The sequence below is a fragment of the Xanthomonas sp. BRIP62409 genome, from assembly GCF_003992965.1.
Classification (GTDB): domain Bacteria; phylum Pseudomonadota; class Gammaproteobacteria; order Xanthomonadales; family Xanthomonadaceae; genus Xanthomonas; species Xanthomonas euroxanthea.
This window is the reverse complement of record NZ_QEZJ01000016.1, coordinates 1-57,671: the sequence shown is the minus strand read 5'-3', so window position 1 is coordinate 57,671 and position 57,671 is coordinate 1. Positions and strand designations below refer to the sequence as shown.

42 protein-coding genes (1 of these 42 running past the window's edge) are annotated in these 57,671 nt (G+C 66.5%); 22 read left to right on the top strand and 20 right to left on the bottom strand.

The window, feature by feature from the left end:
* The 3 genes from galB to EO170_RS06065 form a co-directional block, all read left to right on the top strand.
* A protein-coding gene (gene galB / locus EO170_RS06075; RefSeq protein ID WP_126943384.1) for a beta-galactosidase GalB crosses the window boundary here: on the top strand, positions 1-1,331 show its final stretch. The gene continues 1,348 nt to the left of window position 1, outside the view; 1,331 of the gene's 2,679 nt are visible here — the last part of the coding sequence; its start codon lies off the left edge, out of view; its stop codon occupies positions 1,329-1,331.
* 239 nt (positions 1,332-1,570) lie between these two features.
* Positions 1,571-2,755, top strand: a complete 1,185-nt coding sequence (locus EO170_RS06070) for an endo-1,4-beta-xylanase (protein WP_164740927.1) — start codon at positions 1,571-1,573, stop codon at positions 2,753-2,755.
* A gap of 76 nt (positions 2,756-2,831) precedes the next feature.
* Positions 2,832-3,869 carry an SMP-30/gluconolactonase/LRE family protein gene (locus EO170_RS06065; protein ID WP_126943310.1) on the top strand — a complete coding sequence of 346 codons (1,038 nt, stop codon included), beginning with the start codon at positions 2,832-2,834 and terminating at the stop codon, positions 3,867-3,869.
* Positions 3,870-4,021: 152 nt separating this feature from the next.
* Here EO170_RS06065 and EO170_RS06060 read toward each other — a convergent pair whose 3' ends face one another.
* Positions 4,022-5,068, bottom strand: coding sequence for a kelch repeat-containing protein (locus tag EO170_RS06060; RefSeq protein ID WP_126943307.1), 1,047 nt, complete (start codon positions 5,066-5,068; stop codon positions 4,022-4,024).
* Positions 5,069-5,364: 296 nt separating this feature from the next.
* Between EO170_RS06060 and EO170_RS21580 the strand changes: the two genes are divergently transcribed.
* Together EO170_RS21580 and EO170_RS06050 are read left to right on the top strand one after the other, a co-directional pair.
* A complete protein-coding gene (locus EO170_RS21580; RefSeq protein ID WP_206513982.1) occupies positions 5,365-6,360 on the top strand; it encodes a DNA-binding protein in 996 nt (331 codons plus the stop codon).
* 158 nt (positions 6,361-6,518) lie between these two features.
* Positions 6,519-6,941, top strand: coding sequence for a hypothetical protein (locus tag EO170_RS06050; RefSeq protein WP_104584323.1), 423 nt, complete (start codon positions 6,519-6,521; stop codon positions 6,939-6,941).
* 67 nt (positions 6,942-7,008) lie between these two features.
* On the opposite strand, the gene EO170_RS06045 is transcribed toward EO170_RS06050, so the two are convergent.
* The 4 genes from EO170_RS06045 to EO170_RS06030 form a co-directional block, all read right to left on the bottom strand.
* Positions 7,009-8,631, bottom strand: coding sequence for a lactate permease LctP family transporter (locus EO170_RS06045; protein WP_126943305.1), 1,623 nt, complete (start codon positions 8,629-8,631; stop codon positions 7,009-7,011).
* Between the two features lie 39 nt (positions 8,632-8,670).
* Positions 8,671-9,675, bottom strand: a complete 1,005-nt coding sequence (locus EO170_RS06040) for a 2-hydroxyacid dehydrogenase (protein ID WP_115678140.1) — start codon at positions 9,673-9,675, stop codon at positions 8,671-8,673.
* 235 nt (positions 9,676-9,910) lie between these two features.
* The gene (locus EO170_RS06035; protein ID WP_104584391.1) at positions 9,911-10,069 is read right to left on the bottom strand and encodes a DUF2256 domain-containing protein; all 159 of its coding nucleotides are present in this window, start codon (positions 10,067-10,069) and stop codon (positions 9,911-9,913) included.
* Positions 10,070-10,395: 326 nt separating this feature from the next.
* Positions 10,396-10,686, bottom strand: a complete 291-nt coding sequence (locus EO170_RS06030) for a SymE family type I addiction module toxin (RefSeq protein ID WP_241239391.1) — start codon at positions 10,684-10,686, stop codon at positions 10,396-10,398.
* A 472-nt stretch (positions 10,687-11,158) separates the two neighbouring features.
* Between EO170_RS06030 and EO170_RS06025 the strand changes: the two genes are divergently transcribed.
* Positions 11,159-11,545: a VOC family protein gene (locus EO170_RS06025; protein ID WP_126943375.1), complete on the top strand. Its 387-nt coding sequence runs from the start codon at positions 11,159-11,161 to the stop codon at positions 11,543-11,545.
* A 92-nt stretch (positions 11,546-11,637) separates the two neighbouring features.
* On the opposite strand, the gene EO170_RS06020 is transcribed toward EO170_RS06025, so the two are convergent.
* The 7 genes from EO170_RS06020 to EO170_RS05990 form a co-directional block, all read right to left on the bottom strand.
* Positions 11,638-12,741, bottom strand: a complete 1,104-nt coding sequence (locus EO170_RS06020; protein ID WP_104649851.1) for a type I restriction endonuclease — start codon at positions 12,739-12,741, stop codon at positions 11,638-11,640.
* 202 nt (positions 12,742-12,943) lie between these two features.
* On the bottom strand, positions 12,944-14,404 hold the full coding sequence (locus tag EO170_RS06015; RefSeq protein WP_126943302.1) for a mannitol dehydrogenase family protein: 1,461 nt from the start codon (positions 14,402-14,404) through the stop codon (positions 12,944-12,946).
* A gap of 149 nt (positions 14,405-14,553) precedes the next feature.
* Positions 14,554-17,172: a glycoside hydrolase family 3 protein gene (locus EO170_RS06010; protein WP_206513984.1), complete on the bottom strand. Its 2,619-nt coding sequence runs from the start codon at positions 17,170-17,172 to the stop codon at positions 14,554-14,556.
* Between the two features lie 71 nt (positions 17,173-17,243).
* Positions 17,244-18,914: a glycoside hydrolase family 43 protein gene (locus EO170_RS06005; RefSeq protein ID WP_126943372.1), complete on the bottom strand. Its 1,671-nt coding sequence runs from the start codon at positions 18,912-18,914 to the stop codon at positions 17,244-17,246.
* Positions 18,915-19,060: 146 nt separating this feature from the next.
* Positions 19,061-20,320, bottom strand: coding sequence for a D-mannonate dehydratase ManD (gene manD, locus EO170_RS06000; RefSeq protein WP_126943296.1), 1,260 nt, complete (start codon positions 20,318-20,320; stop codon positions 19,061-19,063).
* A gap of 11 nt (positions 20,321-20,331) precedes the next feature.
* Entirely contained in the window at positions 20,332-22,284 is a 1,953-nt protein-coding gene (locus tag EO170_RS05995) for a sialate O-acetylesterase (RefSeq protein WP_126943293.1), read from the bottom strand.
* Positions 22,281-24,491, bottom strand: a complete 2,211-nt coding sequence (locus EO170_RS05990) for an alpha-glucuronidase family glycosyl hydrolase (protein WP_126943290.1) — start codon at positions 24,489-24,491, stop codon at positions 22,281-22,283. Before EO170_RS05990 ends, EO170_RS05995 begins: the two co-directional genes overlap by 4 nt.
* Before the next feature lie 161 nt (positions 24,492-24,652).
* Between EO170_RS05990 and EO170_RS05985 the strand changes: the two genes are divergently transcribed.
* The gene (locus EO170_RS05985; RefSeq protein WP_161960193.1) at positions 24,653-25,726 is read left to right on the top strand and encodes a LacI family DNA-binding transcriptional regulator; all 1,074 of its coding nucleotides are present in this window, start codon (positions 24,653-24,655) and stop codon (positions 25,724-25,726) included.
* Between the two features lie 69 nt (positions 25,727-25,795).
* On the opposite strand, the gene xylA is transcribed toward EO170_RS05985, so the two are convergent.
* Positions 25,796-27,133 (bottom strand): xylose isomerase, encoded by a 1,338-nt coding sequence (xylA, locus tag EO170_RS05980; RefSeq protein ID WP_126943287.1) that lies wholly within the window; start codon positions 27,131-27,133, stop codon positions 25,796-25,798.
* Between the two features lie 477 nt (positions 27,134-27,610).
* Between xylA and ttcA the strand changes: the two genes are divergently transcribed.
* The 3 genes from ttcA (at position 27,611) to EO170_RS05955 (ending at position 31,278) form a co-directional block, all read left to right on the top strand.
* On the top strand, positions 27,611-28,531 hold the full coding sequence (gene ttcA / locus EO170_RS05975) for a tRNA 2-thiocytidine(32) synthetase TtcA (protein ID WP_126943284.1): 921 nt from the start codon (positions 27,611-27,613) through the stop codon (positions 28,529-28,531).
* Positions 28,532-28,595: 64 nt separating this feature from the next.
* Positions 28,596-29,501 (top strand): recombination-associated protein RdgC, encoded by a 906-nt coding sequence (locus tag EO170_RS05970; RefSeq protein WP_007974628.1) that lies wholly within the window; start codon positions 28,596-28,598, stop codon positions 29,499-29,501.
* 991 nt (positions 29,502-30,492) lie between these two features.
* A complete protein-coding gene (locus EO170_RS05955) occupies positions 30,493-31,278 on the top strand; it encodes a SprT family zinc-dependent metalloprotease (RefSeq protein ID WP_164740926.1) in 786 nt (261 codons plus the stop codon).
* Between the two features lie 78 nt (positions 31,279-31,356).
* Here EO170_RS05955 and EO170_RS05950 read toward each other — a convergent pair whose 3' ends face one another.
* Positions 31,357-32,223, bottom strand: a complete 867-nt coding sequence (locus EO170_RS05950; protein ID WP_104649861.1) for an alpha/beta hydrolase — start codon at positions 32,221-32,223, stop codon at positions 31,357-31,359.
* A gap of 2 nt (positions 32,224-32,225) precedes the next feature.
* Positions 32,226-33,191, bottom strand: a complete 966-nt coding sequence (hemH, locus tag EO170_RS05945) for a ferrochelatase (protein ID WP_104649908.1) — start codon at positions 33,189-33,191, stop codon at positions 32,226-32,228.
* A gap of 152 nt (positions 33,192-33,343) precedes the next feature.
* On the opposite strand from hemH, the gene EO170_RS05940 reads away from it, so the two are divergent.
* The 4 genes from EO170_RS05940 (at position 33,344) to tatC (ending at position 35,881) form a co-directional block, all read left to right on the top strand.
* Positions 33,344-34,246 carry a YSC84-related protein gene (locus tag EO170_RS05940; protein ID WP_164740925.1) on the top strand — a complete coding sequence of 301 codons (903 nt, stop codon included), beginning with the start codon at positions 33,344-33,346 and terminating at the stop codon, positions 34,244-34,246.
* Positions 34,247-34,319: 73 nt separating this feature from the next.
* Complete coding sequence (tatA, locus tag EO170_RS05935) at positions 34,320-34,547, top strand: Sec-independent protein translocase subunit TatA (protein ID WP_104584354.1); 228 nt, start codon at positions 34,320-34,322, stop codon at positions 34,545-34,547.
* A gap of 15 nt (positions 34,548-34,562) precedes the next feature.
* On the top strand, positions 34,563-35,147 hold the full coding sequence (gene tatB, locus EO170_RS05930) for a Sec-independent protein translocase protein TatB (protein ID WP_126943272.1): 585 nt from the start codon (positions 34,563-34,565) through the stop codon (positions 35,145-35,147).
* The gene (tatC, locus tag EO170_RS05925; RefSeq protein ID WP_104584358.1) at positions 35,144-35,881 is read left to right on the top strand and encodes a twin-arginine translocase subunit TatC; all 738 of its coding nucleotides are present in this window, start codon (positions 35,144-35,146) and stop codon (positions 35,879-35,881) included. The genes tatB and tatC overlap by 4 nt, the downstream gene beginning before the upstream one ends.
* A gap of 242 nt (positions 35,882-36,123) precedes the next feature.
* Here tatC and EO170_RS05920 read toward each other — a convergent pair whose 3' ends face one another.
* The 3 genes from EO170_RS05920 to EO170_RS05910 all read right to left on the bottom strand — a co-directional run bounded on the left by EO170_RS05920 (position 36,124) and on the right by EO170_RS05910 (position 40,185).
* Positions 36,124-37,023 (bottom strand): BPSS1780 family membrane protein, encoded by a 900-nt coding sequence (locus tag EO170_RS05920; protein ID WP_104584360.1) that lies wholly within the window; start codon positions 37,021-37,023, stop codon positions 36,124-36,126.
* Between the two features lie 45 nt (positions 37,024-37,068).
* A complete protein-coding gene (locus tag EO170_RS05915) occupies positions 37,069-37,833 on the bottom strand; it encodes a glutamine amidotransferase (RefSeq protein ID WP_126943269.1) in 765 nt (254 codons plus the stop codon).
* 537 nt (positions 37,834-38,370) lie between these two features.
* Positions 38,371-40,185, bottom strand: a complete 1,815-nt coding sequence (locus EO170_RS05910) for a GspE/PulE family protein (RefSeq protein WP_104584362.1) — start codon at positions 40,183-40,185, stop codon at positions 38,371-38,373.
* Positions 40,186-40,275: 90 nt separating this feature from the next.
* Between EO170_RS05910 and glyQ the strand changes: the two genes are divergently transcribed.
* The 3 genes from glyQ (at position 40,276) to EO170_RS05895 (ending at position 45,221) form a co-directional block, all read left to right on the top strand.
* Positions 40,276-41,184 carry a glycine--tRNA ligase subunit alpha gene (glyQ, locus tag EO170_RS05905; protein ID WP_104584364.1) on the top strand — a complete coding sequence of 303 codons (909 nt, stop codon included), beginning with the start codon at positions 40,276-40,278 and terminating at the stop codon, positions 41,182-41,184.
* Positions 41,185-41,373: 189 nt separating this feature from the next.
* Positions 41,374-43,632, top strand: a complete 2,259-nt coding sequence (gene glyS, locus EO170_RS05900; protein WP_126943267.1) for a glycine--tRNA ligase subunit beta — start codon at positions 41,374-41,376, stop codon at positions 43,630-43,632.
* Positions 43,632-45,221: a sulfotransferase gene (locus EO170_RS05895; RefSeq protein ID WP_126943265.1), complete on the top strand. Its 1,590-nt coding sequence runs from the start codon at positions 43,632-43,634 to the stop codon at positions 45,219-45,221. Before glyS ends, EO170_RS05895 begins: the two co-directional genes overlap by 1 nt.
* 234 nt (positions 45,222-45,455) lie before the next feature.
* Here EO170_RS05895 and EO170_RS05890 read toward each other — a convergent pair whose 3' ends face one another.
* On the bottom strand, positions 45,456-48,146 hold the full coding sequence (locus EO170_RS05890) for a TonB-dependent receptor (RefSeq protein WP_206513983.1): 2,691 nt from the start codon (positions 48,144-48,146) through the stop codon (positions 45,456-45,458).
* Positions 48,147-48,382: 236 nt separating this feature from the next.
* Here EO170_RS05890 and EO170_RS05885 point away from each other — a divergent pair, with 236 nt between their 5' ends.
* The 5 genes from EO170_RS05885 (at position 48,383) to EO170_RS05865 (ending at position 55,406) form a co-directional block, all read left to right on the top strand.
* Positions 48,383-50,164 (top strand): autotransporter assembly complex family protein, encoded by a 1,782-nt coding sequence (locus tag EO170_RS05885; RefSeq protein ID WP_104584372.1) that lies wholly within the window; start codon positions 48,383-48,385, stop codon positions 50,162-50,164.
* A complete protein-coding gene (locus EO170_RS05880) occupies positions 50,161-54,015 on the top strand; it encodes a translocation/assembly module TamB domain-containing protein (RefSeq protein WP_126943259.1) in 3,855 nt (1,284 codons plus the stop codon). The genes EO170_RS05885 and EO170_RS05880 overlap by 4 nt, the downstream gene beginning before the upstream one ends.
* Before the next feature lie 288 nt (positions 54,016-54,303).
* The gene (locus EO170_RS05875) at positions 54,304-54,738 is read left to right on the top strand and encodes a hypothetical protein (RefSeq protein WP_126943256.1); all 435 of its coding nucleotides are present in this window, start codon (positions 54,304-54,306) and stop codon (positions 54,736-54,738) included.
* Between the two features lie 10 nt (positions 54,739-54,748).
* On the top strand, positions 54,749-55,198 hold the full coding sequence (locus tag EO170_RS05870) for a 3-dehydroquinate dehydratase (RefSeq protein ID WP_161960178.1): 450 nt from the start codon (positions 54,749-54,751) through the stop codon (positions 55,196-55,198).
* Positions 55,179-55,406, top strand: coding sequence for a hypothetical protein (locus EO170_RS05865; protein WP_164739708.1), 228 nt, complete (start codon positions 55,179-55,181; stop codon positions 55,404-55,406). The genes EO170_RS05870 and EO170_RS05865 overlap by 20 nt, the downstream gene beginning before the upstream one ends.
* A gap of 90 nt (positions 55,407-55,496) precedes the next feature.
* Here EO170_RS05865 and EO170_RS05860 read toward each other — a convergent pair whose 3' ends face one another.
* Positions 55,497-57,227, bottom strand: coding sequence for a PQQ-binding-like beta-propeller repeat protein (locus EO170_RS05860; RefSeq protein ID WP_164740924.1), 1,731 nt, complete (start codon positions 57,225-57,227; stop codon positions 55,497-55,499).
* Between the last annotated feature and the right edge of the window lie 444 nt (positions 57,228-57,671).

The following is a 57,671-nucleotide window of genomic DNA, read 5'->3' as shown; positions in this document are numbered from 1 at the left end:
AGATGAAGAAGACCCCGCTGGATTTCCACCTGGTGTTCCCGCAGTGGCACGAGCCGGACCTGCGCGCGATGCTGCGGCGCGACCGCAATCATCCCTCGGTGGTGCTGTGGAGCGTTGGCAACGAGGTCGGCGAGCAATACACCGGCGAGCAGGGCGCGGCGATCGCACGCACACTGCACGCCATCGTGCATGAGGAAGACCCCTCGCGCCCGGCCACGGTGGCGATGAACTACGCCTCGCCGGACATGCCGCTACCGGCTGCGCTGGATGTCATCAGCCTCAACTACCAGGGCGAGGGCATCCGCGACACACCGGAGTTCGCCGGCACCGAGCGTATTCGCAAGCAACCGCAATACCCGGCGTTCCATGCGACGTTTCCGCACAAGGCCATCCTCAGCAGCGAGACCGCCTCGGCCTTGAGCAGCCGCGGCGTGTATCTGTTTCCGGTGACGCCGGACACCAGCGCGCCGGTGCGCGATGGGCGCGGCGGCGATTCGGTCGCGCACCAGGTCAGCGCCTACGAACTGCATGCGGTGGACTTCGGCTCCAGCGCCGACAAGGTGTTCGCGGCCCAGGACCAGCATCGGTATGTTGCCGGCGAATTCGTCTGGACCGGTTTCGATTATCTGGGCGAGCCCACGCCGTACTACAGCTCGCGCAGTTCCTACTCCGGCATCTTCGATCTGGCCGGTTTTCCCAAGGACCGCTACTGGCTGTATCAGTCACGCTGGCGCCCCGACCTGCCGATGGCGCACCTGCTGCCGCACTGGACCTGGCCCGGCCGCGAGGGCCAGGTCACGCCGGTGCATGTGTTCACCTCCGGCGACGAGGCCGAGCTGTTCGTCAATGGCGTCTCGCAGGGGCGCAAGCGCAAGGGCCCGCTGCAGTACCGGCTGCGCTGGGACGATGTGGTCTACCAGCCCGGCGAGCTGCGCGTGCAGGCGTACAGGCAGGGCAAGCCTTGGGCCAGCGACCGCGTGCAGACCGCCGGCAGCGCCGCGCGCATGCAGGTGATGCCCGACCGCAGCCGCATCCGTGGCGACGGGCAGGATCTGAGCTTTGTCACCGTGCGCCTGTTCGATCGCGCCGGACGTCCTGCGCCGACCGCTGGCGACCGCCTGCGTTTCCGCATCGAGGGCCCGGGCGAACTCGTCGCTACCGACAATGGCGACCCCACCAACCTGGAGTCGTTCGCCGCGCCGCAGCGCAACGCCTTCAACGGCCTGTGTCTGGCGATCGTGCGCGGCAAGGCCGGCGTGCGGGGCACGATCACCGTCCATGTCGAGTCCGACAGCTTGCAGGCGGCCAGTGCGCAGGTGGTGGTGGAGTGATGGGGCTGCTGCTCGGCAATTGTGTGGCACGTGCAGGTGAGCTGTCGCGTGCGGATGGCGATGCGGTGCCTGCACGCAACAGATGCGATGGACGCAAACGTGCTCCCGCGTTCGCTAGCGTGGTTGCCGGATTCACACGCACCTGGCAACGCATAAGCTGCGATCCCGCATTGGCGCGCATTGCCAGTCACGGTCAGCCGCGAAGAGAACAGAAAACGCATCCGATCAGGACGCCTGTCATGCAAGAAAACAGTACGCGCGCATCAACCTGCCTGAGCATTGCGTTCGCCGTCATCAGCGCCGTCACTGCACTGCCAGCCTCCGCTGCCTGCGACACCCGCAGCACGTCGCTCCGGCGCGCCTACGCCGACGGCTTCCTGATCGGCACCGCCGTCAATGCCGACATCGTCTCCGGCAAGGATGCCGCTTCTGCGGCGCTGGTCGCCTGCCACTTCAATGCCGTCACCGCCGAAAACGTGATGAAGGCCGAGGTGGTTGCGCCACGTCCGGGCGTGTTCGACTTCAGCGCTGCCGATGCCTTCGTCGCCTACGGCCGCAGCCGCGACCTGTTCGTGATCGGCCATACGCTGGTCTGGCACAACCAGACGCCGGACTGGTTCTTCGTCGATGCACAGGGCAAGCCCAACACCGCCGATGCGCAGCTGGAGCGCATGCGCGCGCACATCGAGCGCGTGGCAGGGCGCTATGCCGGCAAGGTGCAGGCCTGGGACGTGGTCAACGAGATCATCGACGAAGACGGCAGTTACCGCGATACCAACTGGGTGCAGCGGGTCGGCGACGGTGACACCGTGGTGCGTAACGCCTTCGCCTTTGCCCAGCGGTATGCACCGGATGCGCAGCTCTACTACAACGATTTCAACGCCTGGCGGCCCAGCAAGCGCGACGGGATCGTGCGCATGGTCAGGATGCTGCAGCAGGCCGGCATCCGTATCGACGGCGTCGGCATGCAGGGACACTGGGGGCTCAACTACCCCAGCCTGCGCGACATCGAAGACGCCATCGATGCCTACGCCGCGCTCGGCATCAAGGTCATGATCACCGAGCTGGATATCGACGTGTTGCCGCTCACCAGGGAAGGCCAGGTCATCGGCACCGGCCTTGCACACCCGCAGTTCCAGCTGCCGGAATTCAAGCGCTTTCTCGACCCGTATCGCGATGGCCTGCCAGCGCAGGTGCAGGCGCAACTGCGTGATCGCTATGCCGAATTGTTCGCGCTGTTCTGGCGCAAGCGCGACAAGCTCGCCCGCGTCAGTGTCTGGGGCGTCACCGACGGCATGTCATGGAAGAACGACTACCCCGTGCCGGGGCGTACCAATTATCCGCTGCTGTTCGATCGCAATTACCAGCCCAAGCCGGCAGTGGATGCGATATTGGCGGTGCCGGCGCACGCTGGCGAGCGCTAGCATGGTCGCCGGCGTGCGCAGCAGACCTGCACACGCATGGTGGCATCATGGCCCGACTTCGTTACTGGACTGACCGATGCGCTTACCGCCCTATCTGCTGTTGGCCGTTCCGCTGCTGGCCATTGTCGCTGCCTGCACGAAAAAGGAAGCTCCGCCGCCGCGCTTCACGGCGATCGGGCACCTGGAAACCTTCGACCAGCGCTTCGGTAAGGTGGTTGCGGCCGACGCGCGCATCGAGAAGCTCACCGAAGGCTTCACCTGGTCCGAGGGCCCGGCCTGGGTGCGCAATGGCGGCTATCTGTTGTTCACCGATGTGCCGGAAAATAAGCTTTATCGTTGGTCCGAAGACGGAGGCTTGTCGGTGTTTCTGTCGCCCTCCGGCTATAGCGGCCCGGAGCAGGCGACCTTACGCGAGGCCGGCGCCAACGGTCTGTATGCCGAACCTGGCGGCACCGTGCTGCTGGCCGATTCCGGCACGCGCATCGTCGCCAGGCTCGACCCGGTCACGCGCAAGAAGACACCGCTGGCAACGCAGTTCGAAGGCCACCGCTTCAACAGCCCCAACGATCTGGTCCGCCGCAGCGATGGCGTGGTGTTCTTCACCGATCCGCCGTATGGCCTGAAGGGCATGAACGACTCGCCGGTCAAGGAACTGCGCTTCAACGGCATCTACCGCCTGGACACCGACGGCAGCGTGCACCTGCTGGACGACAGCCTCAGCCTTCCCAACGGCATCGCCCTGTCGCCCGACGAGCGCACCTTGTATGTGGCCAACTCCGATCCGCAGCGCCCGATCTGGATGGCCTACACGCTCGATGACAACGGTGCGGTGACCGGCAAGCGCGTGTTCGCCGACGCCTCCGATCTGGTGGCCAAGGACGCGCCCGGCCTGCCCGACGGCATGGCGGTCTCCGCCGACGGCCACCTGTTCGCCACCGGCCCCGGCGGCGTCATCGTGTTCGCCCCCGACGGCCGCAGGCTGGGCCGCATCGGAACCGGCGAGGCCATCTCCAATTGCGCCTTCGGCGACGACGGCCACACCCTCTACATGACCTCGCACGCGATGCTGACGCGAGTGCGCGTCAAGGCGCGGGGCCTGGAGTTTGCAAGGTAGCATCCAGTAGCCCGCCACACCGCACCACACCCAGTCGCCGCTCTTGTAGGAGCGGCCCTGGCCGCGATGGAGCGTGACCGATCGCCCAGTACGACAAGCCGCTTTCCCTTCGAGCCAAGACTGCGATCCGGCTCGGATGCAGCCCACCTCGCTTAGCGTGTGGCTTCCGCCCCGCCCAACACCAACACATCATCCAGCTCCGGCCCGCCGCCACGGTTGCCGCTGCCCGCAACGATGTACAGATCGTCACCGACGGCGGCGACCTGGGTGCCATGCCGCCCTTGCGGCAATGCTGCCAGCGTCGTCCAGGTGGACGCGGCTGGGTCGTAGGCTTCCACCTCGTCGTGCGCCTTGACCTGCCGCATGCTCTCGCCACCGATGACCAGCAGGCGGCCATTGCGTGCGATGGCCGCAGTGCCTGCGCGCTGCGTCGGCAGCGCAGCCGGTGCTACCGACCAGGTGCCGCGCTGGATGTCATACACATCGACGTCGGGGATCGTTTGCGCCAGGGTATTACCGCTTTCGTGCGCCGACCTGCGGCCACCGGCGGCATACAGTTTTCCGTCGAGCACCACTGCATGGAAATGATCGCGGGCACGCGGTGCGTCGGCCAACTGCGTCCATTGCTGCGTTCTGGTGTCGAACGCATCCAGCCATGGCACATAGCCGCTCATATGGCCGCGCGTGTTGCCGCCGACCAGGTACAACACGCCGTCGTGCTCCACCGCGCCTGCCGCGCCGCGGCGGCGATGCTTGGGAATCTCCGGCCCCACCTGCCAGTGGTCGGTGCGGGGATCGTAGGTCAGCAGATTGCTCAGCGACGCTTCCTCGGGATAGTCGCCGGTGAACCCGCCCACGACGTACAGCTTGCCCGACGACACCACCGCCTGCGCGTGGCTCACCATCAGCGGCGGCGCACTGCCCTGCGACCAGCGGCGCGTGCGGGTGTCGAAGATCTCCAGCGGGCGCTGATCGCGTCCGCCGACCAGATACAGGCGATCACCGATGGCCACCATGCTGTTCTCATGGCGCGCATGCGGTTGATTGCGTGTGCTCAGCACCTGCCACTGGGGCGACTGTGTCGATTGCGCCGATGTGGTTGCCGGCGCCGCTGCGTCGGCAGCCTGCGCAAGCACGGGGAGCATGCCGATTGCGGCAGCGAGCAGGCCCGCGTGGAACGAGGTCTTCAACAGGCGCATGCAGCACTCTTGCGATAGCCGTGGCAGGCCAGTGTAGCGACACATGCACGGCGATCCAGCTTCCCAAGCAGGCTGATCTGCGGCTGCGCCTGGCGCGGCGGATGTCGCTTGCCGGTGCGTGCTGAGCGAGAGCTCGCCTTGGCGACCGCGCAAGCGCGCGCCGCGTGGCGTGCCTGCGTATCGCCGAGTCACGTCCATCGGCGTGTGGCGTGCGCAGGCACGGCTGCCAGCCTCTTCACATGCAGCAGCACGGCGCATGCGAACACTACGGTAACTCGATGCGACAGGAGCAACCCGTGGCACGCACACCAGCAAAGCAGGCGATTTCCACACTGCCACCCAGGAACGTTGCCAACGCAGCGGCACGCGGACTGCGCTTGCGCGAGCAGCACGGGCGTGGCGGCACCGCGATCGGCGTTGCGCGTGCACGCGACCTGTCGGCACAGACGTCGCTGTCCACGCAGACCATCCGGCGCATGCATGCGTACTTCGCGCGCCACAGCGTGGACAAGAACGCCAAGGGCTGGGCCGATCGCAGTGCACCATCTGCAGGCTACATCGCCTGGCTGCTCTGGGGCGGCGATGCCGGCCAGCGCTGGGCGGCGCGGCTGTACCAGCGTCTGCAGGATGCAGCCAGCGCGAAGACCAAAGCAGGAAAGGGCACAAGCACCAGCAACACGGCCGCCGCCGGAGCCAGTGGTACGAAGACACGCACCGCCGGGAAGACCGCAGCCAAACGCACCGCAAGGAAGACCGCCGCAAAGAAGGCCGCAAGGAACACAACCGGAACGGCCTCCGCGAAGAAACCTTCGGCGAGACAAGGCGCAGCCGGCAAAGCAATGGCCGGTGGCGCGGCGACATCAACGTCCAGGTCGTCGACCGGTGCCCGCAAGGCCACCGGCACGACGGCAGCCAAGAAGGCGGCTGTAAAGAAGACCGCAGCAAGGAAGACCACAGTCAAGAAAGCGACGGCGAAGAAAAGACCTGCAAAGAAGACTGCGAGAAAAAAGACCGCCGCTCGCCGACCTGCGGCCAGCAAGAGCGCCTCCACGCGCAGCACTGCAAAGAAAGGCGAGGGCAAGGCTTCAGCGCCATGGAACAAGCCGGATCCGAAGCGTGCTTCGCGCTCAGGTTCGCTTTCTCCAGCGCAGAAGACGCAAGCCAGACAGCGCGCCAAGGCAGCGGGCCGGCCCTATCCCAACCTGGTCGACAACATGGCCGTGGCACGTAAGGGCAGCGCTGCCAAGCGGGCAGGCGGAGCGGGCGCTGCGAAGAGAACCGGCACGCATTAGCCGCAACCGGGTGTGGGGTTGGCCGCCCCTGGCTGGCCCGGGGCGCCGGTGAAAGCTGCGCGCGCAGTGTCTATAGTGGACAAGCTCGCCCGTGCAGATGCGATCCGGAGCTCCGGAAGAGCACACGCACACTCGCCTCATCCTGGACAAGGACGCTCGTGAAGATTTTTCTACCCGTGTTATCGGCCCTGCTGTACGGCGTTGCGCTATGCCTGCCCGCATTGCATGGCGGCAATGATCACCTGGGTGGCTTCGTCATCCTGCTGCTTGGCTGGATGCAGGTGGTCGATGGCCAATGCGTGGCCTGGATGAGCAATCCGTTGTTCTTCCTGGCGTGGCTGTGTTACCTCTTCAAGGTGGACAAGGTGGCGGCGGCGCTGTTGGTAGCGGCGTGCCTGATCGGGCTGGATACCTTTCGCGCAACCCGGTTCGACAAGAACGAGGCCGGCCACCAGGTCATGATCGACCACGTGGGTATCGCGTTCTATGTGTGGGAGTTGAGCTTTGTTGCGCTGCTCGTCGTGGTGCTGATGCGCCTGTTCGGCACCGCTGGTGCCGTGCAGGGGCGGCAGGCGAAGTGATCCGCAAGCAGGCTGAAGACGCCTGGGCAATGCGGATATTCGTCCGGCCGGCACGCCGCCACCGGCATCAGTGCAGCAGCATCGACAACAGCCACGTGCAAAGACAGACATACGCCAGCAATCCCAGGCTGGCGGCCAGGGTGGTCCGCATGATTGCCGACTCCTGACCCACCAGTTTGACCGCAGCGGCGGCAATGGCGATCGATTGCGGCGAGACCAGCTTGGCCATCACGCCGCCGGCGGTATTGGCCGCCACCAGCAATGCGGCCGGCACGCCGATCTGTGCCGCCGTCACCGCCTGCAGATGCGCAAACAACGTATTGCTGTTGACCACCGAGCCGGTGATGAACACCCCCATCCAGCCGATGACCGGCGACAGCAGCGGAAACACGCCACCGGCCTGCGCCAGTGCCAGACCAATGCTCGACGATGCGCCGGAATAGTTGGTGACATAGGCCACCGCCATCACCAGCGACACGGTGGCCAGCGGTCTCCACATCTCCCTCGCCGATTGGGCCAATTCGCCGGTCGCCGAGCGCAGGGTCAGGCGCGGCGACAGCAGCACCGTCAGCACCGCGGCGATCAGGATCGCCGTGCCGGAAGCGTTGAGCCAACCGACATTCCACACCGCAGGCAGCGTGCGCACGCTGGCCACCAGTGGCGGCACTTCCTGCACGCGCTGATCGAGCAGGCCGATGGGCAGATGCAATACCGTGGCGGCAAGCGCGCCGTCCGCGGCAAACAGTGCCTTGAACGCAGGCAGGCTCCATACCAGGATCGCGCCGGTCAGGATGTAGAACGGCGACCACGCACGCAGCACCTGGGCAAGCGTCCAGCGCTGGGTGGAGCACGGCGGCGCCTGTGCTTCGCGGTAGATGCGCTTGGGCCGCCAGAACCGCATGAACAGGGCCAGCCCGCCCATGCCGGCCAGCGGGCCGACAATGTCCACCAGTTCCGGACCCAGCAGGGACAAGGTCACCGTCTGCACGCCGCTGAACACCACGCCGACAAACAGCAGCACCGGCCAGGTCTCGCGCACGCCACGCCAGCCATCGAGCATCGCCACTAGCCCCGCCGGCACCAGCAGTGCGCAGACCTGCACCAGCGCGATCAGCATCAGCGACATCTCGTCCAGGCGCACGCCGCCCTGCTGCGCGCCCACCAGCACCGGGATGCCGATCGCCCCGTAGGCACCCGCCGCGCCATTGGCCAGCAGGCACAGCATTGCCGCCTTGAGCGGACGGAAGCCCAGCTCCACCAGCAACGCCGCGCAGATGGCGATCGGCACGCCAAACCCGGCCGCACCTTCCAGAAATCCGCCAAAGCAGAACGCGATCAGCAACACCTGGATGCGCTGGTCTTCGGACACCGTGGCAATGCTGCCGCGGATCACCTCGAACTTGCCGCTGCGGATCGCCAGCTTGTACAGCCACACCGCCATCAGCACGATAAAGCCGATCGGGAAGATGCCGTTGGCAATGCCCAACAGCGCGGCGCCCACGATGCTGGCCATCGGCATGCCGAACACCAGCGACGACACCGCCACCGAGACCAGCACCGCCAGCGACGCGGCGGTCAGCCCCTTGAGCCGCAGCAGCGTCAGCGCCAGCAAAAAGAACAGCACCGGTAAGGCCGCCAGCAAGGCCGAGAGGTTGGCGTTACCGAGCGGGTCGTAGAGTTGTTGCCACATGGTTGGACCTGCGCGGGTGGTGAACGGGAAAGGTGACGCTTACGGTGTCGGAACAAGATTGGCGCACGGGGAGCCCGCAGCGAAATCAGCGAGGTTGCGCAGGGTGATTTCGGAGATCTCCTGCAGCGCCTCGGCGGTGAAGAATCCCTGGTGCCCGGTGACCAAGACATTGGGGAAGGTCATCAGGCGCTGGAACGCCTCGTCGTCGATGATCTCGCCCGAGCGGTCCTGAAAGAACAAGGCGCTTTCCTGCTCGTAGACATCGATGGCCAGATGGCCGAGCTGGCGGGACTTGAGCGCGCGGATCACCGCATCGGTATCCACCAATCCACCGCGCGAGGTGTTGACCAGCATCGCCCCCGGCTTCATCGACGCCAGCGCCGCATCGTCGATCAGGTGCTGCGTGGCCGGTGTCAGCGGGCAGTGCAGCGAGACGATGTCTGCACGTGCAAGCAGCGTCTCCAGTTCCACCCGCTGCCCGATCGCAGCGAAGCCGGGTGTGGGATAGGGGTCAAAGCCCAGCACCTCGCAGCCCATCCCGTTGAAAATACGTGCAGTCGCCAGCCCGATCTTGCCCAGCCCGACCAGGCCCACCGTCTTGCCATGCAAGGTGCGGCCGAGCAGGCCGTTGAGCATGAAGTTGCCCTCGCGCACGCGGTTGTAGGCGCGGTGCGTCTGCCGGTTGAGCGTCATGACCAGCGCCAGCGTGTGCTCGGCCACCGCTTCGGGCGAGTAGGCCGGCACGCGTGCCACGAACAGGCCAAGTGCGGTGGCCGCGGCAAGGTCCACATTGTTGAAACCTGCGCAGCGCAGCAGCACCGCGCGCACACCGCTGGCGTGTAGCGCCTGCAGCACGGCCGCATCGAGCTGGTCGTTGACGAACACGCACACCACCTGGCACCCCTGCGCCAGTGCGGCCGTCTGCAGATCCAGCGTTGCCTCGAAGTAAACGAACTCGGCTGCACATTCCACGCCCAGGCGCAGTTTTGCTTCGTCGAGAAAGCGCTTGTCGTAAGGGCGCGTGCTGAAGACAGCCATTTTCATGCGGGAAACTCCATAGGTGCGGGAATACGGTAGCCCACCCAACCGGGCCTTTTCCACCGCGTTTTTGCCAATCGCCGCGACCACGACCAGCGCCAGTGGCGATGCGGACATCGAACCGGTGCCGAGGTTCGTTACTGCACAGCGCGCACCCACACTACGCGAGTGCGCCCGTGGGCGACGGTCTGGCGCTGGTGCGCGCGCGTGGTGGTGACCGGTAATGCGCACATCGTGCAGGTCACGGAGGCGGACGCGTCCGCTTGCTTTCGCCACGGCAGCGGTCGGAGCAGTACTTCACCTGGTCCCACACACGCTCCCACTTCTTGCGCCAACGAAACGGCCGCCCGCAGTGCATGCAGGGTTTCTCAGGCAACTCGTGTTTCTTGCGCATGGCCATGCGGCGCGTGAGCCCAAATGGAGGTGGGTGTGGGCGTGGATGAGGCCAAGCATGTCATGTCGCGCGGTGCCCTGCAGATGCCGGTGCAGGCAACAAGCCCTGTGCCGCTGGCGACCCACGCGCAACGCGGCCTTGCTTCGCTGCCCCGTATCGGAACAGACACGTTGCTTTCGCGTGCAGACGGCACAGGCAGCCTTCTGTCTCCAACGCAAGCAGGATCGGCCAGGCTTCCTGCTCCAATCCGGACCAGGGCAACAAGCGCACCTGCTCCCGTGCAGGGGAGCAGGTGCCGCAAGCGCCACACCAGGGCGCTTGGCCCATACGGGTCACCTTCGGCGTGGTTTCACCGCAGCCAGCGCAGGTGCCACGCGGCTGATCAACAGCACGCCGCGTCCCACCGTGACCTGCAGCGCATCGCCAACCGCGAAACCGCAGTGTTCCAGCCAACGTCCGGACAGCCGCAGCTTGGGCACCGCGCAGCCGACGACATCCTCGGCCCGCCGCACATCGTAGTGCTGGCAGCTCATGGTGACCCGCTCGGGAATACGGAAGCCGGGCTTGCGCAACGGTGGGGTGGGCGCTGGCGATGGATCTGCCGCCGACTCTTTATCGGTCACGGTGGAGACCGAACTCTTCTTTGGTCTGGTACGTGCGACAACAGATCGCTTTGAAGGCGATGCAGAGCGTGCACGTGCGGTTACGTCGGGAGGGGTCATATCGAACTCCTTGTGCGCGATAGAGAGGCCCGCCGCATCGCTGTCAATCGAGGTGGCGGACGGTGTGCGGTTGACAGACCGGCCACAAGGTACCGGCAGACCTTTCGGTCTCCGCACACCGCCCGCCATAGAGCGAGCACGCCCCACACATGACATCGGGCAAAGAAAAAGCGCCGACATCGTGCAATGGGCGCTGGTGCGCCTTGTGGTTTCGGACTGTCAAATCCGGCTGCGGAATATGCCGCAGCAAGGAGATCTTGCGACTCGCCATTGGAGCGAGTCAAGACAGGACGGCGCAGCGCTCAACCGATCTGTCGGATATGGCGTATCGTTGCGTCCAACGGCGACTTCGTTCTCCCACTACGAGAAAGCGATGACTTCCAGTGCCCAGGTGCCAGACCGTACGATTCCGCTGCTACCGGCTCGCTCCATCGAGCGCACGGTTGCCTTCTACCGGCGGCTGGGCTTTGTCGGCGATGCGCATCCGCACGATGCGGGTTACGCGATCCTGACGCGTGGCGAGGTGGAGCTGCATTTCTTCGCGCATCCGAACCTGGATCCTGCTGCCTGCTATGCGGGGTGCTACATCCGGGTTGGCGATGTCGATGCGGTCTACGCCGCCATGCATGCGGCGGAGCTTCCGCTGCACGGCATCCCCCGGCTCGATCCTGTCGGCGACAAGCCCTGGGGAATGCGGGAATTTGCGCTTGTCGACGAGAATGGCAACCTGCTCAGGATTGGGCAGGTGATCGGAGGCTGAACCTTCCGTCCACCGGTCAGCCTGATTAACTCGGGTAAGGAGGAGTGAAGCTGGTTGATTGGCTGCATCAACCAGCCTCCACGAACCCCTGATCAAGCTTCCTGAGGCAGGTAGGATGCGACAGTGGCCTTGATCTTGTCTGCAAAGCTGTAGATGTCGTCGATCGAGCCGAGGTCGAGTTGTTCTTCTTCCTTTTCCTGATTGAAGACACCAAGTCGAAGCCGTTGAAGATTGTTGAAGCGCAGCCTGCAGATCGGTTTTCTGTTGTTGTCGTCGAGTAGCACTGCGCAGTAGCTTTGGGCATCCCGCATGAAGACCCGCTTGCCAGGAATCACTTCGCGCACAATGGCCCGAACGATGTGAAACCCTTCGATTTCTTCCGGAGTGGTGACGATCAAAGGGTCAGCCAGCAATGGCGGTGTCGCGACGGCCGGTTGCTCTGCAATGACACTCCCCGCGTGATCGCTGATGGAGATTGCCTCAGGAGCCATGGCGCCTTTAAGCCGTTCATTGATCCGCTCGCTAACCAGCTGATCGAAGGCGCGACGCGTGATCGATGTGAACTGATCGCGGATCGCCGGCGTAAAGCGCCGAGCTCCGACAAGGTCTGCTGAAACCAGTTTGACGAACTCTTCGGTCGGTTGATGCATCCACTCCGTCAGTTTGGTTTGGATGGCGCGCGTGTACTTCAACTCATTGGCAGTCGTCAGGATCGTATCCAGATCGAACGCCGTCTTGGCAAACTTCTTCAATTCTTCGACGTCGCGTTCCTTGAAGTCCAAGACGTTGAACTCGAAGAACGGTTTCTCATCCATCTTGTTGGGTTGCTCAAGATCGGTAAAGAACCGATAGACCAAGCCGTTGGTGAGAACCCCGAAGCGGGCAGCAGTGACGTGGAAGTAGCGAAAAAGTTGACTGGCATGGTTGATGCTCAGCTCAGCGCCTGCCTTCTTGCATTCGAAAAGAATGATCGGTTTGCCATCGCGAAGTATCGCGTAATCGACCTTCTCGCCTTTCTTGGTTCCTACATCGGCCACAATTTCTGGCGTGACTTCGAGTGGATCGAAGACGTTGTATCCCAGAATCTGGATTAGCGGCATCACCATCGCATTCTTGGTGGCTTCCTCCGTCTGAATCAGTGCCCGCGTTGTACTAATGCGCGTCGCAAGTACGCGCAGTTGATCAATGAAATCCATCCCCGTTGCTCCTTTCCCCAATTTGGCAATTTCTACCACAGCAAAGGCAACGGGTGACGCAGTTACAGCGAATTTTGTCCGGATTATGGATCAGCTCGTTTTATCGAGCTGGAATAGCAACGTCATGCGCAGGACAAAGTCAGGCCTGCCAAAAAACTTATTCCCCGGGCCGGATTGGCTTCTGAAATGAGGAATTTCAGCCCTATTCGCTTAGGGCATTTTGCACGTGTGCCGGACTGCCGGGAGACAGCGCTGCGTATGAATGTTCTAGCGCCTGCACAAAACGCGCATCACTGGAAAGCGACGCGAACACCGCATCCACGGTGAGGAATGCCGCGATGTCATGGGCGGCATCGCCGGTGGCCGAGCGGCCGATGTCGCTTAGCTCTTCGCCCAGCGGATCGACCAGGGCCGCTCCATGACCAGCCTGCCTGCGCACGAACTGCAGCCAGGCCGCTACCGGAATGCAGAGCCGGTCGATCCGCCGCTCGGCAGCCAGCGCGTCGCCGATGACGCCGAGCAGGCGTACCGGAATCTTCTGCGAGCCGTCCCAGGCGATCTGAGCGAGCAGGTGGCGGATGGCGGGGTTGCCGAAGCGGGCCAGGATGGCCTCGATGTACTGCTGCGCATCGAAACCTTGCATGGGTTGTAGAGTGGGGGCGATGTCTTCGCGCATCAGGGCTTCGACGAAGGCGGCCAGTGGCCGGTGGCGCATGGCGTCGGCGACGGTTTCCAATTCGAGCAGGCTGCCGAGATAGGCGAGTGCGGAGTGCGGGCCGTTGAGCAGGCGCAGCTTGGCGCGTGCATAGCCGGCGATATCGTCGCTGAGGATCACGCCCGCCCGCTCGAAGGCGGGGCGGCCGTTGCAGAAGCGGTCTTCGATCACCCACTGGCTGTAGCGCTCGCGCTGGATCGGCCAGGCGTCGTGCAGGCCGGTCTGCGCTTGTACTTGCGCGCGCAGTGCGTCGTCGGTGGCGGGGGTGATGCTGTCGACCATCGACCGTGGGAAAGTGGCGTGCTGGTCGATCCACGCCGCAAGCGCTGGATCGTGTTGCTGGGCGAGCCGCAACACCGCGCGGCGCAGCAGGCTGCCGTTGTCGGGCAGGTTGTCGCAGCTGAGCACGGTGAACGGCGCAATACCCTGCTGCCTGCGCTGGTGCAGGCCGGCGACGAGATAGCCGATGGCGCTGCGCGGTGTGCCGGGGTGGGCGATGTCGTGCGCGATGTCGGGGTGCGCAAGGTCGAGCGTGTCGCCAGCCAGGCAGTAGCCTTTTTCGGTGATGGTGAGGGTGACCAGCCGCACGGCGGGATCGGCCAGGCGCGCGAGCACGGCGGCTTGTTCGTCGGCGGCGCACAGCACCTCGCGGATGGCGCCGATGATGCGCAGTTGCGGGTGCTCGTCGAGCAGGGCGAGGGTGTACAGGCCGTCCTGTGGGCGCAGCACGTCGCGCACGCCTGGGCTGTGCAGGGAGACGGCGCAGATGGCCCAGCTGGGATCGTCTGCGAGCAGGTCATCGATGTAGACAGCCTGGTGGGCGCGGTGGAAGGCGCCTGCGCCTAGGTGGACGATGCCGATGGTGGTTGCAGCTGTGCCATAAGCGGGCGTTAAAACTACTGGCGGCAGGGTGGCAAGGGTGTCGAACGAAAGACGTGGGGCTTGCATCGTGGTGTCTGCGCATTAGGGATGTGTGGTGGAGTCGCCTGCGCCGTACCCTCACCCCAACCCCTCTGCCGAGGGGAGAGGGGCTTAGGGCAATCGCGGCCGGAGGGTTTCTTTGCCCACGTCCGCAGAGCGAGGGGCTTTGCAAGGCGCTACTTGTCGGTGACGGTGAAGCGTTGCCTGCTGCGGATGTCTGCGCTGGAGGCGCCGATCTGCACCTCGTAGGCGCCTGGGTCCACCGCGTAGGCCTTGCGCTGCTCGTCGTAGATGCGCAGGGCGTCTTGTGCCTTGATGGTGAAGCGCAGCTGGCGTTGTTCGCCCGGCTGCAGGGTGATGCGTTGAAAGCCGCGTAGCTCCTTGTCGGCGCGTTCGCGTTGCGGCGTGAGCGGATGCAGGTAGAGCTGCACCACTTCATCGCCGGCGCGTTGGCCGGTGTTCTTCAGCGTGACCGTGGCCGTGAGCATGCCGTCGGCGGCCACGGTGTTGCGATCCAGCTGCAGATCCGAATAGGCGAACTGCGTGTACGTCAGCCCATGGCCGAACGGATACAGCGGCTTGCCGGCGAAGTAACGATAGGTGCGGCCGCGCATGGCGTAATCGTCGAAGGCGGGCAGGCGCTCGTCTTCCTTGTAGAAGGTGATCGGTAGGCGGCCGCCAGGGCTGGCCTGGCCGAACAGCACATCGCCCACCGCGCTGCCGCCGCGCTGGCCGGGGTACCAGGCCAGCAGGATGGCGGGCACATGCTGCTGCGCCCAGTCGATGGCCAGTGCCGAGCCGGTGGTCAGCACCGCCACCACCGGCGTGCCGGTGGCCTGCAGCGCCTGCAGCAATTCGCGCTGTGGTTTGGGCAGGCGGGTGTCGGTGCGGTCGCCGCCGGCAAAGCCGGGATAGTTGACGTCCATCTCCTCGCCTTCGACATCGCCGGTGAGCCCGCCGACGAACACCACCACCTCGGCGTTGCGTGCGGCGTCCACCGCCTCCTGCAGCGGCGGTTTGGCGCCGGGCATGCGCCAGGCCAGGCGCACGCCGGCATCGCGGGTGGCCTCGAAGTACTCCACACGCAGGTCGTAGGCCTTGCCGCCTTCCAGCGCAACGCTGGCATTGCCGCCGCGCATGCGCGGGGCCTGGCTCCATTGATCGATGAGCAACTTGCCATCCAGATACAGGCGCACGCCATCGTCGGCGGCGATCTGCAGCTCGTAGCTGCCCGACACCGGCGGCAGCAGCTGGCCATGCCAACGGACGCTGAAGTCCTCCTTGGCCAGCGCACGCTCGGCCTGCAGTTCACCGCGGCCCACTGCATCATCGGTGGGTGCGTTGCGGTCCCAGCGGAAGGCGATGCGCGGGTCGATGCGGGTCAGCACCGGCTGGCCGGCCAACGCACGTCCACGGAAGTACTCGCCGGTGAGGCCGTTCTGTTTGGCATCCGGCGACGGGCGCAGGTAGCGCGTGTCGATCGGTGCGGCGGCGTTGGGGTCTTCGCGCCCCTCCACCAGGTCGCTGCCGCGCGCGTAGACCACCTGCGCCTGCGGTGCGGCCTCGCGAATGCCTTGCAGGATGGTGACCGGCGCAGCTGGCGTGCCGTAGTAGTTGCCCAGCAGCGACATCGGGTCGTCGGCGGTGGGGCCGACCACGGCAATGCGCTTGAGCGTGGGTTTGAGCGGCAGCAGGCCATCGTTCTTCAGCAGTACCAGCGATTCGCGCGCGGTGCGGCGCGCCAGTGCATCGTGCTGCGGCGATTGATTGGCCGAGGGCGGAATCTGCGCCCACGGCACCTTGGCCGGCGGGTCGAACATGCCCAGCCGCATGCGCGTGGTCATCAGGCGCTTGAGCGCGGTGTCGATGCTGGCTTCGTCGATCAGGCCCGCACGCACCGCCGCCGGCAACGCGGCATAGGTGTCGCCACAATCCAGGTCGGTGCCGTGCTTGACGCCGAGTGCGGCGGCGGCCTCGGGCGTGGGCACGATCTTGTGGTTCTGCCAGATGTCGCGGATGGCCGCGCAGTCGCTGACGATATAGCCATCGAAGCCCCAGTCGCGGCGCAGGATGCCTTCCAGCCGCGTGCTGGCGGAGGCGGATTCGCCGTTGACGCGGTTGTAGGCGCCCATCACCGCGGCGACCTTGCCTTCCTGCACCAGGGCCTGGAAGGCGGGCAGGTAGGTCTCATACAGATCGCGTTCGCTGGGATGCACGTCGAAGTGATGGCGGTCCGCCTCCGGGCCGCTGTGCACCGCGAAGTGCTTGGCGGTGGCATCGAGCTTGCGGTACGGGCCCTGCTGCGCCTGCAGGCCCTGTACGAAGGTCACGCCCATGCGCGCGGTCAAAAACGGATCTTCGCCGTAGGTTTCCTGACCACGGCCCCAGCGCGGGTCGCGGAAGATGTTGATGTTGGGCGACCAGAAGGTGAGCCCCTGGTAACGCTTGTGCTCGCCGCGTGCCAGGAACGCGTGATGCTTGGCGCGTGCCTCGTCGCCGATGGCGATGGCCACCTCGGCCATCAACGGCGTATCGAAGGTGGCCGCCAGGCCGATCGCCTGCGGAAACACGGTGGCGCCGCCGGCACGCGCCACGCCGTGCAGCGCTTCGTTCCACCAATCGTATTCGGGCACCTGCAGGCGCGGGATCGCCGGGGCGGCGTTCTGCATCTGCGCGGCCTTTTCCTCCAGCGTCATGCGCGCCACCAGGTCGGCCGCGCGCGCGTCGAACGGGCGCTGGGTGTCCAGGTATGGCGGCGGCGTTGCGGCCTGCGCGCCGGTGGCGACAAGCGCCATCGCCAGCAGTAAGCCGCGCGCAGGTGGGCGACTCGGGGTGGTGGCGCGGTGGGCGGGGTGCGAATGCATGGTCAGTCCTCCTGGGTGCGGTGCGGTTCCAGCTGGGCAAACGGCCCGATCATGCTGCCGACGAAACCGCCGGCCTGTGCGGTGCTGAGCATGCCTGCATCGTCGTTGCGGCGTAGCGATTTCCAGCCGCGCCCATCGGCATCGAAGGCGAAGCTGTACGCCCCACCGTCGCCGCTGATCTGCAGGCGCAACTGTGCGGTTGCGGGGATGCGTGTGCGTGCGAGCGTGGTGGTTGTTGCGCCCTCGCGCTTGTCGAGGAAGACGTCCAGCGCATCGCCGTTGCGTCGCACGCCCAGCGCATACCACGCGTTGGAATTCTGAAAGGCAGCAAGCCCTGCGCTGATGCCGGCCTGCGTGGGTACCGCCAAGGCCGTGCTTGCGGTAAAGCGCGTGTGCTGCTGGCGACGCGCGAGGAAGGCGGGTGTGGCGGTGCTGTCCAGGCCGTGTGCATTGGCATGCAGCGTCACCCAACCGGCGCGCGTGCGCAGGTTGGCCACTTCATGTTTGGGCACACGTAAATAAAGCCATTCGCGCTGTAATGAGGTGCCGGCGAAGTCGTCGCGCCAGGTGAAGTTGCCCGACAACGGGGCTTGATCGGCCGGTGTCTTGCCGCCGCGCGGGCTCTGTGCGTGATACGGAATCGGCTCGCCGGCCGGCAGGATCGACGGCCAACCATCACGCCAGTGCACCGGCAGCAGGAAGGTTTCGCGCCCGGTGTTGTAGCGCTCGCCCGCATACGGGCGGCTGGCCAGAAACACCGCCCACCATTGCCCGTCCGGTGTGTCCACCAGATCCACATGCCCGGCATTGCTGATCGGATGCGCGCGCTCGGCCGGAAGGTCGCGCTGAGTCAGGATCGGGTTGTGCGGCGAGGCCTCGAACGGCCCCCACACGTTGCGGCTGCGCAGCACCACCTGCGAATGCTGCGGCCCGGTGCCGCCTTCGGCACACGAGAGGTAATACCAACCGTCGCGTTGATACAGATGCGGGCCTTCGATCCAGATCGGCTTGCTGGCCAGCTCCACGCCACCGTTGAGCAACACCTTGCGTGGGCCGACCGGTTGATTGCTGGCGATGTCGAAACGCTGCATCCAGATCGCGCGATGGCCGTCGTACAACGGCGTGCCTTGCGGCGGGCCGTTGTTGAGTAGATACGCGCTGCCGTCGGTGTCGAAGAACAGCGACGGGTCGATACCATCGATGCCCGGCAACCACGTCAGTGGCGACCATGGACCTGCGGGATTGCTGGCACTGGCGATGAAATTGCCGCCGCTATCGACCGATGTACCTACGACATAGAAACGTCCGGCATGATGACGGATGCTGGCAGCGAACATGCCGCGCGACACGCCCAGCCCGTCGAAGTCGAGCTGCTCGCGGCGCTCGACCACATTGCCGATCTGCGTCCAGTGCACAAGATCGGTACTTTCGAACACCGGAATCGCCGGGAAATACGCAAACGTGGAATTGACCAGGTAATAGCGCTCGCCTACGCGCGTCACGCTGGGGTCCGGATAGAACCCGGCCAGCACCGGATTGCGGTAATGACCGGCCGGCAGCGGTTTGGTGAACACCGTATCGTCGCCACGATAGTCGAACCAATCGAAAGCGACATCGGCTTGCGCTTGCGCCTGCACGGTCGTGGGTGCGAGCACTACGATGACAGCGCTCAACACCACGTGGCGAGCCAGCATCAGAGCAACGCAGGCGGCGCGCAGACGCCGCAGGCTCGACGCCGGCTCCGCATGCCGGACAGGCCCGCTTGGCTGCCGCAAGGGCGTTGTATGGGGGGCGCCTGGACGCACCGCGCTAGACCGCATCACCAGTCCCACATCGCGCCGTCTTCCAGCCGCGCCACCGGCAACTGCTTGGGCACGTACGGGTACTTGGCGGCCAGGGCCTCGTCGATGTCCACGCCATGCCCGGGTGTTTCGCCGCAATGCAGGCGTCCATCGCGGAAGACGTAATCGTGCGGGAATACCGCGTTGGCCTCGTCGGAATGGAACATGTATTCCTGGATGCCGAAGTTGGGCACCCAGGTGTCGAAGTGCAGGGCCGCGCCCATGCACACCGGCGACAGATCGGTGGCGCCGTGGAAGCCGGTGCGCACCTGATGCAGCGCGGCGAAATCGGCCAGCCGGCGCACATGGGTGATGCCGCCGGCGTGGACGATGGTGGTGCGGATGTAGTCGATCAGCTGCTGCTCGATCAGGTGCTTGCAATCCCAGAGCGAATTGAACACCTCGCCTACCGCCAGCGGCGTCACCGTGTGCTGGCGAATGATTTCGAACGCGCGCTGGTTTTCCGCCGGCGTGGCATCTTCCAGCCAGAACAGCCGGTACGGCTCCAGGTCGCGGCCCAGGCGCGCGGCTTCGATCGGGGTGAGCCGGTGGTGGGCATCGTGCAGCAGTTCGATTTCATCACCGTGGTCGGCGCGCAGCTGCTCGAACAACTTCGGCACCACGCCCAGGTAGCGCGGCGTGGACCACACGGTTTCGGTGGGCAGTTCGCTTTCGGCCGGCTCGTACGGCTTGCCGCCGCTGGAAATGCCGTAGGTCTTCTTGATGCCGGGCACGCCGCACTGCGCGCGGATGGCGATGAAACCCCGCTCGCGAAAGCGGCCCACCTCATCGCTGGTCTCGGCGATGTCGCGGCCATTGGCATGGCCGTACACCAGCGCACCCTCACGCGAGCGCCCGCCCAGCAGCTGATACAACGGCAGGCCGGCCATCTTGCCCAGAATGTCCCACAGCGCCACGTCCACCGCGGCGATGGCGCTCATCGTCACCGGGCCGCGCCGCCAGTACGCGCCGCGATAGAAGAACTGCCAGATGTCCTCGATGCGGCCGGCATCGCGGCCGATCAGGTTCGGCACCAGGTGTTCCTGCAGGTACGCTGCCACCGCCAGCTCACGGCCGTTGAGCGTGGCATCGCCCAGCCCGGTAATGCCCGAGCGGGTGCGGATCTTCAAGGTGACGAAGTTGCGCCCGGGGCAGGTGACGATGACGCGCGCCTCGACGATCTCGCGATCGCGGGCCGAGCCTTGCAGCGGAGCAGGGGAGTCGGGAGTCTGTGACATCGTGGTCTCGCTCAGGGAGAAGTGGCGGCAGTGATGGGGAGTTCGAACGGGCCGGCCGGCAGGCCGCTGCGGTCGTACAGCGTGCAGACCGGGCTGTCGGCCCAGCAGTAGCGCACGCGCGTGGGGTCCAGGCCGGGAGGAATGCGCAGATCGATGGCGTGGTCGTGCACGGTGGCGACGGCATAACGACAGGTGCCGGGGGCGGCGGCACAGACCTCGAAACCGATCGGTGCATCGTTGCCATAACTCAGCAACGTGGTGTCCACGGCATCGAAGGCGATGCGCACGCCGTCGCCTGCGCGTTGCGCGCTGCGCGGTACCGGGCCGGAGGGCGCAAGCGCCTGCCCATACACCACCTGCCGCGCCGCGCGCGCCAGGCGCCGGCCCAGTTCCTGCTTGTTGGCCGGATGGATGTCGTAGCGGTCGCCGATGTCGATCGTCACCGCCAGGCCCGCGTGCGCATCGTCGGCGACGAAGCGGCGCTGCGCCTCGCGCAGCTGCGCCCAGCCGCTTTCCACCGGCTGGGTGGGCGGCGCGCCATAGTTGGCCAGTTGCACGATCAGCAGCGGCAATTGCGCACCGAAGCGCTGCCGCCAGTCGCGCTGCCATGCGGTGAGCAAGGCCGGGTAATGCGCGGCATCGCCGGCGTTGGATTCGCCCTGGTACCACAGCACGCCACGCAGGCCGAGCTGGCCGAGTGGGGCGATCATGCCGTTGTACAAGGTGGTCAGCCCGGCCGCCGACGACCATGGCGCGCGCGGTGGCAAGCCCAGTTGCGGCGGCACGATGCGGTACTGCCAGGGTGCATCCAGCGGCAGCGTGCTGCCATCGGCGAACTGCAGCGCACGCGATTGCGCATCGCCCAGCAGCCCGCCACGCCGATAGGTGTTGAGCACATTGAGCACGATGCTGTTGCGCCCGGCGTGCAGGCGCCCGCGCGGCAAGCGGTAGCGACGCGGCTGATCGGCGCCGTAGCTGCTGCCCACGCCGCGCCCGTTGACCCAGGTCTGGTCCAGCTCGTCCACCGGCCCGAGCAGCAGGCTGGCGTCCTGCGCGGCCTGCGCCTGCGTCAGCTCCACGCTGGTGCGGTACCAGACCATGCCGTTGAAGCCGACCAGCTGCGGCACGCCCCAGTCGTCCCACGCGCCCAATGCCGCCGGTGCGGTTTGCCAGGCGCCGGGCGCGTCCGGTTGCCAGGGCTCGCCCTGGCCGTGCGCCTGCCACCAGGCTTCCCAGAGCGCGGCCCAACGCGGCGCCGCATCCACCGGGTCGGCGGCGTACCGCGCCAGCACATCCAGTGCCGGGCCATCGTCGCCGGCGGCGCGCAAGGCTGTCTCGCCGATCCAGGCCTGCAGTTGCGAGCCGCCCCAGGAAGCGTTGATCAGGCCCATCGGCACATCGACGGTCTTCTGCAACTCACGTGCGAAGTAATAGCAGGCAGCAGAAAACTCCTTCACCGTCTCCGGCGTGGTGAGCTGCCACGCGGCAGCACCACCGAAGCCGCGCTGCGGTGTCGGGCTGGACTGCGCCGGCACCTTGAACATGCGGATGCGCGGGTTGTCGGCATCGGCGATCTCGCTGCGTGAATCCAGCGTGCGATGCACCGGCAATTCCATATTCGATTGGCCCGAGCACAGCCACACATCGCCGATCAGCACGTCGTTGACCTGCTGCGTCACGCCCGTGCCGGTGCGTGCGCTCAAGGTGTACGGGCCGCCGGCGGCGTGCGCAGGCAGGCGCGCTTCCCAATGGCCCTGCCGGTCTGCGCGCGCCTGCACCTGCTGCGCATCCAGTTGCACGCGCACGCGCGCGCCCGGGGCCGCATCGCCCCACACCCGGATCGGCGCATCGCGCTGCAGCACCACATGCTCCTGAAACAGCGCATGCAGCAGCGGCGCGTCGGCCGCCTGCGCCAGGGGCGGCAGCAGCGCTGCCATGACGGCCAGCAGCGTACGCGCGCTCATTTCGGATTCCCCGGCGCATACGGAAATTTCAATGCCTGGTAATACGCCAGCGGATGCGCCGGCGGCGCCGTGCCGGCAGGCAACGGCCGCCCGGACACGCTCTGGAAGTAGGCGATGCTGGCATCGCGCCACCATTGCGCTTCGTCCTGCTGGATCGCCAGGAAACTTGCCACCTGCTGGTAACGCGTTGCATCGATCCTGCCGGCCAGGCCCTGCCAGGTCGCGCGCATCGCACGCACCTCGTCCACGCCGTGGTCGTAGTGCCACACCAGCTCGTCCCACAGCGGCCGCCCGGAGGCCATGCGGTGCTCCCAGGGCACATGGTGGAACCACAGCAGGTAACGCTCCGGCACGCGCTGCACATCGCCGAACACGCGCGCCACCGGCTTGGCGTATTGCGCCACCGCATTGCTGCCGCCGGCACTGCGATCGAAACCGATGCCGTGACGGTCGGCGCGGTGGTAGTAGACCGGGTCCCAGTCCGGGCGCTCGCTGCCGGCATCCCACGGCGCCGGGCCGTAGTGATGGCCACGCCCCATCAGGTGATGCAGGCCGAGCGGGGTCATGTAGTCCACCACCGCCTCGCGCGAGCGCAGCAGCATGTCGACCACGGGCATCACCACGTCAGCATCGTTGGAGAAGGTCATGCGCACCCAGTCCTGCGCGATGGCCTGCGGCGACGCCTGCGGATTCCACGCCAGCCGCCCGTAGGCGTACCAGTTGGCCTGGTCGAAGATCGAGCCACTCCAGTTGCGGTCCGCCCCGATGTTGGCCACTCCGGCGATACCGGTCAGCCGCGTGCGTTTCGCATCGTTGAAGAGCGTGCCGTCCACGGTTCTGGCAACCGTCGAGCCCTTGCCGCGCGCGTAGGTGTCGGCCTGCAGGGTTTCGGCAAACAGCGTGCCCAGGTAGGCCAGGTGGGTGGAAAAGCCCAGGTACTCCTTGGTGATCTGGAACTCCGGCATCAACGGCGTCTTGCGCATCGCGCCGAACAGCGGATGGAATGGCTCGCGCGGCTGGAAGTCGATGGCACCATTTTTGACCTGCACGATCACGTTGTCGCGGAACCGGCCATCCAGCGGCAGGAACTCGCTGTAGGCCTGCTTTGCGCGATCGTCCGGCTGCTCATGCGAATAGACGAATGCGCGCCACATCACCACCCCGCCATGCGGCGCCAGCGCGTCGGCCAGCAGATTGGCGCCATCGGCATGGCTGCGTCCGTAGTCCTGCGGGCCGGGCTGGCCTTCGGAATTGGCCTTGACCAGAAAACCGCCAAAATCCGGAATGCGCGCGTAGATGGCGTCGGCGGTGTCGCGCCACCACCGCTGTACCTGCGGATCCAGCGGGTCGGCGGTCGTCAGGCCACCGATCTCGATCGGCGCGCTGAAGCGCGCGCTGAGAAACACGCGAATGCCGTAAGGGCGAAACACGCTGGCCAGTGCCGCCGCCTTGTCCAGGTACTGCGGCGTCAGGCTCCAGGCCTTGGCATTGACGTTGTTGAGCACGCTGCCGTTGATGCCCAGCGATGCATTGGCGCGCGCATAGTCGGTGTAGCGCGGATCCAGATACCCGGGCAGGGTCTGCCAGTTCCACAGGGACGCACCGGCATAGCCACGCTCGACCACCCCGTCCAGGTTGTCCCAGTGATTGAGCAGGCGCAGCTGCAGCCGCGGCGACTCGTGCAGGTCCAGCGCGGCCAGCGATTGACCGGTCTGCAGCAGGCGCAGCAGGTGGAATGCCCCGTACAGCGCACCCACATCACTGCCGCCGACGATGGCGGTGGCGCGATGCCCGTCCATGCGGACACTGCGGATCAGATAGCCGTCGCGGCCCAGGCCGGTGGTCTGCAGGTGCAATGCCGCGATCTGCGGCGCAGCGGCCGCACCCAGCACGATCGCACCATCGCGCGTGACCGTGGCAGACGACGGCGGCGCAGCACCAAGCAGGCCCGACAGTCCACGCTGCAATTCCTCACGTGCAGCCTGCAACGTCGGCGAGTCGCCAGCGACGATCAACTCGCTTGCGCTGCCGCGCACCTGCGCCGCGTTGGCCAGCGGGTGGTAGCGCAACCATAAGTCGTAGCCGTCCTCGGCCCGCGCCCCGGCACTGACCAGCACCAATCCACACAGCAACGTCAGCGCCAGCAACCACGGATGCGCCAACGCACCGCAATACGCGACGCAGCGCCGCATTGCACGCGCGCTCATGCGGCATGCTCCATCGACATCCACGTACACGGCGGCGTATCGCCGCTCTGCCTGCTTCCCGGTACCATGCGTCGCATCGTCGTGCACGCAGTGAGCGCTTGCGTTATCGCAACGGTTTGTGTGCATCGTGCAGGTTCGCCACCCACTTGAAGAGGCCACGCTTGGAGAAGGTCAGGAAATCGGTCCGCCGCACCAGCCGCGCGACCACCATCGACGAGGTGGCGGCGCTGGCGAAGGTCTCGCCGATGACGGTCTCGCGCGTGGTCAACAACAACGGCAGCGTGCGCGATGCCACCCGCGCACGCGTGCTGCGCGCGGTCGACAAGCTGGGCTACACGCCCAACCTGGCGGCCAGTGCCCTGGCCGCCGCGCAGAGCACGCGCATTGCGTTGATCTACAGCGACCCCAGCGGCGCCTACCTGCGTGAGCTGCTGCTGGGCGTGTTGCGGGTTGCCTCGCGCACGCCGATCCAGCTGGTGATCGATTGCTGGGACGACCTGGATGCCGACGCCGAACGCCGTGCCGCGCGCAAGCTCGCCAAGGGCGTGGCCGGGGTGATCCTGCCGCCACCGCTGTGCGAATCCAAGGCCGCGGTCTTGGAACTGGTCCGCGCCAAGGTGCCGGTGGTGGCGATCGCCTCCAACCATTTCAGCCCGGATGTGGCCTGCGTGCGTATCGACGAATTCGCCGCCGCCAAGGAAATCACCGAGCATCTGATCGCCCAGGGCCACACGCGTATCGGCTACATCGCCGGGCACCCCAATCTGTCCGCCAGCACGCGTCGCTTCGAAGGCTTTCAGGCGGCGCTGGCCGATGCCGGCCTGCGGCTGGATCGGCATCTGGTGCAGCCGGGCGACTACACCTACAAATCCGGCCTGGTCGCCGCCGAAAAGCTGCTGGCGCGCAAGCGTCGCCCCAGCGCCATCTTCGCCAGCAACGACGATATGGCCGCCGCTGCAATCTCGGTCGCGCATCGGCGCGGGCTGGATGTGCCGCGCGATCTGTCGGTGGTCGGCTTCGACGACACCTCCGCCGCCACCGCGGTCTGGCCCGAACTCACCACCGTGCAGCAGCCCATCGCCGCCATGGCCGACGCCGCGCTGGACATCCTGTTGAAGACGATACGCGCCAAGGAGCGCACGGCGAAGATGGTCGATCATGTGGTCGCGCACCTGCTGGTCAAGCGGGATTCGGTGGCTGCACCGGCGGCGCCGGATGCAGCGGAACAGCCCTGACGCTGCACGCGGTTGTGCGCGCAGGCCGCCGGTGATCGCCTGCGCGTGCAGGCGGTCACCGGCACGGCATCAACGCGTCAGATACTGGTTGATCAGGTTCTCGTAGGCTTCCTGGCGGCCGCTGAGTTGCTTGGGCGCGTTACCGGCCGCGTACTGGGCCAGATCCACCAGCGTGCTGCTGCCGTTGGCAAACTCCGCACCCGCGCCGCTGTCGAAGCTGGCGTAACGCTCGGCGCGCCACTGCTCCAGCGGCGAGGACGTCAGCAGCGCATTGGCCACTTCCAGCCCGCGTGCGAACGCGTCCATGCCGCCGATATGCGCCAGGAACAGGTCCTGCGGATCGGACGACTCGCGGCGCACCTTGGCATCGAAATTCAGCCCGCCCGGTGCCAGCCCGCCCTGGCGCAGCACCACCAGCATCGCCCCGACGGTGTCGTACAGGTCGGTCGGGAACTGGTCGGTATCCCAGCCGTTCTGCGGGTTGCCGCGGTTGGCATCGATGCTGCCGAGCAGGCCGGCATCGGCTGCCACCTGCAGGTCGTGCTCGAAGCTATGGCCCGACAGCGTGGCATGGTTGGCTTCGATATTGAGCTTGAAATCCTGGTCCAGGCCGTGCTGGCGCAGGAAGCCGATCACCGTGGCGCTGTCGAAGTCGTACTGGTGCTTCATCGGCTCCATCGGCTTGGGCTCGATCAGGAAGTTGCCTTGGAAGCCGATCGCGCGGCCGTAGTCGCGTGCCAGGGTCAAAAAGCGCGCCATGTTGTCCTGCTCGCGCTTCATCTGGGTGTTGTGCAGGCAGGCGTAGCCCTCGCGGCCACCCCAGAACACGTAGTTTTCGCCACCCAGCTCGACGGTGGCATCGATCGCGGCCTTGACCTGCACCGCCGCACGCGCCACCACATTGAAGTCCGGGTTGGTCGATGCGCCGTTCATGTAGCGCGGGTGCGAGAACAGGTTGGCGGTGCCCCACAGCAGCTTGACGCCGGTGTCGGCCTGGCGCTGCTTGGCGATGCCGACCATGTGTTTGAGGTTGCGCTCGTACTCACCGATGTCGTCGGCATCCGGCGACAGGTCGATGTCGTGGAAGCAGTAATACGGCACGCCAAGCTTGGTGAAGAATTCGAACGCGGCATCGGCCTTGGCTTCGGCACGGTCCAATGCGGTGTTGCCGATATCCCACGGGTATGCGCGCGTGCCGGGGCCGAACGGATCGGCGCCATTGCCGCAGAAGCTGTGCCAGTAGGCCACGGCAAAGCGCAGATGCTCGGCCATGGTCTTGTCGCCGACCTGCTTGTTGGCGTCGTAGACCTTGAAGGCCAGCGGGTTGTCCGAGTCGCGGCCTTCGAAGCCGATCTTGCCGATACCGGGGAAATATTCCTTGGCGCCGATGTAGACGGTGTTGCTCATGGGGTGGAACTCCTGCAAAGAGGCGAGGGAAGAAGGAAGGGCGTTGCAGACCAGTGGCCAGTCACGCAGCGCGGCAATCGTGCATGCGCACCGCCACCGCGCCAGCAGCGCGCACGCTCGATCAGCGCCGGGGACACATATGGGCGCAGGGCCTGACCCACGTCGCACAAAATGTTAGCGCTACCACACCTGCGACCGAAAAAAGCCGCGCGGTGGAGCGAAGCTGGAGATGCCATGCCGATCCCGAGTGAAGCGGTCTGCCCGACTTTACCCAGCCCGGCGCCGAAAGGCTTGCTGCGCTGCGAGATGTGCGCCGCCCCGACGACCTGCGGCACCCGCAGCCGCGTTGGGCCCGCTGACGCCGCAGCACCACCAGACGCACGCCGAACGCCCCGCCCGCAAGCGTCTGACCACCCGTTCAGCCGCGCACGCCCGGCGCCGGCCCGCCGCGCGCCGGGCAGCTACAATGGGCGGCTTATGACCGCTGTCCTGCCGCTGCCGCAACCCCTGGCCGACCCCGCGCCGCGCGACCCGCGCCAGCGGCTGCAGCGTGAGCAGCTGCGCCTGGGCAAACGCCTGCAGCGCCAGGTGGGCCAGGCGATTGCAGACTTCGGCATGATCGCGCCCGGCGACAAGATCATGGTGTGCCTGTCCGGCGGCAAGGACAGCTACACCTTGCTGGACATGCTGCTGCAGCTGCAGCGCAAGGCGCCGGTGCCGTTCACCCTGGTGGCGGTCAATCTGGACCAGAAGCAGCCCGACTTTCCCGCGCAGGTGCTGCCCACCTACCTGCGTGGCCTGGGCGTGCCGTTCGACATCGTCGAGCAGGACACCTATTCGGTGGTCAGCCGGGTGATCCCGGCCGGCAAGACCATGTGTTCGTTGTGCTCGCGGTTGCGGCGCGGCGCGCTGTATGCCTATGCGCAGGCGCACGGGGTGACCAAGATCGCGCTCGGCCATCACCGCGACGACATCGTCGCCACGTTCTTCATGAATCTGTTCCACCACGCCCGGCTCGCGGCGATGGCGCCCAAGCTGCGCAGCGACGACGGCGCGCATGTGGTGATCCGCCCGCTGGCCTACGTGCGCGAAGCCGATATCGCCGCCTACGCGCAGGCGCGCCAGTTCCCGATCATTCCGTGCAACCTGTGCGGCAGCCAACAAAACCTGCAGCGCCAGCAGGTCGGGCGGATGCTGCAGCAGTGGGACCGCGAGCAGCCCGGGCGGGTCGAGCAGATCGCCCGCGCGCTGGGCGATGTGCGGCCCGAGCAACTGGCCGACCGCACCCTGTTCGATTTCCTGGCGCTGGGCCGCAATGGCGATACAGCACCGCCCGATCCCGATCCCGATTCCAGCGCCTGGCTCGCCGCCGGCGACAGCGCACACGACGGCGACTGACGCGGCCATCGCGGCCGGCAGTCTTTCCACCCTCCACGTTTCTTCCTCCTCTTCGGTCTGACGCATGTTCTTTCGTAATCTCACTTTGTTCCGTTTCCCGACCACGCTGGATTTCTCCGAGATCGACACGCTGCTGCCGCAAGTGCAGCTCAAGCCGGTCGGCCCGCTGGAAATGAGCTCGCGCGGTTTCATCTCCCCGTTCGGCCGCGACGAGCAGGAAGTGCTCTCGCACCGTCTGGAAGATTTCCTCTGGCTCACCGTCGGTGGCGAGGACAAGATCCTGCCCGGCGCGGTGGTCAACGACCTGCTCGAGCGCAAGGTCGCCGAGATCGAAGAGAAGGAAGGCCGTCGCCCCGGCGGCAAGGCCCGCAAGCGCCTGAAGGACGACCTGATCCATGAGCTGCTGCCGCGCGCCTTCGTCAAGAGCTCGCGCACCGATGCCATCCTGGACCTGCAGCACGGCTACATCGCGGTCAACAGCTCCAGCCGCAAGAGCGGCGAGAACGTGATGAGCGAGATCCGCGGCGCACTCGGCAGCTTCCCGGCACTGCCGTTGAATGCCGAGGTCGCACCGCGCGCCATCCTCACCGGCTGGATCGCCGGCGAACCCCTGCCCGAAGGCCTGAGCCTGGGCGAAGAATGCGAGATGAAGGACCCGATCGAAGGCGGCGCGGTGGTCAAGTGCCAGCACCAGGAATTGCGCGGCGACGAGATCGACAAGCACCTGGAAGCCGGCAAGCAGGTGACCAAGCTGGCGCTGGTGCTGGACGACAATCTGTCGTTCGTGCTCGGCGACGATCTGGTGATCCGCAAGCTCAAGTTCCTCGATGGCGCACTGGACCAGCTCGAACACAGCGAAGACGACGGTGCGCGCGCCGAACTCGACGCGCGCTTCGCACTGATGAGCGCCGAAATCCGGCGCCTGTTCCTGCTGCTGGAAACCGCGCTGAAGCTGAGCAAGGCCGAGTAACCAGGTTTCGAACGGCGGCGGCGTCAAGGGGCGATGCGCCGCTTGAATCATCCGAGGTCTAGAACAACAGCTCGCAGCGTCGCGGGCGCGGTGTCCTCACCGCTTGCGGGACACGCCGTGAACCCATCCCTGGGGGCTCGGTGGCGGCATCCATGCCGCCACACGGTCCCGCAACCGGCGAGGACACCGCACCAGACAGTTGGTCGGTGCTCTTGTGAGAGCTGTCTGTCGTGCGGCGCCCATCAGACATGGAGCTGATACGTCATGAGCGAACGACGCATCCAACACCGCTCTTACCGTGCACACCGACCATCTCGACAGGTCCTTGCCTGCTCACCGTCGCGGGACCTTACGCGGCATGGATGCCGCGTAAGAGCCTACAGGGACGTACTTGCGGCTGTCCTGCGATGGTGGGCAGGCAAGGGCCCTGCACCAACGCGCAGCGTCGAGGGCGCGGTGTCCTCACCGCTTGCGGGACACGCCGTGAACCCATCCCTGGGGGCTCGGTGGCGGCATCCATGCCGCCACACGGTCCCGCAACCGGCGAGGACACCGCGCCAGACAGTTGGTCGGCTGCTTTCTTGAAAGCGTGTCACTCGGCTTGCGGTGGGCAGACGCGACGTTTGCAGATTGCGCGTCAAAACGCTTGTCTGCTGCTCGGTCTGCGGTGAGACGAGTGGTGGGAAGCCGGTCGAGGCACAGTGGCTCGACCATCGCACCTCAACTTCTGCTTGCAGCCATGCACACCGACCATCTCGACAGGTCCTTGCCCGCTCACCGTCGCGGGACCTTACGCGGCATGGATGCCGCGTAAGAGCCTCCATGGATGGATTCACAGCGCGTCCCACGATGGTGGGCGGGCAAGGGCCCTGCAGCCAACGCGCAGCGTCGATGGCGCGGTGCCCTCACCGCTCGCAGGACACGCCGTCACATCGCATGTATCAATCGCGCCATCTCACCACCTGACACATCGCAGCGCTATCCTGTGTCCATGTTCAAGCCCGTCCGCCGTCTGATCGCGCCCGCCCCGCAGGTTGTCGAACGCGACTGCGTACGCGTGCAACTGGACGGGCGCGAAATCGCGGTCCTGCGCGTGCGCGACCCGCGTGCGCGGCGCATCAAGCTCAGCGTCGACGAACGCGGTGCGCGGTTGACCCTGCCGCTGCGCGCAAGCCTGGTGTCGGGCGAGCGCTTTCTGCTGGCGCACCTGGACTGGTTGGGCACGCAGCTGTCGCGTTATCAGCAGGTCGATGCGTTTCCGGCGCTGGCGCGTGGCGTGCCGGGGTTGCTGCCGTTACGCGGCGCCTTGTTGCCGCTGAGCTGGCACGACGGGCGCTACGCACGTATCGAGGTCACCGACGACGGCGCGCAGTTCCATGTGCCTACGCGTCTAGGCGATGCAGGCCTGCGCCGCACGTTGAAGGAATTCTACGAAGCACAGGCGCGCGCCGATGTCGGACGCTGGTTGCCGAGCTATCTGCCCGGCCTGCCGCGCGCGCCGGCGCGGGTGCGGCTGAAGGTGATGTCCTCGCAGTGGGGTTCGCTGGCACCGGATGGCTCGATGGCGCTGGACCTGGCGCTGGTGCTTGGCCGCCCGTCCGCGTTCGAATACGTGCTGGTGCACGAGCTCTGCCACCTGCTGCAGGCCAATCACTCGCCTGCGTTCTGGGCCGAGGTGGAGCAGCGCTTTCCCGCCTGGCGCGACGAGCGCAGCTATTTCCACGAACACGGGTGCCAGCTCAAGGCGCAGCTGCGGCGGTTGTTGCAGGCTGAGTGAGCTGTCGCGTGCAGGGCAACAAACGGCAGGAACTTCAGCGCATTCGCATCGCGCCGACGCATGCTTGCCTCACCTGCATCACGCGCGCTGCGGCGGCAGCGACGCCAGGAATCCGTTGATCACCGCCGCCACCGCGTCCGGCACTTCCATATGCACATGGTGGGTGCCGGGCAACAACTGCAGGCGCGCATCGCGCATCAGCGCCACGCGGTGATCGCGCAAGGCAGCGGGGAAGTACACCTGCGCCGGCGTGGCGAAGATGGCCTGGACCGGGCAGGCGATGGAGGCCAGCAGCACGTCGATCTGCGCTTCGGTCATGCGGATGGCCGTGGGCAGGGTCAGGCGCGGGTCGCTGCACCAGCTGTAGCCGCCTTCGACCGCGCACACGCCGCGCTCCACCAGCAGCCGCGCGGCCGGTTCGGTGAGCTGGTTGGCCATCATGCGTGCGCGCACCGGCATCTCCATCGACGGAAACACGCGCAGCGGCCGCTGTGACAAGGTGCGTGCCGAGGCAATCGCATCGCGCAGGCGGGTGGCGGTGCCTTCCACCGGCTCGGCCAGTGCGCCCAGCGCCTCGATCGCGATCAGCGCCTCCACGCGTTCCGGCGCCGCGGCGGCCAGCAGGCTGGCAACACCGCCGCCCAGCGAGTGGCCGAGCACGCTGAAGCGCTCCCAGCCCAGCGCATCGGCCACCTGCAGCAGAATGCCGATCGCGCTGCTGAGCGTGTACTCGGCACCAACCGGCAACCACGCGCTATGGCCGTGGCCGGGCAGATCGAGCAGGACCAGGTCCAGGTCCTGTGCATGCAGGTGCGCGCTCAGCGGCAGGAAGCTGGCGGCGTTGTCCAGCCACCCATGCAGGGCCAGCACCCGGCGCGGGCCACGGTCCGGGTTGCGCAGTCCGGTGACCCGGCCGATCGCCAGGTCGCACGCAAACGGCTCCAACCTCACGCGCGCCGCGCCACGGCGGCCAGTGCCTGCGCATGTGCCGGGCTGGCATTGAGGCAGGGGATGTAACTCAGGGTGGCGCCGCGTTCGGCCAGCGTTTCGGCAAAGCCCAGCGCCACTTCCTCCAGGGTTTCCAGGCAATCGGTGGCAAAACCCGGGCAGACCAGGTCGAAGCTGCGCACGCCGCCTTCGGCCAGTTTCCACAAGGTCGGTTCGGCGTAGGGCTGCAGCCAACGCTCCGAGCCGAAGCGCGACTGGTAGCCCATCTGCCATTCGTCCGCGCCCAGGCCCAGCGCGGCGACGATGGCCTGCGCGCTGCGCTCGCATTGCTGCGGATACGGATCGCCGGCATTGGCCACGCGCTGCGGCAGGCCGTGGAAGGAGAACATCAGCTTCTCGCTGCGCCCGTGCGCCTGCCAGTGCGCACGGATCGAATCGGCGATCGCCGCGACCCAGCCGGCGTCTTCGCAATACTCCTGGATCACCTCCACCGCGATCTCCGGTGCGCCCGGGCGCCAGGCGTCGATCACGTCCTGGATCGATGCGGTCGTCGTGGTCGAGTACTGCGGGTACAGCGGCAGCACCACGATGCGCCGGATGCCGCGCGCACGCAGGCCGTCCAGCGTCTTGCGCAGCGCCGGGGCGCCGTAGCGCATGGCCCATTCCACGTGCCAGTCCGGCATGACCTCCTTCAGGCCTTCGGCCAGCCGACGCGTGTACACCGCCAGTGGCGAGCCATCCGGCAGCCAGACCTTGGCGTATTTCTCGGCCGACTTGGGCCCGCGGATGGGCAGGATCACCCCGTACAGCAGCGGCTTCCAGAACAGCGGCGGGATCGCGACCACGCGGCGGTCGCTGAGGAACTCGGCCAGGTAGCGGCGCACGGCCGGGGCGGTGGGCGACTCGGGGGTGCCGAGATTGACGACCAGCAGGGCGGTATCGGGGGTGGTGTTCATGCGCGCCATTCTGGCAGAGCGCGGCAGTGCTGCCGAGGACAGCGCATCGATCGCCCCCATTGACCGCCTCTGGCACCCGCTTGCGCTCACCACCGATTCATTGCGCCACCACTAACGTCGCGCCATTGCTATCTTTGACGGATCGTCCCCTGGAGCTTGTCATGCCTCGTCTGTCGCGCCTGGCCCTGTTGTTGTCGCTGACCTTCGCCGCCGGCCATGCCGTTGCCGGCCCGGAAGAGGACCAGCGCGCGCGTAACGCGGTGCGGGTGCTCAACGAGATCATGAAGATTCCCGAGCAGGCCATCCCGGACAAGCTGCTCGACGAGGCGCGCGCCATCGTGGTCATCCCCGATACGCTCAAGGCCGGGTTGGTGATCGGCGGCCGTCGCGGCCATGGGCTGATGTCGATGAAGAATGCCGACGGCAGCTGGTCGCAGCCGGTCTTCGTCAAGCTCACCGGCGGCAGCATCGGCTTCCAGGCCGGCGTGCAGTCCTCCGACGTGGTGCTGGTGTTCCGCAACGACCGCAGCCTGGACAACATCGTCAACGGCAAGTTCACCCTCGGTGCCGATGCCGGCGTGGCCGCCGGCCCGGTCGGCCGCAATGCCGCCGCCGCCACCGATGGCCAGCTCAAGGCCGAAATCTGGTCGTGGTCGCGCGCCCGTGGCCTGTTCGCCGGCGTGGCGCTGGACGGTGCGGTGCTGCAGATCGACGATGCCGCCGACCTCAACGCCTACGGTGGCGGCGCCACCCCGCGGATGATCTTCGAAGGCCGTACCAACGAGCGTGCCTCCACCGACGTGATCGCCTTCCGCGACCGCCTGGAAGAGGCAACCTACACCGCACGCGCCAATCGCGGTACCGATGGCAGCGCCGACGACGGCGCCAGCGCGCCGCGTCCGGCAACGCCGCCACCGGCACAGGCGGCCACCACACCGCCGCCTGCGGTCAACGAGGCCAGCACCGTGCCGATGCAGCCCAGCACCACGCCACCGCCGCAGCAGGGTTTCCAGCCGGTGTCCGATGGCGAAATCCGCACCGAATCGCTGGACGGCAACCGCTGACGCGCTGTCATCCCCCTGCGCGGTGCGCTGGGGTATCCTGCGCCTTCCTTCTTCTTCAGCAAGCGAGCAGATCATGGGCGGTTTCAGCATTTGGCACTGGCTGATCGTGCTGGTGATCGTGTTGCTGGTATTCGGTACCAAGCGGCTCACCAGCGGTGCCAAGGATCTCGGCAGCGCGGTCAAGGAATTCAAGAAAGGCATGCACGACGAGGACAAGCCGGCCGGCAAGCTCGGCGACGATAGCCGCACGGCCGAGCAGGCACGTGAGGCGCAGGCCGAGCGCGATCGCGACGCGCGTTGATCCGGAGCGGCGTCGGTGTTTGACATAGGTGTTGGCGAACTGACGCTGATTGCGATCGTCGCCCTGGTGGTGCTCGGTCCCGAGCGCCTGCCCAAGGCGGCCCGGTTCGCCGGATTGTGGGTGCGCCGCGCGCGCATGCAATGGGACTCGGTCAAGCAGGAGCTGGAACGCGAGCTGGAGGCCGAAGAGCTCAAGCGCAGCCTGCAGGACGTGCAGGCCTCGCTGCGCGAGGCCGAAGACCAGTTGCGCAACAAGCAGCAACATCTGGAGCAGGGCGCCCGCGCGCTGCACGACGAGGTCGGGCGCGATATCGATATCCGCAGCACCACGACACCGGTGGCGACGCCGCTGGAGCTGGCGCATGCGGACCTGTCGGCTGGGGCCAATGCCGCGCCGGCAGCGGGCCCCGCCGATGCGCCTGAACATGCGGCGGCCGCACCGGTCATCGCCCAGGCACGGCCCATGGCGCCGGCGCCGCATGCAGCGCACCTGGGCAATGCCAGCGTGCAGACGCCGGTTGCCTCGCCAATGGAGCCGGGCACGCCAGAGGCGCTGATCGACCCGACCGAGCCGGGCAAGCTCCAGGAGAAGCGGCCGTGAGCCTGTTCGACGACGCACAGGCCGAAAGCAGTCTGATCGAGCATCTGGTCGAGCTGCGCGCACGCCTGGTGCGCGCCCTGATCGGCCTGGGCGTGGTGCTGCTGGCGCTGTTGCCGTTTTCCCGCGCAATCTACTCGTGGCTGGCCGCGCCGCTGATTTCGCAGCTGCCGCTGGGGCAGACGATGATCGCGATGAACCCGGCCGGCGCGTTCTTCGCCCCGCTCAAGCTGACCTTCTTCGTGGCGGTGTTCTTCAGCGTGCCGTGGCTGCTGTATCAGGCCTGGGCCTTCGTGGCGCCGGGCCTGTACCAGCGCGAGAAGAAACTCGCATTCCCGTTGCTGGCCTCGGCGGTGGCACTGTTCTACATCGGCTGCGCGTTCGCGTATTTCCTGGTGCTGCCGGCGGTGTTCCACTTCCTGACCACGTTCAAGCCCGACGTGATCGCCATTACCCCGGACGCCAATTCCTACCTGGATTTCGTGCTGGCGATCTTCTTCGCCTTCGGTGCCAGCTTCGAGCTGCCGGTGGCGCTGGTAATCCTGGTGCTGCTGGGCTGGGTCAGCCCCAAGCAGCTGAGCGAAGGCCGCGGCTATGCCATCGTCGGCATCTTCATCCTGGCCGCCGTGCTCACCCCGCCGGACGTGGTCTCGCAGCTGATGCTGGCCATCCCGATGTGCCTGCTCTACGAGCTGGGCATCATCGCCTCGCGCGCGGTGGGGCCGAAGAGCGCCTAGCGCGCGGACGGGGCCAGCATCGCCCCAGACGCCAATCACCCACGTAGGAGCGCACCCGGGCGCGACCGGGGCTCTCCCGACGAATGCTTTGTCGCGCCTGGGTGCGCTCCTACGGGTTGGGATGGTCTGGCCGAACACGTTTGCGCGTGACCGGGGGGTGTCCCAGGGAAAGCATGTCGCGCCCGGGTGCGCTCTTACGGGGCGGCGGTCTGAGGCGGCAAGCACATCCGCAGGTCAGGGGCTCAGGCCGCAAACACATCCGGGCGTGAGGGCGTCGTCGGCTGGGCAGAAGCGCCTTGGTGCGTGAACATCTGCTTCCAGGCCGCGTAGACCGAGCCGGCGAACACCGGCATCAGCACTGCCATCAGCAGCAGCTGGGCCAGCCACATCGCCACGGTCTGGCCGGCGACCAGGCCGACGATCAGCGCCACGATCATCACCGCGAAATAGATCGCGAAGATGGCGATGAAGGCCAGCACGAAGAACACCAGCATCGCCGGCAGGTTGTGCAGGCTGGCGCGCAGGCTCTCGCGCAGCGCGTGGCCGCCGGTGCTGCGGTCGAACATCACCTGCGGCGGCATCACGAACAGTGCCAGGGTCATCGCCGCGAAGGTGGCGATGGTCAGCAGCAGCCACAGCAGGATCCGGCCGGCCGGCAGGCTGGCGGCCAGCTGCTCGATCTGCACCGGGTCCGGCTGCGCGCCGGACTGGCTGATCTGGTTGATCTTGATCATCACCTCGGACAGCTGCTGCAGCCCGCTGGCGCCGATCATCACCAGCAGCAGCACGCCCAGCAGCAGGCCGGCGATCAGCTGCGGCAGCAGCGACACCAGCAGGTGCGGCGCGCGGCCGTCCTGCAGGCCGTGCAGCAGATGCGACGGCTTGGCGATGCGGCCTTCGTCGACCTCGCGGATCGCCCACAGCAGGCCGCCCATGAACAGCGGGCCGGCCAGCACCAGCAGGAACTGCAGGGCCGGGCCCAGCAACGGCACCAGCACCGACAGCGACACTACCAGGGTGGCGGCCACGCTCCAGATCACCCCCAGCGAGCCAAGCGCCAGCGGCGCCCGCTTCAACAGCGAGAAACCGGTCAACAGCCATTCTGCGCCGGCAGACGCCGGCACCTTGCGGATTTCGCTCATTCCCATTCCGGATCGATACGCACCGGACCATCCGGCGTGGCGCGATTATCGCTGCTTTTGCGTGTGTGCGGCGGGATGAGTGCTCACTGTTTGCAGGCCGCGTGCGTGATGCACGAACCGGCGCAGCAGCTTGCGCGCGATCGGCGCGGCGGTGACCTCCCGGGCGACCGTGCGGGCGCAGTGGCCGTGGCGGGCGATGCACTCGGCGCGCGCCTGCACATAGCCGCGCATGTGGTGGGTGGCAAACTCGGGGTGGAACTGCACGCCCCAGGTGGCCTGGCCCCAGCGGAAGGCATGGCAACGGTCCTGCCGCGAATGCGCCAGCACGATGGCCCCGTCCGGGGCGCGCACCACGGTCTGCATGTGCGTGGCGTGCGCCGGGAAATGCGCCGGCAGGCCTGCAAACAAAGGGTCCTGCTCGGCTGGCGGGTGCAGTTCCAGCGCGATCGTGCCGGACTCGCGTCCGGCCGGGTTGTAGTCGACCTCGCCGCCCAGCGCGTGCGCCAGCAGCTGGTGCCCGTAGCAGATGCCCAGCAGCGGCATGCCCTGGTGGGCGGCATCGCGCAGCCAGGCGGCGCTGCGTTCGCTCCAGTCGGCGCGGTCGGTGACATAGGCGGCCGAGCCACTGACGATGGTGCCGGCAAAGCCGGCGCGGTCGGGCAGGCGGCCGCCGTTGGCGACATCAATGGCGACGGTTTCGTGTTCGGCCAGCCCGGCCGCAACGCGGATCCAGTGCCGAAAGCGGCCGTATCGCTTCATCTCCGGCACGGGATGCCCGGTTTCGATGATCAGGAACGGCAAGGCGGACATGCGGACGAGCATCCAGCAGCGACTGATGTGCCCGATTGTAGGCAGCTCCCGCCGGTTTTTTTCAATTGGCGTGCCAATACATGCAGCTAAGGTTATGCCGGATGGCTATGTGCTGATGGCTGGGGGGCGGGGAGCTGGCTACTCGCGCTGTGTGGATGTAAGAGCAGTGATGGCTGAGATGGTTTGTGCCACGTCGGTTGCCGATTCGGTTGCCGTGGTGATCGTGCGCCGCTGATCTGGTTGTACTCGGCCGTGCCGTGTACCTGGTCAATGGTGAGGCGGAGCCCCTGCCAATGGCGGCATGTGCGTGCCGACGTACCCTCATCCGCCCTTCGGGCACCTTCTCCCGGTGGGAGAAGGGAGAAGGTGGGAGAACGGAGCGAGCGCCTCTCCCGCCGGGGCGAGAGGGCATGGCTTGCGCGCCACTGGCGCGCGTGCCTTGGAGCGCCCGCGTCGCAAACGCGGGCCGGGGCCCGGAGCTGGGGTTGGGGTGAGGGTCGCCTGGGCCGATAACCGTGCAAGTCCCAGGCGATCCGCCTAGTCCCGCGGCGGCAGGACCGACAACACCTCTTCCACCGTGGTCAGCCCGGCGGCGACCTTTTCCAGGCCGGTGCGGCGCAGCGTGCGCAGGCCTTCGCCGCGGGCGGCGTGGCTGAAGCTGGCCAGGTCGGTGTCGGCGCGGATCAGGCTGCGCAAACGCGGTGTCACTGGCAGCAGCTCGTACAGGCCGACACGTCCCAGGTAGCCGGTGCGGCGGCATTCCAGGCAGCCGACCGGCGCGTGCACGTTCAGCACTTCCGGCAGCGTTTCGCCCGGCTCGCGGATCGCCGACCAGTCGTCGTCGCTGAGCGTGTGCGGGCGCTTGCAGTGCACGCACAGCGTGCGTACCAGGCGCTGCGCCAGCACGCCGTTGAGCGTGGAGGCCACCAGATAATGCGGCACGCCCAGGTCCAGCAGGCGCGTGATCGCCGAGGCGGCGTCGTTGGTGTGCAGCGTGGACAGCACCAGATGCCCGGTCAGCGAGGCCTGCACCGCCATCTGCGCGGTCTCCAGGTCGCGGATTTCGCCGATCATGATGATGTCCGGGTCCTGGCGCAGCAGCGTGCGCACGCCGCTGGCGAAATCCAGGTCGATGTTCTGCTGGACCTGCATCTGGTTGAATTCCGGCGCGATCATTTCGATCGGGTCTTCTACGCTGCACACGTTCACGTCCGGCGTGGCCAAGCGCTTGAGCGTGGAATACAGCGTGGTGGTCTTGCCCGAGCCGGTGGGGCCGGTGACCAGCACGATGCCATGCGGGCGCTCGACCAGCGCGCTCCAGCCGGCGGCCTCTTCCGGGCTGAAGCCGAGTTGCTCGATGCTCTTGAACGCCGAATCCGGGTCGAAAATGCGCATCACGCACTTCTCGCCGAACGCGGTGGGCATCGTGGACAGGCGCATTTCCACCTCGCGCCCGCCGGGCGACCGGGTCTTGATGCGACCGTCCTGCGGGCGGCGGCGTTCGGCCAGGTCCATGCGGCCGAGCACCTTGATGCGGCTGACCACCGCGGTCATCACCGAGGGCGGCACTTCCAGCACCTTGTGCAGCACCCCGTCGATACGGAAACGCATGCGCCCGGCCTCGCGACGCGGCTCCAGATGGATGTCGCTTGCCCGCTGTTCGTAGGCGTACTGCAGCAGCCAGTCGACGATATGCACGATGTGGTGGTCGTCGGCATTGACGTCGCCGGCGCGGCCCAGTTCCACCAGCTGCTCGAAACTGGGCAGGCCGGCACCGGGTTCGGCGCTGCGCACATCGCCGCGCGCGCCGCGCACCGACTGGGTCACGCCGAAGAACTCCATCGTGTAGCGGTGCAGGTCCAGCGGGTTGATCAGCGCCAGTTCGATGCGGCGCCGGCTCAGGTGCTGCACGTCGGCCAGCCATTCCAGCGCCAGCGGCTCGCTGGTGGCGATCAGTACGCGCTCGGCATCCAGCGCCAGCGGCAGGATGCGGTGGCGGCGTGCGTAGGCATGCGAGACCACGCCGGTGACCGCGGCCACATCGATGCGGGTCGGGTCGATGCGCAGATAGCGCAGGCCGGTGCGGGTGGCCAGCCATTCGGTCAGCCGTTCCAGCCCGAGTTCGCCGGCCGGCGGCTGCGCGGCATGCAGCTTGAGATTGGCCAGCAGCACCAGCGGATGCACCTCGCTGGCATTGCGCACGCCGGCGGCGGAGAACTGCACGCGCTCATGTTCGTGCGGCACCACCATGCCGTCTGCAAGCAGGGCGGCGGCCACCGGGTCGAACATCAGGCGGCCGCGCGGCAACAGTGCCGCTGCGCTTTCAGTATCGGCCGTACGCCGCTGTTCCATGCTCGAGGTTCCCCTGCAGCGGTGCTCCGCGGCAAAGCGCTGCGGGTCGGCCGGTATACTAGCGCACCCCTTCCGTACGGCCTTTGCTGCATGTCCGATTCCCGGCGCGTTCCAATCACTTTCCAGGGCCTGATCCAGACCCTCAACCAGTACTGGGCCGAGCAAGGCTGCGTGCTGATCCAGCCGCTGGACCTGGAAGTGGGCGCAGGCACGTTCCATCCGGCCACCTTCCTGCGCGCGCTGGGACCGGAGCCGTGGAATGCGGCCTACGTGCAGCCCTCGCGCCGCCCCACCGACGGCCGCTACGGCGAAAATCCCAACCGCCTGCAGCGCTATTACCAGTACCAGGTGGCGATGAAGCCCAACCCGGACAATATCCAGGACCTGTACCTGGGCTCGCTCAAGGCCCTGGGCATCGACCCACTGGTGCACGACCTGCGCTTTGTCGAGGACAACTGGGAATCGCCCACCCTGGGCGCCTGGGGCCTGGGCTGGGAAGTCTGGCTCAACGGCATGGAGGTGACCCAGTTCACCTACTTCCAGCAGGCCGGCGGACTGGAGTGCAAGCCGGTACTGGGCGAGATCACCTACGGGCTGGAACGGCTGTGCATGTACCTGCAGAGCTGCGACAACGTCTACGACCTGGTGTGGACCTACGGCCCGGATGGCACGCCGGTGAGCTATGGCGATGTGTACCACCAGAACGAGGTGGAGCAGAGCGCCTACAACTTCGAGCATGCCAATGTGGCCGAGCTATTCCATCGGTTCGACGCCTGCGAGGCCGAGGCCAAGCACCTGGTCGAGGTCGGCCTGCCGTTGCCGGCGTACGAGCAGGTCACCAAGGCCAGCCACGCGTTCAACCTGCTGGATGCGCGCCGCGCGATCAGCGTGACCGAACGCCAGCGCTACATCCTGCGCGTGCGCGCGCTGGCGCAGGGCGTGGCGCAGGCGTATTACGCACAACGCGAGAAGCTGGGCTTTCCCGGAGTCAAGCGCTGATGCTGTGTCCTTCCCCCGCCAGCGGGGGAAGGTGCCCGCAGGGCGGATGGGGGCAGTACGTCTCCGCCGCCTCGGCACGACCCTCATCCGGCGCGGCGCGCCACCTTCTCCCGCTAGCGGGAGAAGGACATTCTCCAGTCACCTTCGTCCGTTGATGGCAGAAGGGACATAAGCCAAGGTTCACCTGACATGAGCGAACAACTTCCCCTGCTGATCGAACTGGGCACCGAAGAGCTGCCGGTCAAGGCGCTGCCGGGTCTGGCGCAGGCCTTCTTCGATGGCGTGCTGGCCGGTCTGGAAAAGCGCGGCGTCGCCGTCACCCGTGGCGATGCCAAGCCGCTGTCCACGCCGCGCCGCCTGGCGGTGCTGCTGCCGGGCGTGGCCACCGAGCAGCCCGAGCAGCGCTCCGAAGTGCTGGGCCCGTATCTCAACATCGCGCTGGATGCCGAGGGCAAGCCGACCAAGGCGCTGGCCGGTTTCGCCGCCAAGGCCGGCATCGACTGGACCGCGCTGGAGCGCACCAGCGATGCCAAGGGCGAGCGCTTCGTGCACCGCGCGGTGACGCCGGGCGCGCGCACCGCCGACCTGCTGCCCGACATCCTGCGCGAGGCGATCGCCGCGATGCCGATCCCCAAGCCGATGCGCTGGGGCGCGCACGAATACGCCTTCGCGCGGCCGGTGCAGTGGCTGGTGCTGCTGTTCGGCGATGCGGTGATTCCGGCCGAGCTGCTGGGCGTGCGTGGCGATCGCCTCACCCGCGGGCATCGCTTCATGCATCAGGGCGAGGTGTCGCTGGCGGCGCCGGGCGATTACATCGAGGCCCTGCGCGCGGCGCATGTGCTGGTGGATGCCGACGCACGCCGCGCACGCATCGTCGAGGAAGTCGAAGCTGCCGCCAGGCAGGCCGGCGGCAGCGCGCGCATCAGCGACGACAACCTGGAACAGGTGGTCAACCTGGTCGAATGGCCATCGGCGGTGCTGTGCAGTTTCGAGCGCGACTTCCTGGCGGTGCCGCAGGAAGCGCTGATCGAAACCATGGAGGTCAACCAGAAATTCTTCCCGGTGCTGGACGATGGCGGCAGGTTGACCGAGCAGTTCATCGGCATCGCCAATATCGTCTCCAAGGACGTGGCTGAAGTCGCCAAGGGCTACGAGCGGGTGATCCGTCCACGGTTTGCCGATGCCAAGTTCTTCTTCGACGAAGACCTCAAGCAGGGGCTGGAGGCGATGGGCGCCGGTCTGGCCAGCGTGACCTACCAGGCCAAGCTGGGCACGGTGGCCGACAAGGTCGCGCGCGTGGCGGCGCTGGCCGAGGCGATCGCGCCGCAGGTCGGTGCCGACCCGGTGCAGGCGCGCCGCGCCGCGGAGCTGGCCAAGAACGACCTGCAGTCGCGCATGGTCAACGAATTCCCGGAGCTGCAGGGCATTGCCGGGCGTCATTACGCCAAGGCCGCCGGCGAGCCCGGCGAGATTGCGCTGGCGATCGACGAGGCCTACCAGCCGCGTTTTGCCGGCGACGACATCGCACTGTCGCCACTGGGCAAGGTGCTGGCGATTGCCGAACGTTTGGATACCCTGGCCGGTGGTTTTGCGGCTGGTTTGAAACCGACCGGCAACAAGGATCCGTTTGCGCTGCGGCGCAACGCCTTGGGGCTGGCGCGGACGGTGATCGAGAGTGGGTTTGAGCTGGATCTACGCGAGTTGCTAACGAGAGCCTTGAATTCGGCGTACAACGCGTTGATCAATAGCTCGCCTTTCGAGACTAAAGCCATCAAGTCGCACCTCGGCGATAGCGGTATCACGACAGAAGAACTCCCTGAAGAAAATTCAAAAATCCAAGCCCGTCGATTCACAATCCCTGATCTTGCGCCAAAAAGCGCTGAGCTCTTCGACTTCATCCTGGACCGCCTACGTGGTTACTACGCAGACAAGGGCGTCGCTGCCACCCACTTCAATGCGGTCGCCGCACTGTTCTCGGTCGCGCCCGAGGGCGCTCCTGCATCGGCCAGCGTAGGAGCGCACCTGGGCGCGACCCACGGTTCCCTCTACGACTTCGACCGCCGCATCGAGGCGATCGGCATCTTCGCCACGCTGCCCGAAGCCGAAGCCCTGGCCGCGGCCAACAAGCGCATCCGCAATATCCTGCGCAAGGTCGAGGGCGAGATTCCCGGCGATATCGACCCCAGCCTGCTGCGCGAGCCGGCCGAAGAAGCCCTGGCCGAAGCGGTGGAAGCGGCCATCGGCGATACCGGTGATGCGCTGCACCGGCACGACTACGTCGCCGTGCTCGCACGCCTGGCGCGGTTGCGCCCACAGGTGGACGCGTTCTTCGACGGCGTCATGGTCAACGCCGAAGACCCGCAACTGCGCGCCAACCGCCTGGCCCTGCTGAAGAAGCTCGGCGACCGCCTCGGCAGCGTCGCCGCCATCGAGCATCTGTCCAGCTGATGGCCGCGTCCGCCGGCGCGGTGCACTGGCAGACCGCGCAGGCCGCGTTGGCACGTCGCGACCTGGGTGTGGCCGCGTCTGCGCTGCAGGCATTGCTGGAGGTGGAGCCCACGCACGTGTCGGCCCGCGTGCTGCTGGCCGGCACCGTGCTGGCCAACGGCAGGATGCGCGAGGCGGTGGCGCAGTTGCGGCTGGCCGCAGGCGATCTGGGTGACGACGTGGCGATGCGTTGCCGCGTGGCGCAAGCCTTGCTGCGTGTCGGCGAGCATCGCGTACTGCATGCCTTGCTGCGGCATCCGTCGGTGATGCAATGCAACGATGGCCCGACCCTGGCCTTGCTCGCGCATGTGCATCAATCGCTGGGCGAACATGGCGACGCGCTGGCGATGATGCGGCGCGCGCAGGCCTGCGGATTCGATGGCGCGGATTTCCGTTTCTTTCTTGCGGTGCAGCTGCAATTCAATGGTCGCCTCGATGAAGCGGCGCAGGCGCTGGAGCATGCGCTGGCGCAAAAGCCCGGCTATGGCCGCGCGGCGTTGACGCGTGCGCGCCTGCGCCGTCAGACCACCAGCAGCAACCATGTCGAGCAACTGCGTGAGCAACTGCAACGTGCCAAGCCCGACAGCGAAGATCGCGCCGGCCTGGCGTTCGCGCTGTACAAGGAACTGGAAGACCTCGGCCAGACCGGGGCTGCCTGGGACGCGCTGCAGCATGGCAATGCGGTGATGCATGCGCGCCTGCGCCACGACGCCGATGCAGAAGCTGCGCTCTATACGCAGCTGGGAGCACTGGCCCAGCAAGGCGTGTTCGCTGGGCAGCAAGCCCCGGCCGCGCACGGCCCGCAGCCGATCTTCGTGCTCGGCTTGCCGCGCTCGGGCACCACGGTGCTGGAGCGGATGCTGGGCAATCATTCCCAGATCGTGTCGGCTGGCGAGTTGAACGACGTTGGCCATCAACTGCGTTGGGGCGCCGACCAGGCCGGCCGCAGCCTGCTGGATGCGCGTGTGCTGCAGGCGCTGCCGACGCTGGACTATGCGCAGGTCGGCGCGCGTTACCTGGAACAGACGCAATGGCGCGCAGGATCGGCACATTGGTATATCGACAAGCTACCGGCCAACGCGGTGGCGATCGGCCCGATCGCACGTGCCTTGCCGGGTGCAGTGATCGTGCATCTGGTGCGCGAGCCGATGGCGGTGTGTTTCTCCAATTACCGCGCGTTGTTCGGCGACTCCTACGCCTACAGCTACGACCTGCACACGCTGGCGCGTCACTATCAGGCGTATCACGGGTTGATGGCGCAGTGGCGCGCGGCATTGCCGGGCCGGGTGATCGATGTGGACTATGCGCAGATGGTGCGTGATCCATCCACGATCCTTGAGCAGCTGATGGCGCGCTGCGGGCTGGAGATCGAGCCCGGTCAGATCGATATCACCCGCAATGCAGCTGCATCGGCCACGCTGAGCAGCGTGCAGGTGCGCGAAGGTGTGCATGGGCGCAACGTGGACGAGTGGCGGCGCTACGCCACGCAGCTGGAGCCGCTGCGGCTGGATTTGTTGCATGCCGGCCTGATCCAGGCCGACGCACGCTGACAACGGCCAGCACGACGACGCGAGGCTGCTGCATCGGTGCGTGCAGCGTGCCCGCAGCCGAAGTGCCTGCGTGTCGCCAGCTTGGGCTGCGCACCTTTCGGCTACACCAAACTCGCTTAATCGCAGTAGCGGCGATCCCCGAGCGCTTGATTCAAAAACGCTTGCCCTAATGCCTGGCCAAAAACGCCAGCGGCAGCTCCATGGCTGCCGCTGGACGCTACCGCCTCGGATCAGTCAGTGTGCGCCGAAACGCCAGTTCAGCTCCAGCATGTAGGAGCGGCCGTAGCCGGTGTAGTTGAAGATGTTGTAGTACGGGTAGCTGGTGTAGGTGCGGTCGCGTGGCGGGCGGGTGTCGGCCAGATTGTTGACCGTTGCGGTCAGCGAGATGTCGTCGTTGAGCGCATAGTCGAGCGTGGCATTGAGCGTGGTCCACGCCCCGACCTTGCGTGCGCCTTCCACCGCATACCCGTCGGTGCTTTGTTGCGCCACCAAGTTGGGCGTGCGGCCATTGCGTTGACCGAACAACGTGGTGGTCCATGCATCTTTCTGCCACGTCACTGAGGCATTGACGATGCTGCGGAACTCGGAGGAGAAGAATGGTTCGCTGAGCAGGTCGCGTACCGGATCCTGCGGGAACTGCTGGCTTTCGTGCTTGAGCGTGAGGTTGTATTGCGCGTCGAAGACGAACAGGCCCCAGGATTCGGTCGCCAGGTTGTACGTCGCCTTGCTGAGCACGCCGGAGATCTCCTCGTTGGAGATATTGATCGGGTTGATGCGGATGTCGCTCAGGCGATTGGGTACCGGTGCATCGGCGGCGGTGCGATCGATGCGCGACAGTGCATCCACGCAGGTGGGCGAGCTGATATCCAGGCTGCCGAGGCGGCAGGCCGATTCGGTCTGCAGCAGGTTGTCGGTGCTCAGGTCGCTGACTTTCTGGTCGATCTTGATGTTGTAGTAATCGGCGTTGACGCTGAAGCGCGCACTCGGCGACCACACCACGCCATAGCCCCAGGACTTTGCCGTGATCGACTGCAGGTCCCGATTGCCGGCGCGGCGTCCGGCGATCGAGGTACCCGCATAGGTGCAGTCGGCGATCGGCACGTTGGGCTCTTCGAGTGCGCACCGGTAGTAATCGTTGACGCCCTGGAAGAAGCCGCTGTCGCCAGCGAAGGAAAACGCCATGTCCGGTGCCTTGAACGCGGTGGCATAGTTGCCGCGGAACAGCAGCGAATCGATCGGGCGGAATTCCAGCGCAGCCTTGTAGGTGAACTTGGAATCGCCACCGCCGCCCTGGTTCTTGTAGTCGTCGAAGCGTCCGGAGAGGTTGGCCGTCAACGTCGAGAGGATCGGCAGGCGCATCTCGAATGCCGCCGCCCAGTTCTCGCGCTTGCCGCTGCCCTGGGTGCCGGTCAGCTGGTAGAAGTCACCGGCGATCACACGTTGATCGGTCGGGTTTTCCCAGTACTGGTTGCCCGCCTGCAGCACGCCGGCCACGCCGACGGCACCGGCCGGCAGGTTGAACAACTCGGTGTTGGTGAGCTGCAGGTTGACGTTCTGGGTCCAGGTCCTGGACTTGGTGCGGATCTCGTCGTTGAAGCTGCGGTATTGCGCCGGCGTCAATGCGCGATAGAAGTCGGCGTCGTTGGGCGAATAGATCGGGTAGCCGTAGTACTCGCCTTGCTGGGCGCCCAGGAACTGCTCGCGGAAGAAATCCTCGATGCGATCGGCCAACGGCCATTGCTGGCGGCTGTCGATGCGGTATTCGGCGCGTGCGTAGTACGCATCGTAGGTCCAGTTGCTGGCGCCCAGCCCGCCCTTGATGCCGGCGGCGATGTTGTAGGAGTCGGCGGTCTGGCGATTGTTGTTGAAGTTCAGGTTGCCGGTCTCTTCGGGCGCGAAGATGCGCTGGTAGCCTTCCAGTTGCTGGCTGTCCTGGTTGTAGAACAAGCCGCCGGTATCGGACGAGGTCTGCCAGAAGCGTGAGCCGCTGTTGACCTCCACCTTGGTGCGATTGAGCAGCAGCGTCGCGTAGCCCTGGGTGTTGTCGTTGAAGGCGTAGGTCAGGTTGGCGTAGCCGCTGGCGCTGCGTTCCTTGTTGAGGATGCTGGCGTAACCGGGCTCGGTGCGGCTGCTGCAGAAATTGCCGCGATTGGCGCGGTTGTCGTATTGCACCGAACCGTTGAACAGCGGGCCCAGTGCATCGCAGTTGGCGGCGCCGGGGTCGATGTAGGTGGTTGGCGTGTTGTGCAGCGCGATGCGCGAGCCGTAGCGCAGCGTGGGGTCCGGATTGTCGGAGGTGGAATCGAAATCGCGCCGCTGGTAGCCGTAGATCGGATCCTGGTTGTTGAGCTGCAGGCCCCAGACGAGATCGGCCTTGCCGAGGGTGCTGCCGCCGGTGAGCTGGAAGCGCTGGTTGTTGCCGCCACCGCCGTCGTAGGTGCCCATGCGGTAATTCATCTGCACGCCCTCGACGTGCTTCTTCAGGATGATGTTGACCACGCCGGCAATGGCGCTGGAGCCATAGATCGAGGACTGGTTGCCGGGCGCCACGTCGATGCGTTCGACCATACCCACCGGCACGCTGGCCAGGTCGACGAAGTTGCTCTGGCCGTTGTAGAGCAGCGGGTAATCGGCCATCGGCCGGCCGTCGATCAGCACCAGGGTGAAGCCCGGATCCAGGCCGAGCAGGCTCAGCGACTTGGCGCCGGCGGTGAAGCCGCCACTGAACTGGCCGTCCTGCACCGAGCCGGTGGCCATCGGCTGCGAGCGCAGCACATCGTAGACGTCCTTGAAGCCGCGGCGCTGGATGTCCTGGGCGGTGATGGAGAACACCGGGGTGGCTGTCTCGACCTGCGACCGCGGAATCAACGAGCCTGTCACGGTGACCTTGTTCAATTCAGTCACTGCGTCCTGGTTCTGGGCCATCGCAAGCGATGGCATGGCCAGGGCGGCGCATACGGCGTTGACCAACAAATGGCGCTTCATGGAAACCTCTCTCTCCAAAGGCATGGAACGGGGCGCGACGACCGTGGAGGCCGCGCGGCATCGCTGTCAACGAAACGTTAACAACAGTTCGACTCTAACCAGCCCCTGCGCCTGCGGATAGTCGAGATTGTTTAGATTTTTTGTCCCTTCACGCCTAGGCTAGGTATCCTTTGTAGATGCTTAAAGTCGCGTTTGCTCTCTCCCTGCTGTGCACTCTGCTCGTTCCGCTGCAAGCGGTTGCCCGGGCCACCATCGACAAGATCGAAATCAAGGGCCTGGACGACGACGCCGACGCCGAGATGATCGAGAACATCGAGGTCTCCCTGTCTCTGTATGAGGCCGTGGGCAAGGAGCAGGGCGAGTCGCGACTGGAGTATCTGCTGGCGCAGGCCGAACGGCAGACGCGCGAGGCGCTGGAACCGTTCGGCTACTACTCGCCGACCATCGATCTGGCCGCGCCGCGCAGCGGCGACAAGGTGACGGTGGTGATCACCGTGGAGCGCGGCGAGCCGGTGCGCGTGCGGCAGTCGCATATCTCCATCACCGGCTGGGCCGAGCAGGACCGCTACCTGGGTCAGGATCTCAAGCAGTTCGAACCGCGCGAAGGCCAGGTCTTCAGCCATCCGCAGTACGAAGCGAGCAAGGTGCGCATCACCCGCCGGCTGGCCGAGCGTGGCTACTTCGATGCCGACTTCACCCAGCGCCGCGTCGCGGTGACGCGCGCCGAGCACGCTGCCGATATCGATCTGAACTGGGACAGCGGCCGCCGCTACGACATGGGCAAGGTGCGCTTTGACTACGACTACTTCCGCCCCGGCCTGTTCGAGCCGCTGGTGTATTGGGACGAGGGCAGCTACTACCACGAAGGCAAGCTGGATCGCCTGCGCGAGTCGCTGACCAAGCTCGATTACTTCAGCACCATCGATATCCAGCCCAAGCCGGAAGAAGCCGACGACCAGGGCCGGGTGCCGGTGGATGTGAAGCTCACCCGCGCTAAGCGCACCGTGTACACCTCGGGCCTGAGCTACGGCAGCGAGAGCGGTGCCGGTGTGCGTGGCGGGGTGGAGCGGCGTTATGTCAATTCGCGCGGCCACAAGATGGACACGCAGCTGGATTACGCGCAAAACCGAAAGAGCCTGACCACCAGCTATCGCGTGCCGGCGTTCCGCTGGCTGGATGGCTGGTACACCGCCTCGGCGCGGCTCTATGACGAGCAGACCGAATACATCGACCTGCGCAACGTCAAACTCACCGGCAGCCGCAGCGGCCAGATCAACGAGCGCTGGAGTGCGATCGCTTCGATCAATGCCTTGCGCGAGCGCTGGCGTTTCAGCAGCGGTGACGACTTCGAAGGCGCGGTGTATGAAACCTCCACGCTGATCTATCCGCAGTTGCAAGTGAACTACGTCAATGTCGACGACCGCCTGTTCCCGCGCAGCGGCGTGTCCGGGCAGGCCTTCATCCGCGGCGGTGCCGAAGGCGCCGGCTCGGACACCAATTTCGGCCAGCTCTATGGCCAGCTGCGCTGGTTCCTGGGCGCCGGCGACAATGGCCGGGTGATCCTGCGCGGCGAAGGCGGCACCACCTGGACCAGCGATCTGGTGGCGATGCCGCCGAGCCTGCGCTTCTTTGCCGGTGGCGCCAACAGCATCCGCGGCTATGCCTTCCGCGAAGTCGGCCCGCGCACGCCCAAGCCGGACGAATTCGCGCTCGGTGCCAAGAACGTGGTCACCGCCAGTGCCGAATACGAGCATTACCTCAAGGGCGGCCCCTGGGGCGGCGCGGTGTTCGTCGATAGCGGCAGCGCGTTCGACGACACGCCCGACTGGCACACAGGCATCGGCTTCGGTCTGCGCTGGCGCTCGCCGGTGGGCCCGGTGCGCGTGGACATCGCGCATGGCTTGAACGATCCCGACTCGCAGTTCCAGCTCTATATCGATATCGGGGCCAACCTGTGAGCACACCGACGCCGCCCCCCGCACCGCGCCGCGCGCGTTTCTACCGCCGCCGCCGGTTCTGGGTGGGCTCCGGGCTGACCGTGCTGGGGCTGGTGTTGCTGGCCCTGATCGCGGTGTACTGGCTGCTGCAGACCGTGGCCGGGCGCGATGTATTGCTGGCCCAGGTCACCGCGCGCCTGCCGGTCGGTGCCAGCTTCACCTACGGCAAGGTCGAAGGCCCGGTGGCCGGCCCGCTGACCTTGCGCGATGTCGATTTCCGGTATCAGGACATCCACTTCACCGCCGAGCGCGTGTACCTGGAACCGGACCTGCGCCCGTTGCTCGGGCGCAAGCTGCAGCTGGATGCCGTGCAGGTCAGCAATGCCACCTTGAATCTGGGCAAGAGCGATGAGCCGTTCGCGCTGCCGAGCTGGCCCGAGTCGCTGCCGCAGATCAACGTGCCGCTGGCGATCCAGGCCGACAAGATCGACGTGGAGAACCTGCGCATCACCCAGCTGCAGCAGCCGATGATCGTCCTGCACAAGGTGCAGGGCGGGCTGGAAGTGGCCACCGGCGAACTGCGCACGCGCAATCTGGTGGTCGATACCGACATGGGCGACTTCCGCCTGCACGGCGACTACGTGCCCAACGACGATTACCGCGCCGACCTCACCGCCACCGCGGTGCTGCCGGCCGCACGTGGGCGCACCCCGGCCAGCCTGGGGCTGGTGGCACGCGGCGATCTGGACAAGATGGAAGTGGCCATCGCCGGCCGCGCGCCGGCACCACTGCAGGCCAGCCTGGTGTTCACCGGGCGCGATGATCCGACCTGGACCTTCAAGGCCGTCACCGAGGCGCTGGATACCTCGCTGCTGATGCCGGCCACCAACGGGCAGTACGCCGCCCCGGCCACACCGATCGCGCTGAACCTGCAGGCCTCCGGCAAGGGCGGCAACGCCGACCTGCAAGGCAGCGTCAAGCAGGGCGAGTTGAGCGCCAGCTTGCAGCCCTCGCATATCAGCCTGCTGGACCAGGTCATCACCGTCGAGCCGTTGGTGATCGATACCTTCGAAGGCCGCGCGCAGTTGCGTGGCACTGCCGATTTCCGCGATACGCAGAATCCGAGCTTCCGCTTCGCGGTCAATGCCAGCGGCCTGCGCTTCACCCCGACGCCGGACCCGGCCACCCCCGATGCGCCGGTGGTGCCGGTGGAACTAGTCGATGCGCGTCTGGGCGTGGCCGGCACCCTGAAGGCATGGGCGGCGATCGGCCGCGCCACGCTGGAGCGCGACGGGCAGCAGGCCGCGCTGGTGTTCGACAGCCGCGGCAACGATCAGCGCGCCCAGCTCAAGCAGGTGCAGGCCAAGACCCCGGGCGGCTCGCTGGATCTCACCGGCGAAGTGGGCTGGACCCCGGAGCTGGAATGGGATGTCACCGCCCAGCTGGCCAAGTTCGACCCGGGCTATTTTGCGCCGGGCTGGAACGGCAATCTCTCCGGCAAGGTCGCTTCCAAGGGCCGCCAGCTGCCGGCGCCGGCCGGCGGCGTATCGCCGGGCTTCGAAGCCACGGCGGATATCCCGACCCTGAGCGGCCAGCTGCGTCAGCGCGCGCTGTCGGCCAACGGCAAGTTCGCCCTGCGTGCCGAACAGGGCGAAGGCGAATTGCAGCTGTCGCTGGGCAATAGCCGCATCAACGCCAAGGGCAAGGTCGGCGACCAGCTCGATATCGCCGCGCAACTGCAGCCGTTGCAGCTGGACGATGTCCTGCCCGGCGCCACCGGCACGGTGCGCGGGCAGCTGCAGGTCAGCGGCAAGCGCGATGCCCCGGACATCACCGCAGACATCGCCGGCAGTGGCCTGCGCTGGAACGACTACAGCGCGCAGAGCATCAGCCTGCGTGGACGCCTGCCGTGGCGCGGCAGCGACGGGCAACTGGCCCTGCAGGGCACGGCGATCGAAGCCGGCGTGGTGCTGGACAGCGTGCGCGTGCAGGCACGCGGTGCAGTGGAAGCGCTGCGCCTGGATGCCGAGATCGCCAACAGCATGGCCAACCTCGCGCTGCAGGGCGATGTCCGTCGCAATGGCGAGCGCTGGCAAGGCCAGGTCGCCACGCTGCGGATCGCACCGGCCAAGGGCGATGCCTGGGCGTTGCGCCAGCCGGCGCAGTTCAGCACCGACGGTGCGGCATTCACGCTGTCGGATACCTGCCTGGGCGCAGCCACCGGCGGTGCGCTGTGCGCCAGCGCCAACTGGCCGCGCGAGGGCATGGTGGTGCACGGCGATGCACTGCCGCTGTCGCTGGTGCAGCCGTGGCTGCCCAAGCAGGAGGGGCGGCAGATCTATCTGCGCGGCGAGCTGGCGCTCGATGGCAGCTTCAAGCCGCGCGGCAATGCCTGGGAAGGCTCGTTCCGCATCGCCTCGCCCGAAGGCGGCATTCGCCTGGGCGAAACCCGCTACGCGGCGGTGGCCGGCAATCCCAACCGCGGCGAATTGCTGCGCTACGACCAGTTCAGCGTGCAGGCCGATTTCACCCCGCAGCAGATCCAGGCCAAGCTCGGTATCGGCTTCCAGGGCGCCGGCTTTGTCGATGCCAAGTTCAACACCGGCTGGGATGCCTACGCCCCGCTCAACGGCGAGCTGTATCTCAATATGTCGCGACTGTACTGGCTGGAGCTGGTGGTGGCCGATGTGGTGCAGCCCAAGGGCCTGGTCGAAGGCCATGTGAGCCTGCGCGGCACCCGCGACAAACCGCTGCTGGGCGGCGATGCCACCTTGAGCAACTTCACCGCCGAATATCCGTCGATGGGCCTGACCCTGAGCGAGGGCAAGGGACGCTTCGACGCACTGCCGGATGGCTCGGCCAAGATCACCGCATCGGCCAAGTCCGGCGAAGGCACGCTCAACATCGATGGCGGGCTGTCGTGGTTCGGCACTAGCACGCCGTTGCTGCTGAATATCCGCGGCCAGAACGTGCTGGCCTACAACACCAGCGAGTTGCGCATCATCGCCAATCCGGACATGCAGTTCGGCATCACCGACAACACCATGCAACTGCGCGGCAAGGTCACCGTGCCCGAAGCCGATATCGACCTGGAACGCCTGGATCGCGGCACCTCGGTGTCCGAGGACGTGGTGGTGCTGGACCCGGTGGACCCGGAAGAAGCGCCGGCCTCGCCACTGGATATGGACCTGGCCATCGTGCTTGGCGACAAGGTCAACATGAGCGGCTTCGGCCTGAAGGGCGGGCTGAGCGGGCAGATGCAGATCCGCGCCCGCCCGGGCCGCGAGATGACCGCCAACGGCGGGCTGGACGTGCGCGGCCGCTACAAGGCCTACGGCCAGGATCTGACCATCAGCCGCGGCCAGCTGACCTGGAACAACAACATCGTCTCCGACCCGCGCGTGAGCCTGCGTGCCGAGCGCAAGGTCGGCGATGTCACCGCCGGCATCGACGTCAGTGGACGCGCCGAATCGCCGCGTGCCGATGTGTGGTCGGAGCCGGCGATGTCGCAATCCGAAGCGCTGTCCTACCTGGTGCTCGGCCGCGGCCTGTCCACCGCCAGCAGCGACGAAACCCAGCAGGTCAGCGCCGCCTCGGCCGCGCTGTCGGCCGGCAGCAGCCTGATCGCCTCGCAGATCGGCGCCAAGCTGGGCCTGGACGAGGCGGGGGTGAGCGAATCCAGCACCGTTGGCTCGGTGGTGGGCTTTGGCAAGTACCTCTCGCCGAAACTCTACGTCGGCTACGGCGTGTCGATGGTCGGCAGCGGCTCGGTGCTGACGCTGAAATACCTGCTCAGCCGCGGCTTCGATATCGAAGCCGAATCCAGCACGGTGGAGACCAAGGGCTCGGTGAACTGGCGGCGGGAGAAATAACAGCCAATCGCGCACCAGTGCATCACGTGGTGCGTGTGGCGCCGCATGTGTCAGGTTTGGGCTTGGCGCAATGCGGATATCGAGGGATGTTCGGCCATGCGTGAGGCATCGCCAGGTTGAGCGCTGCAGTTTTATCTACACGCTGTGCCGCGTTGCCGGGCGCGGTACACCGGCATCGCGCAGGCATTACGCACTTTTTATGCCTGCGCACCAGCGCGCAAATAGCCCCTTTATGCCCGGCAGGCCTACCTTGTCACTCCCGCACTGTGGTGCGTTGAGCCAAACACGATGTGTATCCTGATTTTGCAAGGTCCGCAGGCCGATCCGGCGCGGGTGGCGCCGCTGCAGCTGCCCGAGTGTGCCGGCCGTGCGTTGCGCACGCTGGCGTGCGCCGATGTCGACGGCTTGATCGCCGGCTTGCAGGCGGCCGGTGGCGACGCCGAGGTGGAGCTGGTGCTGCTGGATTCGGGTGATCTGGCGCCGTCCGCGCGTGCGCAGGTGCATGCGACGGCATTGCGTGCGGCATTGGATGCGCTGCACACGCCCTACATCGAGCTGCATACCGATGCCGACCAGGAGCTGGAGCCGTGGCTGCATCCGCAGCACGCGCCGCTGGCGGTGGTGATCACGCCGCACGACGCGCCGCGTGCGTATGCGATGTCGCTGGGCATAGCCGCGCGTTGTCTGCCTTCGCTGCACGCGCCGTTGCGCGCCGCTGCCTGAGGAGGCCGCCATGTCGATCATGATCGTGCGTGGTCCGGAGGCATCGTTGCCGCTGGTGCGTGGTCCGCAGCCGTTGCCGCGGGCCGTCATTCGGCAGCTCGTGCAATGCGCCGGCGACGCGGGCAAGACGGTGGCCTTGCGTGCCTGCGGGTCGGAGCAGGAGCTGCTGGATGCCCTGCGGGTGGCCGGGCAGGCGCGGATGGAAATCGCGCTGATCGATCCGGGCAGCTGCGTGGACAGTGCGCGCCTGCACCGTGTGCTGGGCGCGTTGCCGTATCCGTTCGTGGAGGCCCACGACGATAGCGTGGACCGACCGGAGCGTTGCCTGCCGGAGGGTTTCGGGCAACGCATCGCGACGGTGCGCGGCTACTGCGCGCAGAGCTATCTGCTCGGGCTGGAGATCGCGTTGGAACATCTGGGCTGCACGGAGATCCAGGGCGATGTCCACGTCGGTACCTGAGCTGCGCCAGTTGCATTACTTCGCCGACTACGAGGGTTATTGCGACGGTCGGCCGGTGCTGTGGGGGCAGCTGGCCCACAGCGTGGAGGTGCCCGCCGATGGCGTGCTGGATGCCGCCGGACTGGTCACCGCGTTGCGCCGCCGCGCGGCCGAGGCGCACGGACTGGAAGCGGGGCAGATCCGCTTGTGCCAGGTCACGCGGCTGTAGCGGCGTGACACACAACGACGCCACCGGAAGGTGGCGTCGTTGTCCTGCGGTGACTGCGCGTCGTTCGACGCAGATCACCCGGGTTGAGGCTTACTTGGCCGGGCTGGCCTCCGGCACGAACTTGGTCAGCTGGTTGGCCGTCGCCGCCGTGCCGAAGTTGAAGCGGCCGTAGCCGGCGCCCCAGTACAGCGCACCGTCCACGATGGCCGGCGAGCTGATCACCGAGCCGGTGGCGTCGTGATTCCACAGCGTGGCGCCGGTGTCGGCATCCAGGGCGACCATGTTGCCGGCCATCGACCCGGCGTAGAGCAGGTTCGGCGACACCGTCAGCGAGCCCTGGCCACCGGCCGGCACGGTCGGATTCACGCGGTTGATGCCGGGCACCTTGACCTGCCACTTGATCTTGCCGGTGGCGGCATCCAGCGCGGCCCACGAGCCGCCATTGTGGCTCTGGGTGTTCGCCGGTCCCAGCGTATAGGTGGCGTTGGTGCTGTTGTTGATGGCCACATAGACCTGCGACTTGTACGGGTCGAACGCAGTGCCCCACTCGACGCCGCCGGTGGTGCCGCCGGGGCCGACCTGGGTCGACCACACCTTGGCACCGGTCTTGGCGTCGAAGGCCCAATAGATGCCGCTCTTCTGCCCTGCGCCGACCAGTTGCTGCGCCTTGCCATCGCGCCACACGGTGAACAGCTGCACGCCGGCACCGCCGAAGTCGTAATCAGGACCGGTCAGGTTGGTTGCCTGGGTGTTCGGGCACAGGCCATTGGTGGGCGCCACGATGCACGACAGGTTCCAGGCGTCGTAGCCTTGTGCACGGTCGGCCCAGACCAGCTTGCCGGTGTCCAGATTCAACGAGACCACCGAGTCGACGTAGTTGTCCGGGGCCATGCACGCCAGTTCGTCCTGCACGGTGAGTTCGCTGCCGCGGTAGGAGCGCGCGTTGGAGACGCAGTTACCCACGCTGGCGGGAATGTTGTAGTTGTTGCCGGTGCCGAAATACAGGCGGCGGCTGATCGGATCGATCGCCACCTGGCCCCACACCGATGCGCCGGTATACCCCTCGGGCACGTTGTAGAACTGCCACACCTTCTTGCCGGTACTCAGATCCAGGGCCACCACGCTGCCGCGGAAACTAAAGGTGTGGGTCGAATCCAGGTTGCCCCAGTCGCCGGAGGAAATGCCCACGTAAATGCGGTTGCCGTAGATCACCGGCGAGGAGGTGATGCGCGCCTGCGGGTTGGCTTCGGCGGTGGTCTTCCACAGCAGCTTGCCGGTCTTCTTGTCGATGGCCAGCACGGTACCGGCGGCCTGGTCGCCGACGATGATGCTGTTGGCGCTGATGGCCGGAGTGTTGCGCGTCACCGAGTTGGCATTGCCGGTGTAGTCGGACAGCTTGGCCTGCCAGTTCGGCTTGCCGGTCTGGGTGTCGACGCTATACAGCGTGCCGCCCCAGTCGGGCACGTACAACGTGCCACCTTCCACGCTCGGCGTGGCCGAGATGTCGCCGGTAGTGGTCAGGGTCCACGCCGGGACGAGGCCCTTGACGGTGGTGCGGTTGATCTTCCACTCGCCCGGCGCGAAGCGCTGGTTCAAGTAGCCGCCGCCGGCGGTGGTCCAGCTGGTGGGGCTGGCAAACGGAAGGTCTTTGCCGAAGCTGCGCCAGATCTGGCTGGAGCCTGCGAAGGCCTGGGTATCCAGGGACGACACCGGCTGTTGTGCGGTTGCAGGGCCGGGCTGGGCGAAAGCCACTGCGCTGGCAAGCAGGCAGGGAACGAGCGTCAAACTGCGAAATCGCAAGCGGCGAATTGAATGTGTCATCACGGCATGTCCATAGATGGAAGGAAGCGCTGGATCCCCCCGGATCTGCCGGGTGAAGATGGCCGATCGGCGAGACCATGCAACACACGCATGTCGCTGCATTCATTCAACGGTCGGGTCCGGTCGCATCTGGTACGACCAGCTCGCAAAATTTGCGTTCAGCCTGTTCGGTATTCGCACAAATGCTGATGATTCATCACTATCTGCATCAGCCGCGATAGGAAAAATGATTGGCCGCAAGACCGGTGTATTGCCCGCAAATCAATGGTCTGCAAAAAGTAACCAGGAAATTTTGCGCCACCTTGGCAGGTTGGTCACGGTGTTGAACAGCGCCCCTCTCCCCAGGGTTCGAGAAGGCACTGTTTGCGCGCCACTGGCGCGCGTGCCTTGGAGCGCCCGCGTCGCAAACGCCGGCCGGGGCGCGGAGCGGGGGTTGGGGTGAGG

Excerpts from the sequence above, each read along its gene's own strand:
- EO170_RS05970 (WP_007974628.1), top strand. The coding sequence starts at position 28,596 with ATGTTCTTTCGTAATCTCACTTTGTTCCGTTTCCCGACCACGCTGGAT.
- glyS (WP_126943267.1), top strand. The coding sequence starts at position 41,374 with ATGAGCGAACAACTTCCCCTGCTGATCGAACTGGGCACCGAAGAGCTG.
- EO170_RS05940 (WP_164740925.1), top strand. The coding sequence starts at position 33,344 with ATGCCTCGTCTGTCGCGCCTGGCCCTGTTGTTGTCGCTGACCTTCGCC.
- EO170_RS05915 (WP_126943269.1), bottom strand. The coding sequence starts at position 37,833 with ATGTCCGCCTTGCCGTTCCTGATCATCGAAACCGGGCATCCCGTGCCG.
- EO170_RS06035 (WP_104584391.1), bottom strand. The coding sequence starts at position 10,069 with ATGGCCATGCGCAAGAAACACGAGTTGCCTGAGAAACCCTGCATGCAC.
- EO170_RS06070 (WP_164740927.1), top strand. The coding sequence starts at position 1,571 with ATGCAAGAAAACAGTACGCGCGCATCAACCTGCCTGAGCATTGCGTTC.
- manD (WP_126943296.1), bottom strand. The coding sequence starts at position 20,320 with ATGTCACAGACTCCCGACTCCCCTGCTCCGCTGCAAGGCTCGGCCCGC.
- EO170_RS05995 (WP_126943293.1), bottom strand. The coding sequence starts at position 22,284 with ATGAGCGCGCGTACGCTGCTGGCCGTCATGGCAGCGCTGCTGCCGCCC.
- xylA (WP_126943287.1), bottom strand. The coding sequence starts at position 27,133 with ATGAGCAACACCGTCTACATCGGCGCCAAGGAATATTTCCCCGGTATC.
- EO170_RS05885 (WP_104584372.1), top strand. The coding sequence starts at position 48,383 with ATGCTTAAAGTCGCGTTTGCTCTCTCCCTGCTGTGCACTCTGCTCGTT.
- EO170_RS05895 (WP_126943265.1), top strand. The coding sequence starts at position 43,632 with ATGGCCGCGTCCGCCGGCGCGGTGCACTGGCAGACCGCGCAGGCCGCG.
- hemH (WP_104649908.1), bottom strand. The coding sequence starts at position 33,191 with ATGGCGCGCATGAACACCACCCCCGATACCGCCCTGCTGGTCGTCAAT.
- EO170_RS06060 (WP_126943307.1), bottom strand. The coding sequence starts at position 5,068 with ATGCGCCTGTTGAAGACCTCGTTCCACGCGGGCCTGCTCGCTGCCGCA.
- EO170_RS05875 (WP_126943256.1), top strand. The coding sequence starts at position 54,304 with ATGTGTATCCTGATTTTGCAAGGTCCGCAGGCCGATCCGGCGCGGGTG.
- EO170_RS05910 (WP_104584362.1), bottom strand. The coding sequence starts at position 40,185 with ATGGAACAGCGGCGTACGGCCGATACTGAAAGCGCAGCGGCACTGTTG.
- EO170_RS06025 (WP_126943375.1), top strand. The coding sequence starts at position 11,159 with ATGACTTCCAGTGCCCAGGTGCCAGACCGTACGATTCCGCTGCTACCG.
- EO170_RS06020 (WP_104649851.1), bottom strand. The coding sequence starts at position 12,741 with ATGGATTTCATTGATCAACTGCGCGTACTTGCGACGCGCATTAGTACA.
- EO170_RS06015 (WP_126943302.1), bottom strand. The coding sequence starts at position 14,404 with ATGCAAGCCCCACGTCTTTCGTTCGACACCCTTGCCACCCTGCCGCCA.
- EO170_RS05890 (WP_206513983.1), bottom strand. The coding sequence starts at position 48,146 with ATGGCCCAGAACCAGGACGCAGTGACTGAATTGAACAAGGTCACCGTG.
- EO170_RS05920 (WP_104584360.1), bottom strand. The coding sequence starts at position 37,023 with ATGAGCGAAATCCGCAAGGTGCCGGCGTCTGCCGGCGCAGAATGGCTG.
- EO170_RS05990 (WP_126943290.1), bottom strand. The coding sequence starts at position 24,491 with ATGAGCGCGCGTGCAATGCGGCGCTGCGTCGCGTATTGCGGTGCGTTG.
- EO170_RS06045 (WP_126943305.1), bottom strand. The coding sequence starts at position 8,631 with ATGTGGCAACAACTCTACGACCCGCTCGGTAACGCCAACCTCTCGGCC.
- ttcA (WP_126943284.1), top strand. The coding sequence starts at position 27,611 with ATGACCGCTGTCCTGCCGCTGCCGCAACCCCTGGCCGACCCCGCGCCG.
- EO170_RS06065 (WP_126943310.1), top strand. The coding sequence starts at position 2,832 with ATGCGCTTACCGCCCTATCTGCTGTTGGCCGTTCCGCTGCTGGCCATT.
- EO170_RS06040 (WP_115678140.1), bottom strand. The coding sequence starts at position 9,675 with ATGAAAATGGCTGTCTTCAGCACGCGCCCTTACGACAAGCGCTTTCTC.
- EO170_RS06010 (WP_206513984.1), bottom strand. The coding sequence starts at position 17,172 with ATGGCGCTTGTCGCCACCGGCGCGCAGGCCGCAACGCCGCCGCCATAC.
- tatA (WP_104584354.1), top strand. The coding sequence starts at position 34,320 with ATGGGCGGTTTCAGCATTTGGCACTGGCTGATCGTGCTGGTGATCGTG.
- EO170_RS05870 (WP_161960178.1), top strand. The coding sequence starts at position 54,749 with ATGTCGATCATGATCGTGCGTGGTCCGGAGGCATCGTTGCCGCTGGTG.
- EO170_RS05955 (WP_164740926.1), top strand. The coding sequence starts at position 30,493 with ATGTTCAAGCCCGTCCGCCGTCTGATCGCGCCCGCCCCGCAGGTTGTC.
- EO170_RS05865 (WP_164739708.1), top strand. The coding sequence starts at position 55,179 with ATGTCCACGTCGGTACCTGAGCTGCGCCAGTTGCATTACTTCGCCGAC.
- EO170_RS05860 (WP_164740924.1), bottom strand. The coding sequence starts at position 57,227 with ATGACACATTCAATTCGCCGCTTGCGATTTCGCAGTTTGACGCTCGTT.
- glyQ (WP_104584364.1), top strand. The coding sequence starts at position 40,276 with ATGTCCGATTCCCGGCGCGTTCCAATCACTTTCCAGGGCCTGATCCAG.